We start from the raw sequence: 55,574 nt of genomic DNA, 5'->3' as shown, positions 1-55,574 counted from the left end.
TCTATTTGTCGGTAATGAACCATTATTGGATAAATTCTTGCCCCAAAGAATCCGTTATTTTACAGAAAATGGTGTAAAAGTCAGTATTACAAGCAATGGTTCACTGATGCGTGGAAAAATGGCAGAGGATATTTTAAAGAGTTCTTTAGAGAGGGTTAATTTTTCTATTGATGGATTAGATAAGAGGGCTTATGAAAGTATTAGAAAGGGCTTGTCTTTTGAGGAAGTTTTGGGAAATGTGATTGCTTTTGTAATGTTAAGGAATAAGTTGGAATCCAAAACGGCTGTGAGAATTAGTGTGATTAAAAATAGTTATTATCTTGATGCTATGGATAAGATTGTAGGGTTTTGGGAAAAAATTTTAGATAAGGATAAAGGGGATAGTATTAAGATTGATGACTTATCGTTAGGAATTATAAATAAAAGTAAATATACTGGCGGGGGGGGGGCGTTATCTGAGCTAGAGTATGATAGGAATATGCTTTTTGATGAAGCTAATGCTACACCTTGTTATGCAATTTGGAATACAATGGTGATTAAAACAGATGGGCAAGTTGCGGTTTGTTGTGTAGATCAATGTCGGAATGTTACTCTTGGCAATGTTGAGATACAAAGTATTGCTGAAGTGTGGAAAGATTCCAAAGAATTGCAAAAAATCAGAGAAGTGCATTTAAGAGAAGGAAGAGCAGGGGTTGATTTTTGTAAAGATTGTTTATGTTGGTATTAAGGTCTAAAGGTGATTTATAAATATTAAAACTTTTTCTTGGAGCGATTTACTGGAGGTTAAGCATTGTGTGATTAAAATTAGAAACAAACTTCTACATTTTTTATCAAGGTATGCTTATGAAAGTTTTAATCACCGGTGGGGCTGGCTATATCGGGTCGGTATTGACACATACGCTATTAGAAAAGGGCTATCAAGTTTGCGTGGTTGATAACTTGATGTATAATCAAGTTTCATTGCTAGGATGTGTGCATTATAAGGGTTTTAGGTTCATTAATGGGGATTGTTTAGATGAAGCTTTAATTAAAAGAGAAGTTGCAAATGTTGATGTGATTATCCCCCTTGCTGCTTTTGTTGGAGCCCCCCTTTGTAAAAGGAATCCAAAATTAGCAAAAATGGTTAATTTTGAGGCTGTAAAGATGATTAGTAACTTTGCAAGCCCATCGCAAATTTTTATTTATCCTAATACTAATAGTGGTTATGGGATTGGCGCAAAAGATGAAATGTGTACAGAGGAATCGCCATTAAATCCTATTTCAGAATATGGCATTGATAAAGTGTGTGCAGAGCAATATTTATTAGACAAGGGAAATTGCGTTACATTTCGTTTGGCAACTGTGTTTGGTGTGTCCCCTAGAATGCGACTTGATTTATTAGTAAATGATTTTACATATAGAGCTTATAAGGATGGTTGTATTGTTCTGTTTGAGGAGCATTTTAGAAGGAACTATATTCACATTAGAGATGTTGTTAAAGGTTTTATTCATGGCATTGAAAATTACAATCAAATGAAGGGTAGGCCTTATAATATGGGGCTTAGTTCAGCAAATCTTACAAAAAGACAATTAGCGGAAACTATTAAAAAGTATGTGCCTAATTTTTACATTCATACTGCAAACATTGGTGAGGATCCTGATAAAAGGGACTATTTGGTGTCTAATGCACGGCTAGAATCCACAGGTTGGATTCCAGATATGAGCTTGGATGATGGAATATTGGAGCTATTAAGAGCGTTTTCAATGATGAAAGTTAATGGTTTTGCAAATGTGTAAGATTATACGCTCGCAAACTCCATTGCGTTTAGGTTTAGCAGGTGGCGGAACGGATATTGATTTATATTGTAATCAATATACGGGCTATGTATTGAATGCGACAATTTCTCTTTATGTCCATTGTACGCTTATTGCACGCAATAATGGGAAGATCATATTTGATTCTCCAGATACAGAAGGATATGTAGAGTATCAAAGCGCAGAGAGATTAGAGAACGATGGGAAATTGGATATTTTCAAAGCAGTTTATAATCGTATTGTAAAAGATTTTACAAAAAAGGCATTAAGTTTTTCTTTACATACATATTCTGATGCCCCTAGCGGAAGTGGTTTGGGCGGGAGTTCAACTTTGGTGGTAGGCATCATTAAAGTGTTTGCAGAATGGTTAAATTTGCCTTTGGGGGAGTATGAAATTGCAAAGTTAGCTTATGAGATTGAGCGTGAGGATATGAGGATTGTAGGGGGGGCACAAGACCAATATGCGGCAACTTTTGGGGGATTTAACTTTATGGAATTCTATAGTAAAAAGCGTGTGATTGTAAATCCTTTGCGGATTAAAAATTGGATTACAAGTGAGTTAGAATCTAGAATTGTGCTATATTTTACAAACATAACACGGGCAGCAAAAGATATTGAAGAGCATAAAAAAGGGAAACTCGGCGATGAAAAATCATTAGAAGCCATGCATGCAATTAAGCAAGATGCAGTTAAAATGAAAGAAGCATTATTTAAAGCGGATTTTGATGCTTTTGCAAAGATTTTGGGAAAATCTTGGAAGTCTAAAAAAATTATTGCAGAAATCGTAAGCAATGATGAATTAGATAGAATCTATGATTTGGCAATAGAAAATGGCGCATATAGTGGTAAAACAAGTGGTGCTGGAGCAGGTGGATTTATGTTCTTTTTGGTAGATCCCATTAAAAAATATAATCTCGTTAAGGCGTTAAATGCTCAACAAGGTTATGTGCAAGATTTTTCTTTTGCTAAAGAAGGAGCAAAGTCGTGGAGAATTTAGATAATTGTAGAGAGAGGGTTTGTCCTTTATGTAATAAGCTATCAGTTTTTAAGGGTATTTTGTTTTTAGGGAATGTTTTTGCTTCTGGAGATATTTTCCCAAATAGTAAAATTTCTAGCATAGATGAAGATGGTTATGCGCAAGGTGATTGCACTATGGATATGCAACAATGCCAACAATGTGGGCTTGTTTATAATATGGCTTTTGATAAGAATAAAATGCTGAAAGTCTATACAAGCGGAGAATATTATCAGCAAAAGTATTTTACAGATAGATTAAGTAAAACTTTAATGCAAACTAAAGATAAAATTAAAAACTATGCTAATGTCAATGATGTTTTTTTGGAAATTGCTCCGGGTCACGGAGATTTGTTGGTAGCTTTAGCAAAGGAAAGCAAGAGAGTTTATAGTGTAGACCCTTCCCCAACTTCTTTGGTTGTAAAAGATATTGACAATGTCATTCATATTCAAAGTTTTTTTGAGATTGATGTAATTAGAGAAAAAATTAAAGAGCCTATCAATTTTATTATTTTTAGGCACTTGTTAGAACACATAGAACAGCCTTATTATTTTTTGAAAGATGTGGTAGATTTTGTTAGTGATGAAGGAAAAATTTATATGGAAGTTCCTAATGCAACAAAAATTATGGAATCCAAAATTTTCTATGACTTTTATCACGACCATGTGAGTTATTTTCAAAGAGATACTTTAGTTGGTGTGATGTATGAGTTGGGCTGTAAGTTGATTGATGAAATTTATCCTTACAATGGAATGTGGATGGGTTTATTTTTTGAAAAAACGCGGGAAGTTCAAATGGGAAAATTACAGGTGCAATGTTTTGATGGCGTTGACTTTTCTAAAGATATTGCTTTAATGAATACTTATTTATCTCAAGCAAAGAGTATTGTGCTGTGGGGGGGGGGTATTCATTCTAATAGCCTATTGGGTTTTATCGCAAAAGAAAATTTAAAAAAGATTAAGAAATGTGTAGATATTAATCCTGATAAACAAGGGAGATTTTTGCAAAAGAGTTGCATACAGATTGTTGGACTAGATGATAAAGAGCTAAAAAATATTGATTGTATTTTAATGTCTGCTCCATTGCATGAAGAGAATATTTTTACAAATGAGGTTTTGCTACTTTATAAAAAGGGAGTAATGCCTAATTTGAAATCTGTTATTTTGACAGCTGGAGGGATAAAAAGGTTGATTTTTAAAGGTTGATTTTGGAGGCAATTGTTCTTTGTGGGGGGCTTGGAAGTCGGTTAAGAAGCGTTGTGAGTGGCATTCCAAAGCCAATGGCGCAGGTTAATGGGAAGCCGTTTTTGGAATATGTCTTTGAATATCTAAAATTGCAAGGTATTAAAAAGGTGGTTTTGGCAGTGTCATATCGGAGTGAAGTGATACAAGATTATTTTGGCAATTGCTTTTTAGATATTGAGGTAGAATATAGTTTTGAGAAGGAATTGTTAGGGACTGGTGGAGCTATAAGGCAAGCGTTAGGATATGTTGCAAAAAATTGTTTCGTGTTAAATGGAGATACTTTTTTTCCAATTCATTTTAAGAAGCTTAAATTACAAGAAAGCAAGATTTGCCTAGCTTTGAAAAAAAAGTATAATTTTGATAGATATGGGGCAGTTAAGATAGACCAAAATGGATTTGTGCAATCTTTTAATGAGAAGGAATTTTTAAAGGAAGGTTTGATAAATGGAGGGATATATTTGGTGGCAAAAGATATTTTTGAAGATTTTAGTCTCCCTGATAAATTTTCTTTTGAAGAGTTTTTGCAGAAGCATTTTAGAGAACTCTTTGCAAGAGCAGAAATTTTTGATGAATATTTCATAGATATTGGAATCCCAGAGGATTATAGGGCTTTTGAACATACAATAAAGGAGAGCTAATCCTTAAGTTGTTTTACCATTTCTTTGATTGCAACTTCTAAGCCTGTGAAAATGGAGCGAGCGATGATGCTTTGCCCGATGTTTAGCTCTATGATTTCTGGGATTTGTAAAATGGGCGTTAAGTTGTGGTAGTTTAATCCGTGTCCTGCGGCAACTTCAAGCCCTAGCCATTTTGCTTCCTTTGCGCCATCACGCAAGCTAGAGATGGAATCCAAAAGGCGCATTTTAAGTTCAGAGCGTGGGAGCTTTAGCGATTCTATGGTGTTGTGTGTGTAGGAGAGATTAGAGTTTAGCATTAAGTGCAAATTAGCATAAGTGCCTGTGTGGAGTTCTACCATTTGCGCACCAACTTCTTTTGCAGCGCAAATTTGGTCAATTTGTGTGTCAATAAAAAGGGAAACTTCAATGCAGTGCTCTTTAAAGTTGCGTGTAATTTCTGCGATTCTATCAAAATTTCCTATCACATCAAGCCCACCTTCTGTGGTAACTTCTTGGCGATTTTCTGGCACAAGAGTTATGCGATGGGGGGAGATTTTTAAAATAAAATCAAGAATTTCTGGGTTAATGGAGCATTCTACATTTAAAGGAAGGATGGAAGAGTTACGGATTCTTAGCACATCATCATCGTGGATATGGCGGCGGTCTTCGCGCAAATGCAAAGTGATTTGGTCTGCGCCGGCTCTTTTAGCAATAAACACCGCTTCAAGTGGGTCAGGGTCGTTGATTTTCCTTGCTTCGCGCAGGGTTGCGATGTGGTCAATATTTACTCCAAGTAACATTATTAAGCCTTATGTTTAAATGCGTGTTTTGGATTCTAACTAAAATTACTTTAAAATGATGAAAATGAAATCAAATTTAGGAGTATGCTTTGGTGATGGTGTTTGATTGTGAAACAATTTTAGATGTGGAATTGCTTAAAAAAGGTTTTAAGCAGGTATTTATTGAGCGTGGAATCAACACAGGGGAATGGAATGCTTTAGAACTTAGTCAAAAAGCAATGGAGATTCAAAAAGAACAGAGTGGGAGTGAGTTTTTGCCCATTTGTTACCATCAAGTGGTAAGCATTGCGGCGGTGTTTTGTGATGAATATGGAAAGTTTATTAAAGTGGGGAATTTTAAGGCGGTGGGAGATTCTGTTTATGCAAGAGAAAAAAGTCTAATCCAAGCATTTTTGGATTATCTCAATAAGCATCAGCCAAGACTTGTAAGCTACAATGGGCGGAGCTTTGATATGCCAATGTTGCTTTTGCGCGCAATGCAATACCGCTTAAGTGCAAATGCGTATTTTGAAGAGCATAATGCAGAATTTAATAAAAGCAAATGGGAGAATTATCGCCAAAGATATTGTGAGCGATTCCATTTGGATTTGCTAGAAGTTTTGGGAAATTATGGGGCGGCGCGGAATCTAAAATTAGATGTGCTTGCAAATTTGGTAGGCTTTCCGGGTAAATATGATGCAAGTGGCGATATGGTGCTTGATATGTATTATAATGGGGAGTTAGAGAGAATTGATGCTTATTGTCAAAGTGATGTGTTAAATACCTATGGATTGTATTTAAATTATGAGCTTTTAAAAGGGAATTTAAATGAAGGGGATTATTTGGCAATTTTGGAGGGTTGGAGAGAGAAATTACCAAGAGATAGGGATTATTATTCTGTGTTTTTTGATACAATTAGTGCCCAATTAAATTCTCAAGGACAAAGTAATGCTTTCTAAAGAAATCGTCCAATTTAGTGAGATGCGCTATGAAATCCGTGCGTATCTGTGTTTTTTGCTACAACGCAATATTAAAAATAATCTTCCCCATATTGAGTTGAATAAAATTATTGACGGATTGCATAAGATTGAGCGGGAAGTTGGAATTTTTGAGTTTTTATATGTTTTAGATACAAGTGGAACTTTAGCATTAGATGGGATATCTAGGGATTCTAAATTAGAATGCAAAAAGGGAGGAAATCACAATGAGCGCGCATATTTTTATCGTGCGGTAAAAGAGAAAAAATGTATTTTAACAGATCCTTATCCTTCTCTTGCTAGTGGTAATCTTGTTGTTACTGTGTCTTACCCTCTTTATAACGATAAGGGCAAGCTTATGTATGTAGTGTGTATGGATATACCCCTAGAGCGGACATCGGAGCTTGTGCGTCCTATGCCTTTGTTTGGATTCTTTTCTTGGTTTGGGAAAAGTGTGTATTTTGTGATGTCTTTAGCTTTATTTTTGGTGAGTGTTTTATTGCTTGTAAAGGGCGGAATTAGTATGTGGGATGGTCTTTCGCGCTTTGATAGCTTGGACATTAAAGATGTGTTTGAAGCTACTATTTTAATTACACTTTCTTTAGCGATTTTTGATTTGGTGCGTGCGATTTTTGAAGAAGAAGTGCTAGGGAGACAAAAATCACAAGATTCTAAAATGGTGCATAAGACAATGACACGCTTTTTAGGTTCTATTGTGATAGCGCTTGCCATTGAAGCTTTAATGCTTGTGTTTAAATTTACCATTATTGAGCCTGAAAAACTCATTTATGCGGTCTATTTAATTGCTGCTGTAACTTGCTTGCTGATTGGACTTGCAGTGTATATGCGCTTTACAGCAAAATTCAAAAGAGATTAAATGCTAGGGATTGTGAATTATCAAGTGGGTAATCTTGCTAGCGTTAAAAACGCTGTTTTAAAGCTTGGAGAAAAGGTAGAAATTGAGAGCAATCCGCATAATCTTAAAAACTATGACCGCTTGATTTTGCCCGGAGTTGGTGCATTTAGCGATGCAATGGAGCATTTACGCATCTCTGGTATGCAAGAAGCGGTGTTAGAGTTTGCAAAAAGCGGAAAGCCTTTGCTTGGCATTTGTCTTGGAATGCAGTTGTTATTTAGTAAAAGTTATGAGTTTGGTGAGCATTTTGGGCTTGGTTTGTTAGAGGGTGAGGTAGTTAAGTTTGAGTTTGGTGATAATGCTAAAAAGATTCCGCATATGGGGTGGAATATTGTGCGTAAAAATGTGGAATCGTCTTTGACTCAAGGTTTGGATTCTAGCTTTTATTTGTATTTTGTGCATAGTTTTTATGTGGGAAATTCAGAAAATGCTGTGGGAATTAGCAATTACGGAGTGGATTTTGTTTCTATTGTGCAAAAGGATAATATTTTTGGAATCCAACCACATCCTGAAAAGTCGCACGATATAGGGCTTAGGATTCTAAAAAATTTCATAGAGTTATAGGGGGAAGTATGCAAATTATTCCAGCAATTGATTTAAAAGAGGGTTGTGCTGTGCGCCTTAGTCAAGGACTAATGGAGAGTGCAAAGATTTACGCAAAAGAGCCTTTAGAACTTGCAAAACATTTTGAAAATCTTGGCGCAGAGTATTTGCACATTGTGGATTTAGAGGGTGCATTTGCAGGAGAGCCAAGAAATCATAGGGTGATTGAAAGGATTTGTAAGGATTCTAAACTTAAGATTCAAATAGGAGGTGGAATCCGCAATGAAGAGATTATTAAAAGTTATTTTGACTTGGGTGTGGAACGCGTAATTTTAGGTTCTGTGGCACTTAAAAATCCAGATTTTGCGCTGAAGATGGCAGAGAAATATGCTGTGGTGATTGGAATTGATGCAAAAGATGGTAAGGTTGCAACAGAGGGTTGGGCAGAGAGTGGAAGCACGCTAGCATCAGAGTTTGCAGGGATATTTAAGGGAAGCAAAGTAGAAGCAATTATTTGTACGGATATTGCACGCGATGGTATGCTAAATGGAATAAATGTTGATTTTACAAAAACCATTCAACAAAAGAGTGCGATTTTTACCATTGCAAGCGGCGGATTATCAGATATAGAGGATTTTGAAAGATTGCAGAGTGCTAGCATTGATGGTGTAATTGTGGGCAAGGCATTTTATGAGGGTAGAATTGATTTAGCAAAAGCTTTTAGGCAATTTGGAAACACAGAAGCATAAAATTTGAAATTTTATTTTTTCTTATAAGAAATTGTGCTAAGATACTAGGTTATTTTTTCTATAAAACAATACAAAGTTTTATTTTTAAAGGAGTTAGCTTTGAAAATGGTTGTTGTTGATGATAGCTCTACAATGCGTAGAATTATCAAAAATACCTTAGCGAGACTTGGCTATAATGATATTTTAGAAGGTGAGAATGGTGTTGAAGGTTGGGAGAAGATGAATTCTAATCCTGATGTCAAAGTTTTGATTACGGATTGGAATATGCCTGAAATGAATGGTTTGGATTTGGTTAAAAAAGTGCGTGCAGATGAGCGCTTTAAAGATATTCCTATCATTATGGTTACAACAGAAGGCGGAAAGGCAGAAGTTATCACAGCATTAAAGGCTGGAGTAAACAATTATATTGTTAAGCCTTTTACGCCGCAGGTTTTAAAAGAAAAGCTAGAAGTTGTTTTGGGTGTGAATGACTAAAAATGGAATCTTGTTATCATTGCCTAAGTGTTAAGGCAGACAATTATTTATGGTTGTTGCAGGATAAAGCACTTGAAATAACTGGAGAGGCAATTGAAGAAATTGAAAATGGATTCCTTATTCGCACTGAAAAGTCTAAAGGGTATATAGAATCTTTAAAATCTCAGCTAGATACTTATGCTAAAGAGATAGGGATAATATTTGGAGAAGCAGTTGAGTTACAACTCAGTGTAAGTGTTTTTTCAAACGACGATTGGATTGCGAAATATCGCGATTCCATCACTCCTATTGTATGTGGAAATTATTATATCCATCCTTCTTGGTGTGCAAAAAGAGATGATAAAATTAGTGTTATTATAGATCCTGCTCTTGCTTTTGGTAGTGGGCATCACGCAAGCACTTTTGGCTGTTTAGAAGCCTTAAGTCAATTAGAGCTCAAGGATAAAAAAGTTTTAGATGTTGGCTGTGGAAGTGGAATCTTAAGCATTTGCGCTAAAAAGAGTGGCGGAATTGTGTGGGCTTGTGATACAGATGAGGTGGCAGTGGATTCCACAAAGGAGAATATGCAAAAAAACAGCGTAGTCCTAGATAAAGTCTTTTTAGGTTCTTTAGATGCGATTTTGCAAGAGAGAGAAACTTTTGACATTGTGGTGGCAAATCTTTTAGCAGATGTTATTGCAGTGCTTCCTTTACAGGATTTTGTAAAAACACGCGGCTATTTGATTTTATCAGGAATTTTAGACAAATATGTCACAAAAATTCTTGCTAAATTCAAAGATTTTAAAGTCATTTCACAAGAAATTAAGACAGAGTGGGCGACTTTAGTGTTACAAAAATAAAAAGGATATGAATGCAAAACCCAAATAATAATAACCCAAATTCACAAGATAAAAAACCTAATGGAATCTTTAATCAAAATCCCCTTTTAATTTTTGCAATTTTTGCAATCATTGCAATTGTGATATTTAAAATGGTATCTCCAAGCGGTGAAGTTAGCAAGCTAAGCGGAGCAAGTGCGACAAGAACCATTAATTATTATGAGTTGAAACAATTGATTGAAAATAAACAGGTGGATTTTGTTGCAATCGGACAGACAAATATTAAGGCAACTTCAGAAAGCGGTGGAAGTAAGATTGTTTATAACGCACAGCGTGTAAATCCAGATAATACGCTAATCCCCTTGCTTGATGAAAAGGGCGTGGAATACACAGGATATAGCGAAAACAATTGGTTAAGCGATATGCTTTTTGGCTGGGTGTTACCAGTATTTATTTTCTTTGCGATTTGGATGTTTTTAGCAAGTAGAATGCAAAAGAATATGGGAAATGGAATCCTAGGAATTGGAAGTTCTAAAAAGCTTGTCAATGCTGAAAAGCCAAATGTGAAATTTGAAGATATGGCAGGAAATGTTGAAGCAAAAGATGAAGTGGTAGAGGTGGTAGATTTTCTTAAGAATCCTGAACGCTATGCTACTTTGGGCGCAAAAATTCCTAAAGGTGTGCTCTTAGTTGGACCTCCTGGGACTGGAAAAACACTTTTAGCTAAAGCAGTTGCAGGGGAAGCGAATGTGCCTTTCTTTTCAGTCAGTGGAAGTAGTTTTATTGAGATGTTTGTAGGGGTTGGTGCTAGTCGTGTGCGTGATTTATTTGAAAATGCAAAAAAAGAAGCACCTAGTATTATTTTTATTGATGAAATTGATGCGATTGGGAAAAGTCGTGCGGCAGGAGGAATGATAAGCGGAAATGATGAGAGAGAGCAGACATTAAATCAGCTCTTAGCAGAAATGGATGGCTTTAGCTCTGATGCTTCTCCTGTAATTGTTATTGCCGCAACAAATCGTCCTGAAGTGCTTGATCCTGCGCTTTTAAGACCGGGGAGATTTGATAGGCAAGTGCTTGTGGATAAACCAGATTTTGAAGGGCGTGTAGAGATTTTAAAAGTGCATATTAAAGACATTAAGCTTGCACGCAATGTGGATTTATTTGAAGTGGCAAAACTAACAGCTGGGCTTGCAGGTGCGGACTTGGCAAATATTGTTAATGAGGCAGCTTTACTTGCAGGACGAAGCAATAAAAGAGAAGTGGAGCAAGCAGACTTTTTAGAAGCGGTGGAGAGAGGGATTGCGGGATTGGAGAAAAAATCGCGCAGAATCTCTCCAAAAGAGAAAAAAATTGTTGCCTACCACGAAAGTGGACACGCACTTATTGCAGAGATTACAAAAGGGGCGAAAAAAGTTACTAAAGTTTCTATTATTCCGCGTGGGCTAGCAGCACTTGGTTATACACTTAATGCTCCAGAAGAAAACAAATATTTAATGCAAAAGCACGAGTTGCTGGCAGAAGTTGATGTTTTGCTTGCTGGGAGGGCTTCTGAAGCAGTCTTTTTAGGAGAGATTTCAACGGGGGCTAGCAACGATTTAGAAAGGGCAACAGATATTATTAAAGCAATGGTGAGTTACTATGGTATGACAGATGTTGCAGGACTAATGGTTTTAGAAAAGCAGCGTAATGCTTTTTTAAATGGTGGATTGAGTAATGCAAGAGAATATAGTGAAGAGATGGCTCAAAAAATGGACACTCATATTAAAAATGTCTTAAATGGTCGTTTTGAAGCTGTGAAGGAATCTTTAGAAGCTTATAGAGAAGCAATTGAAAATATGGTTAAAGAATTATTTGATAAAGAAAATATTGACGGAGAGAAGGTGCGTGAGATTATAAGAGAACACGAATTGGCGCATAATATGGAATCGCGCCTTGTTGTGGATTCAAAAGAAGAGGCATAAGATAGGAGTATGAAAACAACTACAGAGCCTATTGCAAGAGAGGGTTGGAAAACTTTAATCATTGCATTGGTTGGGCTTGTGGTTATGGTGTTTTTAGGTTGGAATTTCCTAGCACTTATTTTTTTAATCTTGACTGCGTGTGTTGCATATTTTTATCGTAATTTGGAGCGTATTCCAGAGGATATTGCTGATGATTGCGTATTGGCACCTTTAGATGGAGTAATTCAAAATATCCAAAACCAAAAAGATGGAATCCATTTAAGCATTAAAAAGCCCATTTGTTTTTGCGGAATGCTTAGAATGCCTATGGCTAAGCTTGGTAAGGCTGGAGAAGCTCTTGAGTTAGAGCATATTTATGGTTTAAAGAATGGTAGTAGCGTTAAGGGAGAGCGCATTAAAATTGCTTTTAAGCGAGAGAGTGGCAGTGAAAAGGCAATGTATTTAACTTTGTATCCAAAGAATTTTTTGCAGATTGTTTTGTATTTTTGGGATTTGGATTTTAAGTTAGGTGAGCGTTTAGGATTCTTTTTAAGCGGTAATGCTGAGATTAAAATGCCATTAGATGCAGAGTTAAAAGTTAATATTGGCGATAAGATTTATGCTGGGCAGACACTGCTTGCAAAATTTAAGGGATAGCAATGCGCATTGATCCATTATATATTCTTCCAAATCTTTTTACAGGTGCTAGCATTTATCTGGGAGTTTTAGCGATTTCTTATGCGTTTATGGAGCGTTTTAATGTTGCCTGTTGGCTTGTGGTAGTGAGTTTAATTTTTGATGGTTTAGATGGGCGCGTTGCAAGGCTAACAGGAACAACAAGCAAGTTTGGCGTGGAATTTGACTCTTTGGCAGATGTTGTTGCTTTTGGTATGGCACCGGCTATGATTTTGTTTTTTTATGCGGGATTTCAATATGGGAAGTTTGGTGTTGTTGTTGCTGGATTGTATGTAGTTTTTGGAGCAATCCGTCTAGCGCGTTTTAATGTTACGACAAGCAACAATGAACCGAATGTTTTTATTGGACTTCCTATTCCTGCTGCTGCGGTGTTTATTGTAAGTTGGCTGCTTTTTGAAATGTATTTGAGCAGAATCTATCCAGAATATTCTTTTGGAATTTTATTGTTTTTAATGCTTGTAAGTCTTGCTGTGTCCCTTTTAATGGTGAGTAATATCCGTTATCCTAGTTTTAAAAAAATAAGTTTAGAGAAGCTTAGTTTTGGAAAAATTATTGTGCTTTTGATGTTGATTTTGGCGATTTTTTTTATCTATCCTGTTTTTACAATTGTGACATTGATTACCCTTTATGTTTGTTTTGGTCCAATGCGTGCAATTTATTATTTGCTTGCTAAGCGGTTTAGCAAGGATTAAAATGCGAATGCGATTTAATTTTTCTTATCTTACATTTAAAAATCTCTTGACGCTTTCTTTGTTTTCTCCTCTGCGTTAGCAGGATTTTTTAAATAGAAGAAATAAATTTTTAAGGATTTTAAATGGAAATGATTAAGATTTTTGATACAACTTTAAGAGATGGTGAGCAAAGCCCGGGAGCTTCTATGAATACTGAAGAAAAAATTAAACTCGCCTTACAATTAGAACGCTTAGGTGTAGATGTGATTGAAGCAGGTTTTGCAGCAGCAAGTCCGGGAGATTTTGAAGCCATTAGCAGAATCTCTGAAGTGGTTAAACAAAGTGTGATTTGTTCTTTAGCGCGCGCAATCCCTAAAGACATTGAAAGTGCAGCAAAGGCATTAGAAAAAGCAGAGCAAAAGCGCATCCATACATTTATTGCTACAAGCCCCATTCATATGGAATTTAAGTTAAAAATGCAGCCTAATGAAGTGCTTAAACGCGCAGTGGAGGCAGTTAAGCTTGCAAAAAGCTTGTGTGAAGATGTGGAGTTTAGCTGTGAAGATGCTTGTAGGAGTGATATAGGATTTTTAAAGGAAGTGGCTCTTGCTGTGATTGAAGCAGGGGCTAAAACATTAAATTTACCAGATACTGTTGGTTATCGCTTGCCTCAAGAGCTTGGGTGTATTATTAAGGAGCTTAAAGCCTGTGTTGGGGATTTAGCAGTTTTGTCTGTGCATTGCCACAATGATTTGGGATTAGCAGTTGCAAATTCTTTAGCTGGAATCCAAAATGGAGCAAGACAATTAGAATGCACGATTAATGGGTTAGGGGAGCGTGCTGGGAACACGGCTTTAGAAGAAGTTGTGATGATTTTAAAAACGCGTAAAGATATTTTTAAAGACTTGGACACGCGCATTAATACAAAAGAAATTTATGCCTCTAGTAAGCTAGTTGCTGATATTACAGGAATCCGTCCGCAACCTAATAAGGCGATTGTGGGTAAAAATGCTTTTGCGCACGAGAGTGGAATCCACCAAGATGGTATGCTTAAACATCGTGAGACTTATGAGATTATGTCTGCAAATGATATTGGGATTCCTCAAGATAATGGCTTGGTGCTTGGAAAGCACAGCGGGAGGGCAGCATTTAAAGATAAGCTTATAAGCTTAGGATTTGATAACTTAAGTCAGGATGCCATTAATAGGGCATTTGAAAAATTTAAGATGCTATGTGATAAGAAAAAGCAGGTTTATGATGAGGATATCCGTTCTATTTTAACAGAGGAATCTACAAAGATTCCAGAAATCTTTGAGTTGCTTGCGATGCAAATTAGTAGTGATTCCAATGGTGTGCCTTATGCTGCAATTTCTATTCAAAAAGATGGTGTTACGCAGATTGATGCGTCCATTGGAAATGGAAGTGTGGATGCGATTTTAAAAACCATTGATAGAATCAGTGGCTATAATGGAATCTTAAAGGATTATAAGGTTGAGGCTGTAAGCGAGGGCAAAGATGCACTAGCAAAAGTGGTGGTGAAAGCAGAATTTGAACCAAATAAACCCGCATTTATTGGACACGGATTGCATTTAGACACCTTACAAGCAACAGCTAAAGCCTACATTGGTGCGTTAAATAGTTATCTGTCTATGCGTGCATTAATGTAGTAAATAAGGAGGAGTAGAATGCTAGCTTTTGATCATGCAGTTTATGGGAGATGCTATGTCCCGTATTATAATATACATATTCCCTTAAAGAGTGTTAAGCCAGAAATTTATAATGCTTTAGGTGAAAGAATGGACATATTCTTTTTGCGTGATGCAAGCGGAGCGCATTGTCCATACGGAGCTAATCAAAAAGTTAAGGATAGGTATTTTTTGTGGGATAGATTTAATTTTGCCTTAGATACGCATTTTTATACAGATGCTACTATTGGAGAGATTATGCGGGGGGGGGGGCAAAATCAGCGTAATTATGCGCTTTTACAAGAGCCAAGAGGTATTGTGAGCCATTCGTATGATTTATTGTATGCAGATAGAGGTTTAGCAAGAGCATTTGAAGGGATTATTACCTATGATGAAAAGCTACTTGACGCATTGCCAAATGCGGTATTTCATACAGTAGGTGCTACGATATTCGCATATTCTGGCGATGATCCTTTAAGGTGGAATGATGAGAAATATAGAGAAAAGTGTCGGTTAATTTCTATGGTAGTAAGTGGAAAAGAATTTACACCTTTACATTTAAAGCGTAATGCTTTAGCAAGGCAGCTTGTTGGGCGTGTGGATTTATTTGGAAACTTTGTGAATAATTACATTGAGCACAAGTCTGTGGCATTAGATACTTATTGTTACAATATTGCATTGGAGAATGAACAAAATAAATATTATTTTACTGAAAAGATTATGGATTGTTTTATTTCTATGACGATTCCATTATACTTGGGAGCTAAGGCAATTGGAGAGTTTTTCAATTTAGATGGTATTATTGTTTTGAGTGAAGAGGATATTAGTGATATGGATAGATTTAATAAAATCTTAGCGCAATGCACGCCGGAGAATTATGTGGAGAGATTACCAGCTGTTATTGATAATTATAGGCGTAGTTTGCGTTATTTAAATCATAATAATAGGCTCTATGAAGAAGTATTTTTAAACTAAGGAAATTATATGGCAATAACACCAGAGGCATTGTTTTATGCAAGAAGAAGATTCTTAAAACTGGGTGCTGGGAGTTTAGTAAGTGCCTTGATGGCAGACAATCTTTTAGCAGCAGTTTTAAAAGAGCAAGGCTTAGAGTTTAAAGAGATGAATGCACAAGATGCATATGCTTTAAATGGGGAAAATTTAGAACTAACAAGAGAAGAAATTGCAACAAGTTATAATAATTTTTATGAGTTTGGCTTTTCTAAATCGGACCCAAAAAAGAAAGCACATACACTAAAAACTTCTCCGTGGGAGATTAGCATAGAAGGAGAGATTGAAAAGCCTTTTAAAATTTCCTATCAGGAATTGCTTTCTAAAGTGCATTTGGTTGAGCGCGTGTATAGATTCCGTTGTGTGGAGGCTTGGAGTATGGTAATTCCTTGGATTGGATTTGAGCTTAGGGAATTAATTGAGCTTGCTAAACCTAATGCAAATGCAAAATACATACACTTCACAACGCTTTATGATCCTAAGCAATTTCCTATGCAAGGCATTATGCAGTTACTTGATTTTCCCTATAAAGAAGGCTTAAGAATGGATGAGGCAATGCATCCCTTAACACTTCTAGCAGTTGGAATGTATAAAAAGCCTCTTCCGCCGCAAAATGGTGCGCCTTTGCGTTTAGTTGTGCCTTGGAAGTATGGTTTTAAATCCATTAAAACAATTCATAAAATTGAATTTTTAAAGGAGCAACCAATTTCCACTTGGGAGGCTGAAAATCCTAAGGAGTATGGGTTTTATGCTAATGTTGATCCTGAGGTTTCTCATCCTAGATGGTCGCAAAAGACTGAACGGGTTATTGGAAAGCGTGGGCAGATTCCAACTTTATACTTAAATGGTTATGCAAAGGAAGTGGAGCATTTTTATAAAGGTTTAGACAGGAAGAAATTGTATTAATGGGGAATATTATTGAAATTTGTGCATTTTTGATTTTGTTTGGGCTTGGATACTATGGAATCTTAAGCATAGAAGGTCAAATCATCTATGGAATCTATTTTTCTTTTGAGATGTTATATCTTTACACGGGGTATCTTGCATTTGGATTGCTTTTTATAGGGCTTTGGCTATCAAAGTCCTATGGTAGGATTTTTGGAATGTTAGCATTAGTTGTTGCGTGCTGGCATCTTTTGGTTTTCATACATTTAGATTTTGGATTTGATTGGAAATTGATTGCACAAAAGATTCTCGCTGAAAAACCTTTAATCGTAGGAAGCGTTAGTTTTTTGGCAATGGCATTAGTGTTTGTTGCGTCTTTATTTCACGCTTTTAGGCGTTTTAAAATGTCCCTTTTAGTGTATCTATCTTTATTGTTAGCAGTTTTACACATTCTTATGCTGCAAAAAGTTTTAGATGCGTTTTATTATCTATTGCTTGGTGTAACTTTGTGTGTGCTAGCTTTTAAAATTTGGAGATTTGTGAGGTAGGTTTTGGATTTCTTTTAATGCCTTGGTGTTAATGCTTCTAAGTGGAGCTTTATATGCAAGCTTTAGTGTGTTAGTTTATGCTTTTGTTTAAGTATGTTTTAGATAAAATGCGCAGAATTTTTTTAAATTAAAAGGTGAAGTATGAGTGGAGTTTTGTTGGTGTTGCAGTTTGTGTTTGCAATTTTGATTACAATTGTTGTGATGATGCAAAAAAGCTCAAGTATGGGGCTTGGAGCATATAGCGGTAGCAATGAAAGTTTATTTGGAGCAAAAGGACCCGCTGGATTTTTGGCTAAACTCACTTTTGGATTAGGCTTGCTTTTTGTGCTAAATACCATTGCTTTAGGCTATCTTTATGTCCAAGATGCGAAGCGTTCAATTATTGATGGTGTGGAGATTCCAACAAATTCTGTCCCGGCTGTGCCTATTGTCCCATCTTCTCAACTAGAGCCACAAGCCCCTATTGCCCCTGTAAATACAGAATCTAAATAAAGGAGTATTATGCAATTACAAGCAATTTATGCTCATATCAAAGAAACGATGGATAAAAGTATAGAGGCAATGAAAAAGGAATTTGGGACTTTGCGTAGTGGAAAAGTTTCCGTTTCTATTCTTGATTCGATTCGTATTGATTATTATGGCACGTTAACACCGCTTAATCAAGTGGGTTCTGTTATTGCTCAAGATGCAAGCACGATTGTGGTAACACCTTGGGAGAAACATTTACTAAAAGAGATTGAAAGGGCGATTCAAGAGGCAAATATTGGGGTTAATCCCAATAATGATGGCGAAGTTATCAAACTTTTTTTCCCACCTATGACAAGTGAACAGAGAAAAGAGATTGCAAAAGAAGCTAAGAATATCGGAGAGAAGGCAAAAGTGGCGATTCGTAACATTAGAAGAGATGCCAATGATAAGATTAAAAAGCTAGAAAAAGACAAGGCAATTAGTGAAGATGAGTCTAAAAAAGGGCAAGATGAGATTCAAAAATTTACTGATAATGCGACAAAAAAGATTGATGAACTTGTGAAGCATAAGGAAGAGGATTTATTAAAAATCTAATTGGAATCCAAAATGAAGGAATACAATGGATATTGCAAAAATTTACAGAGACGCTAATGCACTTTTGCAGGGGCATTTTCTACTAAGCAGTGGAAAACATTCTCCTTTTTATTTACAATCTGCAAAAGTGTTGGAAAATCCAAAAGTTGCAAATGCTTTAGCGCGTGAGCTTGCATTGCAAATTCATAATGCGGGTGTTGTTATAAATTGTGTTTGTTCTCCTGCTTTGGGTGGCATTCTAGCGGGTTATGAAGTGGCGCGTGCGCTTGGCGTGCGCTTTATTTTTACGGAGCGTGTGGAAGGTGTAATGGCACTAAGGAGGGGTTTTGAAATTAAGCCTAAAGAGAAAGTTTTGATTTGTGAGGATATCATTACTACGGGTGGCTCTGCAATGGAATCTGCAAATGTAGTGAAGGCTTTAGGGGCAGAAATTGTGGGTTTTGCAGCATTGGCAAATCGCGGAATTTGTAATCGTTTTAATGTGTTAAGACACATAGAAACACCAGATTGTAAGTTAGATGAAAGCATCCCTTTATTTGCTCTAGAAGATTTTGTCTTTGAGACTTACGAAGCAAAAGATTGTCCCTTATGCAAGCAAGGCTTAAAAGTTATTAAACCGGGAAGTCGTGGGAATTAGGAAGTGCGGTGCGTTGGAGAAGAGTCAGGCAAGGCAGGAAGGCTAAGAAAAATGTTTTGAAAATGGATTCTGAATCTCTAAATTTGGAATCTAAAATTCTACAAAATCTCCCATTAAAATTGCGTGAAGAGCTTGGTGCTAGTCCTTCTAAGGATTTGTTTTATGCTGGATTTTTGGAGCGTGGAAAGGCACAAGTGATTGACACTTTTATGCTTTATATGCCCCTTTTATATGTTTTAACTTATGGTGTGGTTGGCAGTGCGCAAGGATTCCGCGATTCTAACTGGGCTCCCTTTGCTGGAGTGTTGCTTTATGGAAGCATTGTGGCTGTGTTTTTGGCATTGAAGAGGCAAACTCCCGGTAAGAAAGCCTATGGCTTATGGATTGTGCGTGAAAATGGAAAAAAAATAACATTTCTTTTTGCGATTCTGCGTTTTTTTGGATTTTTACTTTCTGGAGTAACAATTGTCGGCATATTATTACCATTGTGGCGCAAAGATAAAAAGGCATTACACGATATTTTGCTCAAAACCCTTGTATTAAGAAAAGATTAATTTTTTATTAAATTTAGTTTTGGCATAATTACTAACTCTTAAATTACTAAAAGGGAGTCGCAAATGGACGGACGATTATTTACCTTTTTTGGAATGATTAGCCACGATCATGACTTCATTATTGCAATCCATACAATTTTAGTTGCAATTATTGCAATGATTTTGGCAAAGCTTGCAGCTTCTAAGCTTCAAGTTGTGCCAGGAGCTATGCAAAATGTTTTTGAAGCATTTTTAGAGGGTGTGATTTTTATGGCAAAGGATGTTATTGGAGAAGAGAAAGCTCGCAAATATTTGCCCTTAACAGCAACAATTGCAATTTTTGTATTTTTAGCAAATGTGATTGGAATTATTCCGGGATTCGAAGCACCCTCTTCAAGTCTTAGTTTTACATTAACTCTTGCTTTGATTGTGTTTGTATTTTATAATTTTGAAGGAATGCGTACCTTTGGCGTTGTGAAGTATTTTGCGCATTTTGCAGGTCCGATTAAACCATTAGCACCTTTAATGTTTCCAATTGAAATTATCTCCCATTGTTCAAGATTAGTTTCTCTTTCTTTCCGTCTTTTTGGGAATATTAAGGGTGATGATATGTTCTTGCTTGTAATGCTTATGCTTGCGCCTTGGGTTGCACCACTTCCGGCATTTTTGCTCTTAACATTTATGGCGTTTTTACAAGCATTTATTTTTATGATTCTAACTTATGTGTTTTTAGCTGGAGCAGTTTTAGAGAGTGAGGAAGCCCATTAAGGCTTACCTTATAACCGATGCTTTTCTTTATCCAAAGTTTCCTTTAGAGTTTCGCAGATTTTACCAAGCTATTTTACACAAGCATAAACCGAGTTTTGCTGCTTATCGTGATAAAACAATGCAGTTTGATTCTCAATTGTTAGAAGTTTTTTTGGAGTCAAATTACAGATTTAATGTAGTGAGTTTATTAAATTCTAATGCGGATTTAGCTTTAAAATTTGGTTTTGAGGGAGTGCATTGTAATGGAGAGCAATTAGAGCAAATCCAAAATTATAAAAAAATATTCCGATATGTTTTTTATAGTGCACATAGTATGCAAGGTTTAGAAAGGGCTGATAAAATGGGAGCCAAGGGAATCACTATTAGCCCGATTTTTAAAAGCCCCAATAAGGGGATGCCACTAGGCATTGAGTTTTTAAAACATATTAACCCAAAAGATTATCGCGCAGATATTTTTGCATTAGGTGGGATTATCACAGAAACAGAGATTAATATGTTAAGGCAAACAAAAATCCAAAATTTTGCTTCTATTAGGTATTTTATCAAGTAGCCTTGAATAAGGGTTAAAGCCCATCAATCACAAAACGATTGTTTTTTAATAAGATGGGATAAATTTGGCGTGTGCTGAGATTAACCAAAAAACATTCATCTCCATTTTCAAGATTGTAACGCTCGGCGGGATAAATGCTTAAGCGTCGTTTGACTTCTTCTAAGTCTTCGCACAAGGCACTAAAGCCAAACATTACGAGTTTATAATTGAAATCTTCCATTATAAGTTTTTAATGCGTGCTACGCCGCTATCAATGGCAGCTTGGGCTACAGCATTGGAGATAAAGTCCTTTAAGCGCGGATCAAAAGGACTTGGAATAATATATTCCTTTCCAAATTCAAAGGTTCTGCCGTGGATTCTCTCTAATTCTTGTTTTAAATCATTTGGAATCTCAGCTCTTGCAAGGTCTGCTAGAGCTTTAGCAGCGGATAGTTTCATTTCCTCATTGATGCATCTTGCGCGTGCTTTTAAAGCACCCTTAAAGATATAAGGGAATCCTAGAACATTATTGATTTGATTGGGATAATCACTGCGTCCTGTTGCAATAATTGCGTCTGGACGCACTTTACGCACAATTTCTGGGCTAATTTCAGGCACTGGATTACTCATGACAAAAATCATTGGATTAGGATTCATACCTTCAATATCTTTTGCCTCTAAAATGTTTGCCCTAGAGAGTCCTAAAATTACATCTGTCCCATCTAATGCATCTTTATAAGAGTTAATTTGTCTATCCACAATAAAATCTTTTTTAAACCCATTAAGATTATCTTTGCGGTGGGTTGTGATAGCGCCTTTGCTATCAAACATAACAATATCTTTTATGCCTAAACTTTGTGCAATTTTCGCACACGCAATAGCAGCACCTCCAGCCCCTAGCACCACAACTTTTAAATCCGCAATGTTTTTATTGGCAACTTTTGCACCATTAATGATTCCAGAAGCAGAGATAATTGCTGTTCCGTGCTGGTCATCGTGCATAATGGGAATATTTAGTATTTCTTTTAAGCGTGATTCTATGTAGAAGCATTCTGGGGCTTTAATGTCTTCAAGATTGATTCCACCAAATGTTGGAGCAATTGCGCGCACAACTTCAATAAATTTGTCCGGATCATTCTCATCTACTTCAATATCAAAAGCATTAATATCGGCAAACTTTTTAAAAAGCACCGCCTTGCCTTCCATTACCGGTTTCCCAGCAAGTGCGCCAATATCACCTAACCCTAAAACAGCAGTTCCATTAGAGATAACAGCAACAAGATTATTTTTGGCAGTGTATTCATAGGCAGTATTAGGATCGCGTTGAATTTCTTTACAAGGGACTGCAACACCCGGAGAATAGGCAAGAGATAAATCGTATTCGTTATCAAGCTTGGTGCGCGCGATAACTTCAATTTTGCCACCTTGGTGATAGAGCAAGGAGTCTGGATATGTTTGCTTTAAATGTTCCATTTTGAAGCCTTAGGGGATAAAAATTTTTCGGTAAATTTAACCCAAAATAATATAAAAACACAATTAAATAAACTTAAATTATTCTAAATTTTAGAATTTATTTAGTTTTTTAAATTTTAGATTCTATATTTTTTAGTGGTAATTTTTAAGCGCAATAAGGGCTATAAACCTTGGCAGTGTTTTTTGTGCTGCTCGGCGGTTGGAGTGTTTTTCCGTGGCGTGTGTTACAATCTTGTAAGCATCCCTTTGTTTTTACTGCTTCACACATTCCACGCACTTTTTCGCATTCTTCAAGACAACGAGTTTGCCCTTTGCCATCTTTGCGTCATTACAATTAGAGCTTTTGTAAAGAAATGTGTCATTCTCCCTACTGCAAGCAGCTAACAACAAAACAGCAATAAAACCAAACAAAACAAATAATTTTTTCATAAAGCGAAGTCTATTGAAAAAATAGTTTAAAAGAACTTAAAAATAATGCAATTTTAAATCAAATTAAGGTAGCATTCAAGTTTTATTGTTTTGAAACAAAGGAATTTTATGGATTACAAAGACACTCTTGTGCTACCTGTTACTAGCTTTCCTATGCGCGGAAATCTGCCCCAAAATGAACCAAAAACTTATCTTTCTTGGAAAGAATGCAATGCGTATGCAAAAATGCTAAAAAACCGCCAAAATGCTAAAGAGAGCTTTAATCTCCACGATGGTCCCCCTTATGCAAATGGGCATATTCACATAGGACACGCACTCAATAAGATTCTAAAAGATATGGTGGTGAAATACCATTATTTTCAAGGTAAAAAAGTCTTTTACACGCCCGGCTGGGATTGCCACGGATTGCCTATTGAGCAACAAGTGGAGAAAAAAATCGGGAAAGAAAAAAAGGATAATTTACCTAAAACTAAGATTAGAGAGCTTTGTCGCAAGCACGCACAAGAGTTTGTAGCAATCCAAAAAGAGGAATTTTTAAGACTTGGTGTTTTAGGGGATTTTGAAAATCCTTATCAAACAATGGATTTTACCTTTGAAGCAGAAATTTATAAAGCACTTTGTGAAATTGCAAAAAAGGACTTATTAAAAGAGCGTAGCAAGCCTGTGTATTGGAGCTGGGCTTGTCAAACAGCACTTGCTGAAGCAGAAGTGGAATACCAAGAAAAAGAAAGCGATTCCATCTTTGTAGCCTTTGATTTACAACAAGACGCGCTAGATGCGATTAATGCTAAGGAATACGGAATCCAAAAAGCACAATGTGTGATTTGGACCACAACGCCTTGGACACTGCCTGCAAATAGCGGGATTGCGTTAAATCCAAGTGAAACTTACGCGCTTACAAGCGATGGTAAAATTGTGCTAGCCTCCCAAGTAGAGAAGCTTGCACAAAATGGGATTGTAGAAGGTGGAATCCTAAAAACCTTTAGCGCAAAAATCCTAGAAAACAAGCACGCAATCAATCCGCTAAATGGCAAGGATTCTAAGATTATTCTAGGCGAACACGTTGCAGTTGGGGAGGGAAGTGGTTGCGTGCATACGGCTCCTGGACACGGAGAGGATGATTATTTTGTGGGGTTAGAATATCAACTGCCTGTGTATATGCCTGTTGATGATAAGGGTTGCTTTGATGAAACTCTAATTAGGGAACAATTATTGTTTAATCCTAATGAATTTGTAGGGAAGTTCGTGTTTGACACGCATACAAGGATTTTTGAGCTTTTAGGAGAGCATCTTTTAAAACACACTAAAATCAAGCATTCTTATCCGCATTGCTGGCGTTCCCATCAGCCCATTATTTTTAGGGCAACGGCGCAATGGTTTGTGATGATGGATACACCTTTTAGTAGCAAAGGAAAAACACTGCGCGAAGTGGCACTAGAGCAAATTGATGCAACGCGCTTTTACCCAGAGCACGGACGCCGTAGAATCCGTTCTATGATTGCAGAACGCCCTGATTGGTGCATTTCAAGGCAGAGGGATTGGGGTGTGCCTATTGCGTTTTTTAGGGATAAGCGCAGTGGTGAAGTGCTATTAAATGCTGAAATTTTAGATTTTGTGGCGGAGATGTTTAGCAAAGAGGGCTGTGATGTGTGGTGGAGCAAGAGTGTTGAAGAGCTTTTGCCGCCTAGTTTTCAAGCGCAAAGTGAGCATTTAGAAAAAATCCATCACATTTTAGATGTGTGGTTTGATAGTGGAAGCACTTGGAAAGCTGTGTTAAATAATGCTAGCTACGCAAGTGGTGATTATCCTGCAAATATGTATTTAGAAGGGAGCGATCAGCATAGAGGGTGGTTTCATAGCTCCTTGCTTGTCAGTTGTGCGATTAATGAATGTGCGCCTTATCAAAGCATTTTAACACACGGCTTTACAATGGATGAAAATGGTGAGAAAATGAGTAAATCTAAAGGAAATGTGATTCCGCCAGAGAAAGTTTTAAAGGACTTTGGGAGTGAGATTTTACGCCTTTGGGTGGCACAAAGTGATTATCAAAATGATCAAAGGATTTCAGAAAATATTTTAAAACAAGTAAGCGATCATTATCGTAAAATTCGCAACATAATCCGCTTTTTGCTTGCCAATGTGGAATCGCTAGAATCCCTAGAAGTAGAACATTTCTCACAGATTGATTTGTGGATTTTAAAGCGTGCAAAGGAATGCTTTGATAGTGTGAATCAGCTATTTTTAAGCTATGAATTTTCAAAGGGCTTACAGGAGCTAAATTACTTCTTAAATGTGGAGTTAAGTGGAATTTATTTAGATTTATGTAAGGATAATTTGTATTGTAACGCTCTTAACTCAAAAGAGCGTAAGGCGGCACAAAGCGTGATGGCTCTAATTTGTGGTAGGCTTTTTGGCTTGCTTGCGCCAATTCTCACTTACACGATTAATGAAGCCTTGAGTCATACGCAAAGCAAGGCACTTTTAGAATGTTGTGGAATCACAAATCTAGCAAATTATGATGTGCTAGATTTGCTCTATCAGCCTTTGCCTAGTTTCAAAACTCCAAGTGTGGATTTTGAAATGCTTTTAGCCCTGCGTTCAAGCTTTTTAGAGCAAATTGATAGCTTGAAAAAGGAGGGTAAAATTAAATCCACGCTTGAAGTAGATTTAGGGATTCCAACTTCTTTACAAACCTTTAAGGAATTAAACCTATGGCTAATGGTGAGTGCGATTAAAGGCAATGATGAATCAAATGCGCTTGCAACCTTCACATTTAAGGGAGAGGATTACAAGATTTATCCTGCAAATGGGCATAAATGTCCGCGTTGTTGGCAGTTTATAAGTGAGCAAGAAGAGCAGCCTTGTGTGCGTTGTGCGGAAGTTTTAGAGAATTAGATGCAATTGGGGAATTAGATGGATAAAGCATTGTTTGACTTAACACAGCCTGTGGGACTTGCTGAGACTTGGATAAGCATTGTGGTGGTTGTTTTTGCGATGTGGCTTTTGTTTGTGTTATTAAAACGCTTAAAAAATAAGGAATAATATGCAAGAAAATGTGGTAACACTGAGTTTAAAAGAAGAAGGCGTGGAATATAAAATGTATCTCCCCTTTAAAGAGACAGATTATATCCAAAAGATTATCAATGCAACAAAGCAACCCTATGAATATGAAATGCTTCAAGCAATGCTAAAAAGGCTACAAAAAGGCTCTGTGGTGCTTGATGTGGGGATGAATATTGCAAACCATTCTTTATTTTTTGCTGCAAATGGATACAAAGTCATTGCCTTTGAAGCGAATCCTAAGATGAGTGCCATTGCAAAGAAAAGCATTCAACTTAATAAATTTGAAAAAGCCATTAAAGTGTATGAAATGGGTGTGTCAAATTGTGAGGAAGTGGCGCATTTTGCCAATGAGATTCCACATAATTTTGGTGCGATGTCCCTAACGCAAGGTGAGTCGTGCGGGGGGGGGGGGATTATTTGCAAACCTTTAGATGCCTTAAATTTAAAAGAGAAAATTACGGCGATGAAAATTGATGTGGAAGGAATGGAGCATAAAGTGTTAGAAGGGGCTAGGAAACTTATTGCTAAAAATCGTCCGCTTATTTATGCAGAAGCACTTTTTGTGCAGGATTTTGTAAGAGTGGAGCGGATTTTAGAGGGTATGGAATATGTGTGTTGGGATACTTTTGGCGTGTCGCCTACGCATTTATTTTTACCCTTAGAATCTGTAAGTGAGAAGCAAATTGCAGCAAAAAATGCGGCAAAATTAGCACTTGTGCAACTCCATCACAGCGGAGAAAAACAGGCTTCCTTCACAAACTTAGCCTTTGATGCAATTTATAAAGAGATTGTGGAGTTAAAACAGAATCTAAAATAAGGAGTGTTTTTGCAAAAAATAGGAGTACCTTTAGCAATTTTGGTGTTGTGCTATATTTTTTATATGCACAAGGATAGCGTTGAGATTATTGCTGGTGTTGGGATTTTCTTGTTTGGAATGCTAACGCTTGAAGATGGATTTAAGCTTCTAAGTGGCGGTGTGCTAGAAAAGATTATGAAAAAGGCGACTTCTAACACGCTAAAAAGCATCGTTTTTGGGACAATCTCAACAGCTCTTATGCAGTCTAGCACGCTAATTTCGCTTTTTGCAATTTCCTTTGTGTCTGCTGGAATCATCACTCTAGCACAAGGTGTTGGCGTGATTTTTGGAGCGAACCTTGGGACAACGACAGGGGCTTGGATTATCGCTGGGATTGGGATTAAAGTCAATATTGCTGAATACGCCTTGCCCTTTATTGCAATTGGAGTGATTTGTCTGTTTGTGAAAGATAGAATCACGCGTGGGCTTGGGTATGTGCTAGTTGGAATCGGTTTTATCTTTCTTGGGATTTATTACATTAAAGAAGGCTTTGATGCGTATAAAGAGATGATTGACTTAAGGCAATATGCGGTAAGTGGCTTTAAGGGCGTGCTTGTCTTTACCTTCATTGGAATCCTTTTTACCATCGTTGCCCAAAGTAGCCACGCCACGCTTGTAATCGTCATTTCAGCACTTTCTGTTGGGCAAGTAACCTATGAAAACGCGCTTGCAATGGCAATTGGCGCAAACATCGGCTCAAGCGTTACAACAGCACTTGGCGCAATCAATTCCAATCTTAATGGCAAGCGATTAGCCCTAGCGCATATCGTGTTTAATGGCATCACAGCTGTTGTAGCGATTGTTTTTATCTATCAAATGCTTTTCTTAGTGACGATGATTAGCGACTTTTTAGGCATTGAAGATGATATGCTAAGGCTTGCGATTTTCCACACTTTGTTTAATTTAATTGGAATCCTTTTAATGCTCCCCTTTATTCCAAAGCTCATTCACCTGCTTTACCTAATGGTGCGCAACAAAAAAGATGGCGATTCTGGCGCGCCTTTGTATTTAGAAAACTCCGCCCTAGATTATGCGGACACTTCTTTGGAAGTTTTACGCAAGGAAATTAAGCATCTCTACAACAACGCCTTTGGGATTATCGCGCATAGTATTGGCTTCAATCGCCGTGATATTAAGTCTTTTGAAGCCCTTGAGACGCTTGTGAAAAATAAGGCGATGCTTAAAAAAGACATTGACATTAATGAGCTATATGAAAACACGATTAAGCCCCTTAATAACGCTATTACAGAGTTTAGTATCAAGGCGAAGGCGCATATTGAAAGTGATGCGCAAAATCAATCGTATTACAACCTGCAACTTGCGACTCAAAACATCGTAGAAGCCGTGAAATATATGCTTTTGCTACAAAAAAACATTCAACGCTTTTCTCTAAGTGAAAATAAGGCGTTAAGCGATGAGTATGATGCGATTAGAAAGGCGTTAGCTAGGCTGTTGCGAAGTGTTGAGGAGCTAAAAATTACGCCAGAAGATGACAACGCGCAGGTGCTTAAGAAGATTCACGCGTGCAAGGATGAGTTCTCTTATGATGATTTATACATCGTAAATAAAACAGAATCGCTTGTGTATAATCAGCAAATCACCCTAGCGCAATCCACTTCGCTAGTTAATGACCTATCCTTTGTGCGCTCCATCGCAACCAAGCTTTTAGGAGCGGTGGATTGTTTGTATATGCAAAAAGAGAGCAAAGAGTCAGAAGCAAAATAGAATCCAAAAAGATAATTTGGATTCCAATTTTAGAGTTTATTTTAGGTTGAAGTAGTCTTTGATGGCTTCTGCTTTGTCTGTTTTTTCCCAAGTGAATTCTGGTAATTCTCTGCCAAAATGTCCATAGCTTGCTGTTTTTTGATAAATTGGACGCAATAAGTCTAAAGACTCAATGATTCCACGCGGTGTTAAGCGAAAAATCTTTTTGACGCATTCTTCAATCTTAGAATCTTCTACTTTGCCTGTTCCGTGTGTATTTACAAGAATAGAAACAGGTTCTACAACGCCAATTGCATAGGCGATTTGAATTGTCGCTTTATCACAAATTCCGCTTGCAACGAGGTTTTTTGCCACATAGCGCATCGCATACGCACCGCTTCTATCCACTTTGCTGGGGTCTTTTCCACTAAATGCACCCCCGCCGTGTGGGCAACTTCCACCATAAGTATCTACGATGATTTTACGCCCTGTAAGCCCTGCATCCCCTTGGGGTCCGCCGATGACAAACTTACCTGTGGGATTGACAAAATAGCGGATATTATCGTTTGCAAATTCCTTTGGCAACGCTTTTTTTACCACTTCTTCAATCACAGCATTTCTTAGGGTATCTTGAGAAGTTTCAGGGCTGTGTTGTGTGGAAACAACGATAGTATCAATGCCCATAGGCTTGCCATCAGCGTATTTAATAGTAACTTGCGACTTGCCATCAGGGCGCAAGAAAGGCAGTGTGCCGTCCTTTCTAGCACGCGCTAACCCTTCTGTGATTCTGTGAGAGAGATAAATAGGAAGCGGCATTAACACAGCAGTTTCACGGCAAGCATAGCCAAACATAAGCCCTTGGTCTCCTGCCCCTATTTCGCCATCTTCTCTATCAACGCCTTGACTAATATCGGGGCTTTGCTCTCCGATTCCATTTAATACAGCAGCACTTCTATAATCAAAGCCGTATTTTGCGTCAATATAGCCAATCTCTCGCACAACGCGTCTAGCAATGTCTTGCATAGGGGCATAAGCGTGTGTTTTAAGTTCCCCTGCAATCACGCAATATCCATTAGAAAGTAGCGTTTCGCACGCCACTCTAGCCTTTGGGTCGTGATCAATAATGTAGTCTAAAACCGCATCGCTAATTTGGTCAGCCATTTTATCAGGATGTCCTTCTGTTACAGATTCTGAAGTAAAAAGAAACTCTTTTTGCATAAATTCACCTTGTATTTTGAAATAGTCGGTAATTCTATCCTAAAGAAACTTAAAAGTTTTAATTTTGTATTTATCTTATGTTGGTTATAATCTTTCAATTGATATTTTTTATCAATAAATATTTTTTTACAAGGATTTAACAATGTTGGTTACAAAAAAAGCTCCTGATTTTAAAGCGTCTGCTGTTTTAGCAAATAACCAAATCGTAAAAGATTTTGAACTTTCAAGAAATTTAGGTAGAAATGGTGCGGTTTTATTCTTTTGGCCACTTGATTTTACATTTGTTTGCCCATCAGAAATCATTGCTATGGATAAAAGAGTAAAAGATTTTGAAGCAAAGGGATTTAATGTAATTGGTGTGTCTATTGACTCTGATGTTGTGCATTTTGCTTGGAAAAATACGCCTGTAAATCAAGGTGGAATCGGAAATGTGCAATTCCCTATGGTTGCGGATTTAAATAAGCAAATTTCGAGAGATTATGATGTGCTATTTGATGGTTCTGTTGCGCTTAGAGGTTCATTCTTGATTGACAAAAATCAAGTAGTTCGCCACGCTGTGATTAATGATTTGCCACTTGGTAGAAATATGGATGAGATGCTAAGAATGTGCGATGCGCTAACATTCTTTGAAGAGCACGGAGAAGTATGCCCTGCTGGTTGGAATAAAGGTGATAAAGGAATGAAAGCAACAACAGAAGGTGTTGCAGAATACTTATCTCAAAACGCTGATAAACTTTAATTTTAATAAGATTCCTTTTTAGGAGTCTTATTTTTACTTCGTTTAAAATCTTCTAAACTTTTATTGATCTTCTTAACACTCTTTAGATGGAATCGCAGTATAATGCGTGTTTAATTTCAAGGACAAGAATGCAAGCAGTCATTGCCATTAGTTTTGTAGCGTTTATTTTTAACACTTCAGAATTTATTCCCATTGGACTTTTAACACTCATTGCCACAGATTTTAGAATCACAGAAGCGAAGGCTGGGTTTTTGATGAGTGTGTATGCTTTAGTAGTTGCTTTTGCATCATTGCCTTTAATGTTAATGTGTTCGCGTTTTAATCTAAGAAAGCTTTTGCTTTTTGTGATGGGGTTATTTGTTGTTGTGCATCTTTTTTTGGCATTTGCTAATAGTTATGCAATGCTAATATTCTTGCGCATTGGCGTGGCTTGTGCGCACGCATTGTTTTGGTCTATTGCTACGCCTATGGCAGTGCGTGCTGCACCAAAAGGCAAAGAAAGCATAGCAATTAGTTTTGTGATTGTTGGCACTAGCACAGCTTTGTTAGCTGGAGTCCCTTTAGGGCGTATGATTGGGTTGTATTTTGGCTGGAGAGTGAGTTTTTTTATCATTGGAATTGTGGCATTTTTAGTCTTTTTAGCACTTTTAAAAACACTGCCACAAATGCCAAGTGGCGGTGTGGTTTCTTTGCGTTCTTTGCCTCAATTGTTAAAAACTCCAAAACTCTTAGGTGTTTATGGAATCACAATGTGTCTAGTTACTGCACATTTTATTGCATATAGCTACATAGAGCCATTTTTGGCACAAAATGCGCATTTTAGTCAAAATGGAATCACTGCAACTCTTGTAATCTTTGGAGCAATGGGTGTTGTTGGGGGATATTTATTTTCCAAATATTATGATAAACATAAGGAGACTTTTTTGGCTTTTGCTATTTTTGGAGTGTTTGTTGCACTTTTGCTTTTAAAAATCCTAAGCTTTAATTCCTTGAGTATAGTGTTGGTTTGTGTGCTTTGGGGTTTATCCATCACGCTATTTGGACTTACTCTTCAAGCAAAGGTGTTGTATTTAGTGCCTGTTGGGACTTCTATTGCAATGTCTATTTTTTCTGGAATTTATAATCTAGGAATTGGAAGTGGTGCGTATTTTGGTGGGCTTATTGTTGGGTTTTTAAATGCGGGATATGTTGGTTATTTTGGTGCATTGATTGCATTTTGTGTGTGCGTGTATTATAGGTTAAGTTTTGCAAAAGAGATTCCAAAAGCAGAATCTTAATCGCCTTTAGTGAGATTTTGTTTTGCTTTTTCTGGAAGTTTTGCTAGAAAGTTTTCTCTGTTAAAAACTATTCCTTGCCCAATGGCTTCGTTAATAAGAGCAATGGATTTTTTAGAATTGAATTGACTAAGTGGGTGATAGGGTTCAAATAAGCAGTTTGTTACTGCAAGCGCATACGCATTCTTTTTGAGTTCTTGTGCAGCTGCGTGGGGATTATTAATGTGTGCAATGCTTTGGATAAGATTTTCATCAAATTCCCAGTGGTTAAAAAGGAATCCTAAAAAAGAAACGCTATCTACACCGCAATATTCGTTCTCTAAGTCCTGCACATTTTGAAAGTTATTTGCGCGATTTTTCTCTAAAAATTCTTTGTCCTTTCCTGATTTAATTAACATATCAGAAAGTAAAATCATTCCTAGGCGCAATAGCATTGCACAAGGGACTAGCTCATCAGCAAGATGTTTGTCTTCTTTTCTTAGCCACGCCAAGATAAAATCTACTTCTTTAGCGCAATTGGCTAAAAAAACATCATTGTTTAATCCATAAGGCGAAACATTTACAGAAAAGTTTGAGCGGACTGCATTTGCCATTACGGTGTTTTTAATTGTTCCAGCTCCTAGTAAAGAAACAACTTGTTGGATGGTTGAAACTTGGCGTGAGAATCCATACATTGGAGAGTTTGCAAGACGCAACAGCTCACCAACAATTAAGGGATCTTTTGACAAAATCGTTGCAACTTTAGAAATTTCTAAATCTGCTCCAATGGAATCTACATAATCGCATAATTCTATAACGGTTTGCGGCAGAGGTGGTAGTTCTTTAATGGTTTCTACAAGTAAAGGATTCATAGAATTTCCCCTGAGTATTGTAATGTGGAGCATAAATTTTATATTAAATTTATTAAAACAATCCTTTAATATATATAAGGAGTTTTTAGGAATTAGAATTTTTTGGTGCAAGCTGTGTTAAAATAATGCAAATCTTAAAGGACATTTTATGCGTTTTGGAAAAATTGATTATTTAAACCTTCTGCCCTTTGAAGTGTTTGTGCGTGCTTATCCAAAACCTTCACAATTTCAGCTTTTTTACCATCAAAAAAAATCCTATCCTGCGCATTTAAATAGGGAATTTTTATTTGGGCGCATTGATGCGGGATTTCTCTCATCTATCACTGCTTTAAGGGCGCAAAAGGAGAAGTTTCACATAACAAATGTTGGAATCATAGCGCGTAAAAAAGTGATTAGCGTGATTTGTTTGCCAAAAGAGCAGGGTGAGGATTATCAATCTGCAACTTCCAATGCGCTTTTAAAGGTTTTAGGATTGCAAGGGCGCGTGCTTATTGGCGATAGAGCGTTGGTAGAAGTGCTACAGCAAGAGCAAGATTATAGGAAAAATGGGAAGGAGATTATGTATTTGGATATGGGAGAAAAATGGGTGCAAAGAGAGCATTTACCTTTTGTGTTTGGGCGATTGTGTGTTAGAGAGAATCGTGCATTTTATACAAAGTTAATGTGTGCATTTGTTAAGAAAAATGTTAAGATTCCATATTTTATGCTTAAAAATGCAGAATCCAAAAGCGGAGTTAAAAGCAAAGAGATTAGAAATTATCTTAAAGTTTTGTCCTATAAGATTGATAAAAAAGCGCAATTTGGAGTGGAGCGATTTTATAGAATATTGCGTATTTTAGGAATCAAACCGCCAACAAGATTTTAAAGGTGGATTTGAAAAATTTTGACAATTTTTGATTTTAAACTAAAATGTAGGTTTAATTCAATATAATGCTACCCTTTGAATTTTAAAAAATCCCAAATGGGTTTTTAGGAGTAGCAATGGAGCAGACATTATCTATTATCAAGCCTGATGCGGTGCAAAAAAATGTGATTGGGAAAATTGTTGATAGATTTGAGAGCAATGGTTTAAAAATTGTAGCAATGAAAAAAATCAGACTTAGTAGAAATGATGCAAAAGAATTTTATGCAGTGCATAAGGAGCGTCCTTTCTTTGAAGATTTAGTGGATTTTATGGTGAGCGGACCTGTTGTTGTGATGGTGCTTGAAGGACTAAATGCTGTGGCTAAAAATCGTGAGCTAATGGGAGCTACAAATCCAAAAGAAGCAGCTGCTGGAACGATTCGTGCGGATTTTGCTGATAGCATTGATGCAAATGCAGTGCACGGAAGCGATAGCCTAGAGAATGCACAAAGAGAGATTGCATTCTTCTTTTCAACAAGAGAAATTTGTTAGTTAATGCAATTGGCTTTTCAAAAAGCATTCCAAACTTGTAAAAACGGAGAAAAGATTCCATTTTTAGTAGAGAGTGATGACAAAAAAGCACATTTAGAAGGCATTCTCTTTTATGATAAGAGCCACTTTGATTTGCTGAAACTAAAAGGAATCTTAAAAGGAAGCATTACTCTAATCTGTGATATTAGCGGAGAAGAGTATGAAAAAACACTCTATGAGCATTTAGAGTTTTATCTTAGTGATGGCATTGTGCATTTAGACAATGCGCATTTTGAAGATGTGATTGAGTGTGAAAATGGTAATATTGATTTAAGCGAAATTTTAAAGGGCGAGTTAGAGATGATTCGCTGTGATTATCACATAAAAGACGATTAATTTTTTAAGGAGTAACAAATGGCAGTACCAAAAAGACGCGTAAGTAAAACAAGAGCAGCAAAGAGAAGAACGCATTATAAGCTAACATTGGCAGTTCCCATCAAAGATAAAGATGGCACTTGGAAGATGCCACATCGTGTGAATAAATTTACTGGAAATTATAAGAGTAACTAAAACTAGGGCATAATGATGAAGATTGCCGTAGATGCAATGGGTGGAGATTTTGGGTCTGCACCACTTGTGCAAGGCTCACTGCAAGCACTTAAAGAGCGTGATTTTACGCTGGTGCTTGTGGGTGATGCACAAGTGATTAAGCCTTTAATTCCTGTCAATTTACAAGGTAGAGTGGAAGTTGTGCATTGTGATGATTATATTGCAATGGAAGATGGAGCAACTTCTGCGCTAAAGCGTAAAGGAAGCTCCATTTATGTTGCAATGGAAATGCTAAAAAATAAAGTTGCAGATGCAGTTGTGTCTGCTGGGCATAGCGGTGCTACAATGAGTTTAGCCACACTTAAGATTGGACGGCTAAATAATGTCTTGCGCCCTGCAATTTGCACTCTAATGCCGCGTATTGATGGAAATAAGAGTTTGGTTTTAGATGTCGGTGCAAATGCGGATTGTAAGCCGGAAAATTTGTTTGAGTTTGGAATTATGGGTTATGAATATGCAAAGGCGATTTTAAACTATCCTAAAGTGCGCATTGGATTGCTTGCAAATGGTGAAGAGGAGTGCAAGGGTAATGAGATGACAAAAATTGCATTTGAACTTCTGAAAAAGCATCCAAATTTTGTGGGTAATGTGGAAGGGAATAATATTTTTGATGGCAATGTAGAAGTGATTGTCTGTGATGGTTTTGTGGGAAATGCTGTGTTAAAGGCAAGCGAAGGTGTTGCAAATTCCATTTCTTTTTTGCTTAAAAAACATATTAAAGCTTCCCCTATTGGAATCTTTGGTGCATTGTTTATGCAAAATGTGTTTAAAAAGCTTAAAAAACAAATTGATTATGCTGAATATGGCGGTGCACCGCTTTTAGGAGTGAATGGCAATGTGATTATCTGCCACGGAAAAAGCAATGCAAAGGCAATGAAAAATGCTGTGTTTCAAGCAATCTTAGCCTATGAAAATGCTGTGAATCATAACATTGAAATTGCACTAGAGCAATTTAAGGATTAGAAGGAGAAACCAATGGAGAAGCCTATATATGCGAGTTTAAACTCCATTGGTGCGTATGTTCCAAGTCAAATTATTACAAATAATGCTCTCTCTAAAATTGTGGACACTAGCGATGAGTGGATCACTAAGCGCACAGGGATTAAAGAGCGTAGATTTGCTGATGGAAATGAAGCCACAAGCGATCTTGCAACAAAGGCTGCAAAAATAGCAATGAAGCGTGCAAATCTAAAGCCTAGCGATATAGATGCAGTCATTGTTGCGACAATTTCTCCGGATTATTTTTGTATGCCTTCAACTGCCTGTGTTGTGGCGCATAATTTAGGGATTATTGGGAAGCCTGCATTTGATATTGCAGCGGCGTGTAGTGGGTTTATTTATCTGCTTTATTTAGCAAAATCTTTGATTGTATCAAGGGTGCATAGAAATGTCCTGATTATTGGTGCTGAAAAGCTTTCAAGCATTATGGATATGCAAGATAGAAGCACTTGCGTGCTTTTTGGTGATGGAGCAGGTGCGGCAATTATTGGTGTAACGGAGGATAAGAATCTTAGTATTTTAGATGTGAATTGTGCGTCAAATGGGCAATATCAAGATTTTTTAATGACTCCAGGCTGTGGGAGTCGCAATCCTGCAAATGATAGAGTTTTACAAGAACGCTTGCAATTTATTAAGATGAAGGGGAATGAAACTTTTAAATTGGCTGTTAAAACACTCACGCAAGATGTGGTTGAAATTTTAGAAAGAAATCAGATTAGTAAAGATTCCATTGATTTTTTTATCCCCCATCAAGCAAATTTGCGCATTATTTCTGCTGTGGGTGATGCGCTAGATTTTCCTAAAGAAAAAGTCGCTTTAACGGTGCAAAAATACGGCAACACTTCTGCTGCTTCAATCCCTATGGCGATGAATGATTTGTATGAAGAAGGTAGAATCCAAAAAGGTTCAAGGCTTCTTTTAGACGCTTTTGGGGGCGGTTTAACTTGGGGCTCTGTGATTCTTACTTTTAATGGCAAATAATCTAATACACAAGCGTTTCGCGTAAAAGGTCTAAAACATTCACTTCTTTGCCCAATTTTCTTTGGTAAATCACATAATTTGCAAGGACTTTTTTTCCGTAAATGCGAGATTCTTCATAAGGAATCATTTCCATACTATACCAAGGATCTAGGGGATTATTCTTTTTAAAGAGATAGTTTTTAGCAAGCAAGCGGCGTGTAAAGCCTGGTCCTCCGTTGTAAGCATAAGAGATAAAAAGTGGATGGTTAAATTCCTTGATTAAAGGGCGGGTAAAATATTCTGCATAAGGAACATTAATGGCAGGATCAAACATATCAAGATAACTGATTTTATGCTCTTGTTTTAACTCTTTAGCGATAGCTTTGACATTAAAAGGCATAAGCTGCATAAGTCCTAGCGCATAAGAAGTAGAAATTGCCGTTGGGATAAATAGACTTTCTTGCCTTGCAAGAGCATAAAGCAGTGCTTGCTTATCGTTTGAAAAGTTGGAAAACACTTCTTTATAAGGCATTAAAAAATATTCTTTGCTAAAATCGCGTGAGAGCCATACATAATGCGCCTCAGTTTCTGCGCTATGCGTTTTTAATAAGAGTTTTTTAGCAGAATATTCATTGGATGTTTTTAGGGCTTTAAAAGAATCGCGGATTCTCTCCCATTCAAAGGGATTTTTAAAATCCCAATTTGCATTTTTTGCTTTTATGGGAATGTCATAAACAATGTTGTAATTTGGGTGTTTTTCAAGCATTTCAAGGCTTGCAAGGCTATAGACATCTACGCTTTTAGATTGAGTAAGTTCTTGTAAATAGAGTTCGTCATTGCTTGCTAAAAAAGCCCAAAATGTTGAGCGGTTTTTGTTAAAGGAGTGTTTTGATAGTTTTTGGGAGTGTAGAAAATAAGAAAGTGCTTGCTCCTTTTTGTCATAGTGCATTGCATTTAAGCCTAGATAAAAGGAAGTTTCTGCATCAAGTCTATTAATGATACTTTGGGATTTGATTGTTGTTAGTGAAGCATTGAAGGTTTTAAGATTTGGCGAGAGAATCATATGCTTTAAAGCGCGATTAAAATTGCCATCGTTTTCATTGATGAGTCTTATGATTGTATCTTGTGGAATCTTAATATTTAAATGGTTGCGATAATTCTGTGAAACGCTAAAATAAAAGCTTCCAAAAGTTTTAGCATCTTGTGCAATTAAAGTTTCAAAAGGATTTTTAGAAGCTAGAATTTGTAATTCTTTAGAAAGCTTTAGATTATGCGGTTTGACACTATCTGAGAGCTTTTTAAGTGTTTTTTTATCAAGGGATTCTGCTTTTTTGGTGGTTAGTCCCAATGCAATACATTGTGCATCTTCTTTTAAAAGATTATTAAGGGGCATTTGTTCGCAGATTGTTTTGCGTGAGAGTGTTTTATTATCACCTTTTTTAAAGTAGAGTCCAAAGAGTTTTGGATTTTTGCGCATAGCAAGATCATAGGCTTCTTTTGCTTCTTTTGGCGTAATGTCTTGTTGTAAGAATAGCCAAATGTAAAAATCCCTTGAGATTCCAGCAGGTTGTTTTTTAAGATAGTCTAAAGTGATGTTTTGATTGAGTGTAATTTCTTGGGTTTTTGTGGGTTGTGTATTGGCAAATGTAAAGCTAACGCAACATAAAAAAAATACAAGTTTTTTCATTAATAGCCTTTAGATACTGCGTGCAAACTCAAAGAGAAGTTGCACAACAAATAAATCAATGAATTTTAGCACTAAAATGACTAAAATTGGCGTTAAATCCACTCCACCAATTGATGTTGGAATAATGCGCCGAATTTTTGTGTAGAGCGGTTCAGTTAAACGATAGAGAATCTGCACAATAGGATTATAAGGGTCTGGACGCACCCAAGAGATGAGGGCTGCAATGATAATGATCCAGATGTAGATGTTGATTGCCATACTTAAAATTTGCGCAAAGGCTTGAATAAAAGTGCTTAAAATCATTTTAATTCCTTAAAATATCATCTAAATACAAACGCAAATATGGAAAAAGGTCGCTAAGTTCTGGTCCGTGTATGTGTCCTGTTAGCAAAAACCGCAAAGACTTAAAGAAGTGCTTGCCCTTTAATCCGCTTATTTGCATTGCCTGTGTTTTAAAGGAATTAAATTCTGCCCTTTTAAAATCTTGTTCTTTTAAGAGAGAGAGAAGGGCTAGTTGCAAAGTATCAATAGAATCTTTAAATTCTAAAATCTCTTGTGCTTCTTGGTTTTTGGATTCCAACTTTTGCTCTAAAAGTAGGGCTTTTTTGGCAAAAATGCAGTCCACTTTTTGGCGGATTTCATTAAGTGTGCTTGCTTCTTGTAAATACAGCTTTGCTAATGCGCCAATTGTGGAATCCTTATAGCCTAAAAGCACTGCTAAATCTTGCTCGCTAAGTTTTTTAAAATGCTCTCTATTTAGGAATTTTAGCTTATCAATATCAAAATGCGCCGGAGCTTTGGCGATTTTTGTAATGTCAAACCATTTAAAAGTATCCTTTAGGCTAAAGACTTCACAAGGCGTTTTATTCCCCATTAGCACGAGATAATTCACAATCGCCTGTGGCAAAAACCCGCAATCTAAGAGCCATTGCACACTAGAAGCATTATCCCTTTTGCTCATTTTTTTGCCTTCTTCATTAAGGATTATCGGCAAATGCGCAAATTTAATGGTTTTTTCATAGTTTAAATAATGGTGGATTAGCATTTGTTTGGGCGTATTACTTACATGATCTTCTCCACGGACGATACAATCAATATCATAGAGCATATCATCAACCGCACAGGCAAAATTATAAGTTGGGATTCCATCTTCTTTTAAGATGATAAAACTCTCAATTTCATTAGGCGCAAAAACAATATCTCCTTTAATGGCATCGTGGAATGATATTTGCTTGCTAGGGGCTTTTAAACGCACAACAGGGCGTGGATTTTTGTCTTTTTCAAGCTCTGCCCAAGAGTCATCATAGCGGAATGCTTGGTGGTTTGCCTTTGCAATTTCGCGTTTATTGTCTAAAAATTCCTTTGTGCAATAGCAATAAAATGCGTTTTTTTGTTGGATTAAATACTCTGCTAATTGGCGATGGCGTTCAAAATTATGGCTTTGATACACAAGATTATCCCAAGTGATGCCAAAAAGATTGAGCAAAAACATAATATCTTTGTCTTTGCCTTCAATGTTGCGCGCTATATCTGTGTCTTCAATGCGGAGCAAAAATTTCTCATTGCGTTGCTTGGCTAAAATGTAGTTAAACACAGCGGCACGCAAATTTCCTGTGTGCATATCGCCTGTTGGGCTTGGTGCAAATCGTAGCATCTTAAAACCTTGTGTTAAAATCTTGGGATTTTAGCATAAGCAAAATTAAAATAGCACCTTAAACTTGAAGTTTAGACAAATTGGTAGCGACTATCTTGGCGAATATCATAGAGGTTTTTTGGATTCTGGTTTGCTAAGATTAAAGGTTAAAATTGGTGGAACAAAGGGATAAAATCCCATAAACATAAACCATTCCCTATTGTATTTAAAAGTTGTGTGCGTGTTTGCATCAATGATTGTTTGAACAAAATCTTCGTAGTCTTGCGTGGAATCTGTGTAAAACTCATTAGAATATAGGCTTAGGATTTTGCGTTTGCAATAGGGATCTTGGATAATATCTTCTATGCCGATATTAAAAAAGACATTAAAGGTTGGGTCTAAAATCTGCCATTGATTGTGGGTTTTAACTTCTAAAAATCCGTGCGACCAGCCTAAAATATCAGAGTATCCTATCGCGTGCGATTCTAATCCAAAATACTCCAAAAGCCAAAAGAGCGCATAGGGTTTTTGCCCGCAATGTCCGTATTCTAGCTTTGTAAAATATTCATAGAGATTTTTAAAATCTATGTTTTCTTGAATATCGTTTGGCGTGTAGTGCTTGGTTTTGTGGATAAAGTCGTTTAAATACAAATAGATGGCGAGTTCTTTTTGGATCCCACGCACTTGTAATTCTTGTTGTAAGTGTTTTTCTTGTTTGTTAAAATTTTGTTTTAAAGTATTAAGAAGTTTGTCTAAATCTTTTGTTGCTGGTGTGCGGGGGGGGGGGCAAATTAATGGATTAAGATTATAGCATTAAATGGGAGATTCCATAAATAATTCCTACAATTCCTATGCCACATAGCACAAGGTCGCTAAAAAGGGTGATAAGCCTTTGGAATCTCTCTAGTTTTGCTTTTTGTGCGAAATAGCTAAGAATAAGAAGTAAGCTAAAATCAAGCAATATCCAAAGGAATGCTAAAAGAATAATGCTAAAGATTATAGAATCTGTTATGCCTATAAATTGCGGAAAAAATGCGATGAAAAACAAAATATCCTTAGGATTGCTAAGGCTTAGAAAAAGCCCTTGCATAAAGCATTTTCTAAGAGTCAATTGCGTGTGTGGGGTGGAGTTACTAGGCTGCTCTTTGGCTTTGCTAGCAAAAAGGGAGCTAAATCCTAGATAAAAGATAAAGCAAGAGCCAAGCAGGCTAAGTAGTGATAGCGCAAGGCTTGAAATGCGTGTCGCGCCTAAAATTACGGCAATGCTTAGAGAGATTAGCACAAGTGAGCCAAGATTTGTGCCACAGATGGTAAAAAATGCGCTTTTAAAGCTATTTTGTGGATTTTGCAAAGCATTTTTAATCACAAGGGCAACAACAGGTCCGGGCGTAGCAATAAGCGTGATGATTGAGATAAGATAGACAAAAAGAAGTTCAAAAGATAGCATTATATATCCTTAAATTACAAGCCTCCAAAGCGGCGATTGCGGGTTTTAAATGCTAAAAGCATTGATTCTAACTCTTCTTTGCTAAAATCTGGCCAAAGTGTTTGTGTGAAAAACAATTCTGCATAGGCGCTCTGCCATAAAAGGAAGTTTGAAAGGCGCATCTCTCCGCCTGTGCGTACTAGCATATCCACAGGCGGAATCTTAGCAGTATCAAGGGCATTTTCAATGGCTTCAATGCTAAGTGTTTCAAGGCGTAAAGCAGAAAGCTTTAAAAAGGCGCGACGCAACTCATCTTGTGAGCCATAATTTAAGGCTAGGATTTGTGTTAAGCCACTGCATTGCTCTTTTGTGGCAAGTTCTAAAGAGCAGATTTTTTCTTGTAATTGCGTGCTAAAAATGCTTAAATCGCCGATGGCTTTAAAGATGATATTATTGTTTAAATAAGTAGTAAATTTAGAATCTAAATATTCTTCAAGCAAGCGCATTAGAAAGTTTACTTCAGTTTTTGGGCGTTTCCAATTTTCTGTTGAAAACGCATAAAGACTTAAAAAAGCGATTCCATATTTGGCGCAAAACTCTGTGATTTGTTGGATTTTTTGTGCTCCAGCCTTATGTCCAAAAGTGCGTGTTTTAAGATGTTTTTTAGCCCATCTACCATTCCCATCCATAATGATTGCTAGATGTTTTGGCATTTAGCCCTCTAAATCCAACAAAGAGTCGCTAAACTCATAAAGTGGCACAATATTGCTATTAACATTGATGTGTGTTTTTTGAATAAAAGCTAAAGTATCTAAATTTCTACGCAAAAGATTTGCTACACTCTCATACATTACGCTAATATCTAAGCGCACGCCTTCTTTAAAGTCCCAAAGTAAGCCCCAAGTTGCGCCTAAGTTTGAAAATACAGAATAAAATTCTAAGCATTCTTGCTCTTTTATGCGTTTTTTTTTGAGCTGCATAAAACCATCTTTGCTGTCATCATAGCGGAGTGGTAGGGTTAAAACCTTATGCCTTAGGGACATTAGCATATGGCTAAGAAAGGCAAACTCCCATTTGGATTCCGCATTTGCTAGGCGTTCGGTTAAAAAGCCCTTCATCACATCAAAGGGATTTTCACTATTTTTTAAAAACTGCTCTAGAGTTTTTTCATTGAGTTTTAAAGGAATGTTGGAATCTTTGAGTAAATTTGGCTGTTTAATAAGGTTTGAAAGTGTGATAGAGCCTGTGCTTGTGCGTCCCATCATCGCCCAATATTTGCCGCCAATTTGGAGTTCTTTTAGGCTTTTTGTTTTCATTGCTGTGTTGCCCACTTTTAGCATATAGCGAATGCCTTGGAGCTTTTCCATCACTTCAAGCTTAATGGGCAATGTGGCGTTGAATTGCGTTGTTTTAGCGGAGTTTTGGAGTGTGTTTTGCACTTGGGCTAGTTGGTGCAATTGCTTAATCATAAATGCTCTGCCTGTTCTAAAATTTTAAATGCTAAACTTAGTTTATCGCACAATCCTAAATCTTTCGTCAATGTATTGCTCATCCATAAAAGTTGATTGTTGTTAGCATTTAAGGGATTATGTTCTTGTGTGATGGTGTTTAGACAAATGGCGTCTAAGCCCTTGTTTTTTAGGGCTTCTTTTGCGTTTTGGATTCCATCTTTGGATTCTAACTTAAAGCCGATGGTTTTTTGTGTTTTAGAGAGTGTTGCTAAAATGTCTTGGTTTTCAATTAATGAGAGATTCCAAACTTGTCCTAATTCTTGCTTTTTTAACTTCTCTTTAATTTGATTTTTAGGGATATAATCGCTAATTGCTGCGCTCATAAACAAAAAATTTTGTGTTTTAGATTCCAACTTTTGCCATTGTTGGATGGCTTTTAAATACTCTTGTGTGGATTCTACCTTTTTGATTGTTATTTCTAAGGGCAGGATAAAAGGGAATTTTGAGCTTATAAACTCCACTTTAGCCCCTAAAAAATAGGCAGCAAGGGCAATGCTAGCTCCCATTTTGCCGCTAGAATCATTAGAGAGATAGCGCACTGCATCAATACTTTCCTTGCTGCTGCCACCACTGACACACACACACGCCTGCTTCCAAAAAGGGTTTTGATAAAAGGCGCGCAAGATTTGATAGGCAATTTCTAAAGGCTCTGCTAATGCGCCATTTCCAATTGTTTGGCACGCTAACTCTTTGCATTGAGGGGCTATGAGTGCCATTTCTCTTTGCTGTAAAATCGCTAGAGATTCCATAGTTGCCTTGTTTTCTAGCATTTTTGTATTTGCTGCTGGGGCTATGAGTTTTATTTTATCAAAGGCTAAAAAACTTTCTAACAGCACATTATCTGCAATTCCATAGGCGATTTTATTAAGCGTATTTGCACTGCAGGGGGCAATTACAAAGGCATCTGCCCAAGTGGCAAGTTCAATGTGATTGTGAGGAATCTCTCCCCAACTTTGTGTGTTCTGCGTTAGTACGCTATGATGTGAAATGGCTTCAAAGAGTAAGGGTTGGATAAAATCCTGCGCTCCTTTGCTCATTACCACACGCACGCTTGCTCCTAGCTTTTGTAAGATTCTAATTAATTCTAAGCTTTTGTAAATTGCTACGCTACCACACACGCCAAGTGCAATTTTTTTATCTTTTAAGAGTTGTCCTAAGCTTTGGATTGTTTGATTTAGCTGTTCCATTCTTTTCCCTTTATCATTGCGCTTCTAATTCAAAATTCAAATCGTTTTGACTCGGAGCTTTGAAATTTTTTTTGTAGGGCTTTACATAGCCTAAATCCACAAGCGCATTTGAGAGTTTTGCAAGCACAGGACCACCAGCTCCGCTACCACTTCCGCCGTGTTCTACAATGATGGTGATCACATAGCGCGGATTATCTGCTGGTAAAAATCCTGTAATCCAAGCTTGGGAGCGGTGAAAATAGTCCATATCCTCTTCTTTGATTCTTGCTTTGTCTTCTTGAGAGATTCCAACAACTTGTGCAGTTCCCGTTTTGCAGGCTAAATAAGCTTTAGATTCTCTTGTCGTGTAGTTTGCTGTGCCGCCAATTTCAGAACACACTTGGCGCATTCCTTCACGCAAGGCTGGGAGTTTGCTTTGTTCAAAGGCATTTAACACATCTTTTGGTGGTGTTTCTTGTGTATTTTTGACAAAATGGGGAGTAGGGAGCTTGCCGCTTGCAATTAGGGCGGTGTAGTTTGCAATTTGTAAGGGTGTGGTTAGAAAGAGCCCTTGTCCAATAGAGCTAACAACACTATCGCCTAAATACCATTCTTGTTTATAACGCTTTTTTTTAAAGGAGGGGCTTGGCACGATTCCGGCAAATTCATTGGGTAAATCCACTCCTGTTTTTGTGCCTAAACCCATTTTTTTTAATACATTAGCAATGTTTTCAAAGTCTGTGCGCTGGGCTAGGATATAAAAATACACATCCACACTGCGTTTGATTGCCTTGTATAAATCAGCACTGCCGTGCCCCTCCTTTTTCCAATCGCGAAATTTGCGCCCACCTAATTCAATGAAAGGTGGGGTTTTAATTTCTGTATTTTCATCAATATCAGCATACTCTAAAAGTGCTAATCCCATTCCCATCTTTACCACAGAACCGGGAGGATATAAGCCATTTATAAATTTATTAATTAGAGGTTTATGGGGGTTACCACGCAGGGCATTCCAATTCTCATAAGAGATTCCGCCTACAAAATGGTTTAAATCGTATTCTGGATAGCTTCCTGCTGCTAGAATCTCGCCATTGTGTATGTCCATAATGATAGCTGCACCATTTTTATCTGTAAAGATGGAATCCATTGTTTTTTGGAGTTTTATATCAAGGGTTGTAATAAGATTGCGGTTTTCAACAGCTTCTTTATAGGAAAGCACGCCCACTTCTTGATTGAGGGCGGTAACTTTTACCACACGCTCACCAAGCTCTCCTTGCAAAAAGGTATCATATTGGCGTTCTAATCCTTCTTTGCCAATATGCCCTGTGTATTTGGCAATGGGCTGACGCTCAATGTCTTGTTGGTTGGCGCGACTAACATAACCAATGATATGGGAAGCTGCTGTGTGGTTAGGATAAAATCGGCGCGCTAGAGGGATTATGCGCAGTGTATCACTTCGGCTAAGTTTGGGATAATGTTTTAAAATTGTGCTATGTTCTACAAAATCAATCACAGAAATAAATTCGTGATTATAAGGGGAATCTTTTTGGCGGTATTTCTTAATTAGCTCTTCTTTAGAGTATTCTGGAAAAAAGACTAAAAGTTTTTCTATCTCTTGCTCTAAAAGGGGCAAATTAGTGCGTAAAGATAGGCGTGGGGGCAAAGAAATGCTAAAGCCTACGGTATTTGTTGCAAGAGGCAATCCGTTGCGGTCTAAAATCTGCCCGCGAATGGGAGCAATGGGTTCTTGGCGGAGCATATTTTTACTTGCTTGCTCTTCAAAATTATGATGTTCTAAAATGCTAATGTCAAAGATTCTAACAAGCAGTAAAAGCCAAAACAACACAAAAATGCTAAAGACTAAAATAATGCGTGCGTTCATCTATAAAATCCACAAAAAAATCCAAATTAAAAACATTTCAATTCCAGCATAGAGTGCTAAAAGCCAAGAAAATTCTGGAATGGATGCATCAAAAAGCCATCCAAAAAAGTAAAGGAAAGCAAAATAACCAAAATATGCATAAAAAATAAATAATGGAATGAAAATCTTGCTAAAGCCAAAGAATTTACGGAACTTTGGGAGTAGAATCTTAAAAGAGAAGAGCATAAATAAAAGCGTGCTAAGGAAGGGTAGCCCTTTATTTGCTTCAAAATAAATAAAAAGAGGAATTAAAATGTAGAAGATTCCAAAGTTTTTTTCTTCATATTTTTCTTGCGCTAGAACATAGGCTACCCCAAAAAGTGGCGGCAAAAGGTAATAAATATCTGTAATTGCAACATAAAAAATAAAAAAAACTAAGAAAAAGATTCTTAGATTTCTTTTATCAGTGCTATTTCTTCGCATAGTGGAAAGTGTTTGCATAAAATACAATCCGCCCAAATTTTTTGATTAGGAATTTTATCTTTGCTAATTTCTATAAAATTTAGTTTTTCAAAGAGTGTGCGCTTATAAGTTAGCACTAAAATTTCTTTTACTCCAAGCAATTTAGCTTCCTTTTGGCAATCTTTAATCAGTGCTGTGGCAATACCTAGCCTTTGAGCAAAGGGGGCAACGATTAAACTTCTAATTTCAGCTAATGTGGTAGAATGCAAATGCAAGGCGCAAAAGCCTAGCATTACAGGGTTATTAAGCGCACTTAAGGGTTTGTTTTCTAAGATTAGCTTGCCAAAGTTGGAATCCAAAAATTCCTTCTTTTCTAAAACTTCTTGTTCCTCCCAAGCTACGCGGTAAGAGCGAATCATATTTGCCATCACATCTACGCTACGCTCTAAAATCACGCCTTTTTCTACTTCTGGGCGGACAATTTCACGCATTATTGGAATATCATTGAGTTTTGGTTGTGCGATAATCATAAGGCATATCCTAATGTGTTTGCTACAATAAAATCTGCAATTTTAGGAGTGTTTTGTCTTTTTAGGGAGCTTGAAAATAAAGCATTGGGAAATGCGCTTTTGAGTTTATTTTGCTCACTAACATTGAGTTTATCAAATTTTGTAAAAATCTGCACAAAGCGTTGATCCCCTCTTAAAAATTGCTTAACAAAGGCAAGCAGATTTGTATCAATTTCTAAATTAGGATGTCTGCTGTCCCTTAGATGCACAAATAATCTAATACAATCCCTTTTGCGCAGAAATTCTACTAAATTGCGATTCCATAATTCCTTTTGGCTTTTTGCAACCCTTGCATAGCCAAAACCGGGCAAATCTACAAACATAAGCTTTAAAATCTCTTGTTGCGTAGAATTGTTTATGGAATCTTTTGTGGAATCTTGCAAGTTTGCCTTCCATTGCGTTAAAAAGAAATTTATTAAGCGTGTTTTTCCCGGAGTAGAAGAACTTTTTGCTAGATTTTTTTGATGGCATAAGAGATTAATGAGTGTGCTTTTGCCCACATTGCTCCGTCCTAGAAATGCAACTTCTGAAAGCACTGGCGGAGGGCATTGTGAGAGGTTTTGCGCTGAGGTTATGAAGCTTGCATTGGTTAGGCTAAAATTTTGCATCATTGCTCTTTATCTAGCTTAAAAATTAGCCGTGCGGGTTTTTTTTCATTGCCTACAACATTAATATAGCCATCTTTTTGGCGAACAATGATTTTATCACCACGCACAACATTTTTCTTATTAAGTTCACGCACAATTGCATTGCCTAAAATTTGATATTCTTGCGTGTTTGGCAAATACAAAGCCTCGTTAGATTCTCCTTCAATTTGCCTTCCGTCTTTTAACTTAAACCAAAAGCGCACATTGCCAAGGGCTTGCATTTTGCTAGGGCGATTGTTGGAATCTAAATACACAAAAGCTTCATTGGAAACTAAACGATCGCTAGAGCGCTTAATTTCCACATTTCCTTTAAGATGCGTGAATTTTTTTTTCTCATCGCCCACAAACTCTTGTGCGCTGACTTCAATTTCTTCAGAGAATGCAAAAAGTGCCAAAAATAGGATTCCTATTAAATATTTCATTGGTTTCCTTTTAAGATTCCGCGGATATTGATTGCATAGACTTTTTCGTCCTTATAAATAATGTTGCGTCCGCGGATTGTTGCGCTTTTGTCCAAAATGACAAATTCTCCTATGCCCTCTAAATTTTTAGAATCCAAATAATAGCGTGCTTGCTGACTCCAAAATTTTGTATTACCGCGCGTGTAAGTAACGCCCTGTGGAAAGAAGATATTATTATTGTTATAAAGTGCAAAATCTGCTTGGAGATGCTCTTGTGCATTGCCATTGCGATTTCTTACATTTAAGAATTCTAGTGCGTTTTCTTTATTAGCATTTTCTCTCGCTTTTTTTCCAATGGCTATGGTAGTTACACCATTTTCTGTGATTTTAAAATATTTAAAGTCAAAGACTTCAAAGCGTGTGATGTCTTTTTGGGTTTGTGTAATGTGTGTGTGTTTTGCGCTTAAAAGTAATACCATTGCAAAACTAAAACCACACAAAGCGATAAAAAAGAAGGTTACAAGTTGTGCGCTTTGGAAGGTTTTTAGGGGATTAAGTGAATAGCCCATAAAGTTTTGCCTCCAGATTTTCTTGTTTGATAAGTTCATCAATCATTGCGCGCACAGCACCTTTACCACCTTTTTGCTTCAACACTCTATGCACATTTTGCTTCACAAGCTTTGCTGCATCTTTGGGTGCATAAGAATGTTTTACAAGTTTAAGCATACTCAAATCATTTAAATCATCGCCAATGATTGCAACTTCATTAAGGTGAATGTTTGCCTGTGTTAAAATTTCTTTTAAGGCTTGTGCCTTGTTTTGAATGCCCTGTTTAATGTAGGTGATTTTTAGCTCTTTGGCGCGATTTTCAACAATTTTGGATTCTCTACCAGTAATGATTGCAACTTCTCTTCCAAGCTTAATCCAAGCAGCAATTCCTAAGCCATCTTTGACATTGAATGCTTTAATTTCTGTTCCTTCATCGCTATAAATAACATTCCCATCGCTTAAAGTTCCATCTACATCTAGCACAATAAGCTTAATCATAAGATGCCTTTTGTACTAGGGATTCCTAGGGCTTCATTTTTTGCATAGGCTCTGCGTAAGGCAACTGCAAAGGCTTTAAAGCAAGCTTCAATTAAATGGTGTTGGTTTTTGCCTCTTTTTGCAATAATATGCGCTGAGATTCCAGCATTTTGCACAACGGCACGGAAAAACTCTTCGACTAACTCACAATCAAACTCCCCAACCTTTCCGCTAACAGGGACTTCATACACTAAAAAGGGGCGGTTGCTTAAGTCTAAATCACATTCAACACAGGCTTCATCCATCACAATGCTTGCATTGCCAAAGCGTTCTATCTTGCTAAGGGGGAAAAGAGATGTTTTTAAGAGTGAGCCAATTACGATTCCACAATCCTCTACGCTGTGGTGAAAATCCACTTCTAAATCGCCTTTGCAGTTTAGGTTTAGATTCCAATTTGCGTGCTTACAGAGAGATTGTAGCATATGGTTAAAAAATCCAATTCCAGTTTGTATCTCTGCATTGCCACTACCATAGACTTCTAAAGAAGCTGTGGTTTGTGTTTCTTTTGTGTTGCGTGTTAATGTTTGCATAATCTTAACCTTAACTATTCTGCTGCAATGAATGCGCCTGCAATTTTTTGGGAAGCAATAAAATCTCTAGCCTCCGCTTCACTTTTAAAACCGCTTAACATTACGCGATAAATAGGTGAGCCTTCAAATAGGTATTCTTTAATGATGGTTTGATAGCCTTGAATGTTTGTATAGCTTTTTTGATAGGTTTGTGCACCTTCTTTGCGTCTAAATGCACCGATTTGGACAAGGAATTGCGAGAGTTGCATTGTTTTTTGCGTGGTTGTAACTTTGTATTCACTTTGTGCAAGGGTTTCTTGATTGAGCGGTAAAGAGTTTGAAATTGCTCCATTAAAGCCTATGACTTCCACGCGCACACGCGCTAAGCCTGTCATAGAAATGTCATTTGCAGCGGCTTTGGATAAATCAATGATTCTACCTGCTATGAAAGGACCTCTATCGTTAATGCGCACAATGGTGGATTTTCCATTTTCTTTACTTGTTACACGCACAATTGTGTTCATTGGCAAAGTTTTGTGTGCTGCAGTGTGTGCATACATATTATAAGTTTCTCCATTGGAAGTTTTTTTGCCGTGGAATTTAGGACCATACCAACTTGCGACTCCATCATAGCTTTCCCCTAGCGTTACTGTTGTAGGATAATACCATTTGCCATTAATTTGATAAGGACGCATTGTTGCTCTTTGCACCTGTGCGCTATTGTGCATAGTTCCATAATTTGGAGTGCTTCCGTTATAGGGAATGCTTATTTTCTTAGAGCCACAGCCAGCAAGCAATAAAAGTATGAAGCTTGCGACAAAAATTTTAAAAAAGATTCCAAAAGTTTGCATATTACCCCTTGTTTAATGGAATCACAATTTCTTGATTAATAGAGAGTGTGTGGATGTCTGTGATTCCATTGTATTGTGCGATTTGTTTGCTTGGAATGCCATAGCGTTTAGCAATAGAATACATCGTGTCTCCCTTTCCTACGCGATGCACAAGATAGGGTTTAAGTTTGATTGCTTCTTGGTTTTGTGCATTTTCTTTATATTGCGCTAAAAATTGATAGGGAATATGCACGCTATAAGTTCTAGCAAATGTTGGTGTAATGGCACGCTTAAATTGGGGATTGTAGCGTTTTAACTCGTTTAAAGAGATTCCAACTTTAGAAGAGATTTGGTTAAGGGGTGTAGCAGGTGGCACTTCAATGGTTGCTAAAAGAGAGTTTGCACCACGATTTAAGAAATAATCATAGTTGTTTGCTTTTAGGGTATTAATGTTGTGAAAAAGTAAAGAAACAGAAAGGATTTTACGAATATACATTCTGCTTTCTAACGGAATGTATTTTTCTTTTGGATCTAGTAGCACGCTTAGTGAGTCGCTTCCTGCTTTTTTAATTGCCCTTCTTAAGCATCCATCACCACAATTATAAGCAATTGCTGCGAGATACCATTTGCCAAAGGAAGATTTTAAATGTTTTAAATATGTGATGGCAGCTTGTGTGGATTTAATCGGATCTTTGCGTTCATCAATTTGCGCATTGATAGATAATCCTAAAGATTGTGCAGTTTTTGGTATGAATTGCCACATTCCAATGGCGCGTTTGCTAGATTTTGCAGTGAGAGAAAAGCCAGATTCTATCATTGCAAGATACAAAAATTCTTGTGGAATCCCTTCTTTTAGAAACATTTCTCTTAGTGTTGGAATGAATTCTTGCCCATTTTTGAATTTTGTTAGTAAATAATCTCTGTGCGCATCGGCAAAAAAGCTATTTTTGACATCAATAAAATAACTATTGTTTAAAAATTCTGGCTCAACATCAAAGGTTTTTAATACCTCTTCGTTGCGTGTATCATAGGTTAAATCATCAAATTGTGCATAATTTAATGTAAGCAAACAAAGCAACAGATAAAAAATTTTCATTTTGGGATAACCTTAAAATAAAGATAAGCTTAAAGAATATTTATTTTACCTAAAAAAACCTGATTTTTCAAGAAGCTGATTTGTGATGACTTTATAAAATTAAAGCGTTAATTAATCATTAAATAAGAATTGCATAGTAGATTGCATTTTTAAAGAATAAGTGGCGGACAGAGAGAGATTCGAACTCTCGGTAATCTTGCGACTACGCATCCTTAGCAGGGATGTGGTTTCAGCCAACTCACCCATCTGTCCTTAAGAAAAGAGAATGCTAATTGTAACAATTTTAAGTAAAAGGCAGCTTAAGTTTTTTCACTTGTGATGCCACTATTTTGTAGTGCTTCTGCTTGAAAATAAGCAACAATGGGGTCAATGACTGCGTCTAAGCCTCCACTTAACATTGTTTCTTCTAAACTATAAAGTGTAAGACCAACGCGGTGGTCTGTTAAGCGATTTTGTGGATAATTATAAGTGCGGATTCTCTCACTTCTATCCCCGCTTCCAACTTGAGATTTTCTAGCCTCTGCATTTTGCTCCATTTGCGCTTCAAGCTCTGCTTCATAAATCCTAGCTTTTAAGATTTTCATTGCTTTATCTTTATTTTTATGCTGGGATTTTTCATCTTGCATAGACACGCTAATCCCTGTTGGAATATGTGTGATTCTAACAGCAGAGTCTGTGGTATTAACACATTGTCCGCCGTGTCCGCCTGCGCGAAAAACTTCAATGCGCAAATCATTAGGATTAATCACAACTTCCACATCATCAACTTCTGGCATAATGGCAACTGTGATTGCTGAGGTATGCACTCTGCCTTGTGATTCTGTGGTAGGAACGCGTTGCACGCGGTGTGTTCCACCTTCAAATTTTAGCCTTGAATACGCACCTTTGCCCTTAACAAGCGCAATGACTTCTTTATAGCCTCCAACGCTATTTTCACTAGAGCTAATGATTTCTACTTTCCAACCCTTAAGGTCTGCATAGCGCACATAAGCACGGAATAAATCACCCACAAAAATCCCCGCTTCATCACCGCCCGTGCCTGCACGCAATTCTAAGTAAATGTTTTTATCATCATTAGGATCTTTTGGAAGTAATAAAGCTTTAATTTCTGCTTCTAATTCCACATTTTGTGCTTCTGTTTCTTTAATCTCTTCTTTTGCTAAATCGCCTAGCTCTTTATCCTCTAGTAAGGCTTTATTTTCTTCAATGCTTTGTAGATTGTTAAGATATGTGCGCGCTTTTTCTACAAGCTCTTCTAAGTCGCTTTGCTCTTTACTAAGTTCTGTAATGCGTTTAATATCATTTAAGAGATTAGGATCAATAAGCAATGCGCTAATTTCATCATAACGCTTGATAAAAGGCTGAAGTTTAGAAGCTAGCATATAAGGGCTTTAGGGAAAACAAACGCTGAGATTTAAGCGTTTGCTGGGGCAAGTTTTTTTACAGAAGCGTTTAGTCGGCTAACTTTTCTAGCAGCGGTATTTTTTGTTAGAATTCCTTTGCTAACATAGCTGTGGAAGTTTTGATTGATTTGTTGCATTGTTTCTTGCGCTTTATTTAAATCTTTTGCTTCGATGGCTTCCTTTAAAGCTCTTGTCATATTTTTAATTCTTGTTTTGTAATAGCGGTTTCTCTCGGTGCGCTTTTTTGTTTGACGGATGCGTTTTTCCGCTGATTTATGATTTGCCATAGGGTGTTAATCCTTTTATAAAAAATTTAAGCTAAAATTCTATTTAACATTTTATTAAAAGCAAATAAAAAGGCACAAGTATGAAATTATTTGGGACAGATGGCGTCAGAGGCGAAGCAGGAGTTAGACTTGATGCCTTTTGCGCCCTTAAGTTAGGAATTGCTGCTGGGATTTATTACAGAGAACACGCAAAAACAAATAAAATCCTAGTAGGTAAAGACACAAGGCGGAGTGGATATATGCTAGAAAATGCCCTTGTTAGCGGGCTTACAGCAGTGGGTTATGCAGTGATACAAATTGGTCCTATGCCAACACCTGCAATTGCGTATTTAACAGAAGATATGCGCTGTGATGGTGGGATAATGGTGAGTGCTAGCCATAATCCTTTTATGGATAATGGAATTAAGTTTTTTGGGCGGAGTGGATATAAGATTGATAAAAAAGATGAAGAAGCCATTGAGAAAATTTATAAGGATTTAAACACGCTTGAAGCAGCGCAAAAAAGCGGTAAAGAGATTGGCTCATCTAAAAGAATTGATGATGTAATAGGGCGTTATATTGTGCATATTAAAAATTCTTTTCCTAAAGATTTGTCTTTGCACGGAATCCGTGTTGTGCTTGATTGTGCAAATGGGGCGGCGTATAAGGTTGCGCCAACAATTTTTAGTGAGCTTGGGGCGGAAGTTTTTGTGATTAATGATGAACCAAATGGTTTTAATATTAATGAAAATTGTGGCGCAACGCAGCCCTTAATGTTACAAGAAGAAGTGCGGCGCGTGAGGGCGGATATTGGATTTGCACTTGATGGCGATGCAGATAGACTTGTAGTTGTTGATGAAAGGGGGGAAGTGATTCACGGAGATAAGTTAATTGGCGTGCTAGCATTAGCAGCAAAAGAATCTAAAATGCTAAAAAATAATGCTATTGTTGCAACTATTATGAGTAATTATGCCCTAGAAGAGTTTTTAAAATCTCACGGAATCGCACTTGTGCGCTCTAGCGTGGGCGATAAATATGTGCTTGAGGCAATGCTTGAGAAAGATTTAAATTTTGGTGGGGAGCAAAGTGGGCATATTATTTTTAGCGATTTTGCAAAAACAGGTGATGGTTTAGTGAGTGCTTTGCAAACAATCGCTTATGTTTTAAAGTCTAAAAAGCCCGCTTCTAAGGCGTTAAATTGCTTTAATCTTTATCCGCAGATTCTAAAAAATCTCTCTGTAAGTTCTAAGCCAAGTTTAGAAGCGTTAGAAAATTATCAAAGCTTTTTAAAATCTATTGAAGCACATAATATCCGCCATTTAATCCGTTATAGTGGGACAGAGAATAAATTGCGTATTTTGCTAGAAGGTAAAGATGTGAAACTTTTAGATAAAGCTATGCTAGAGTGTGAAGAGTATTTTAGGGGTAAAATTTGCTAAAAGGGGGCTTTAAAAATTCCGCTTGGCTTGGCTTTTGTGTTGCTTTGTGTGTTGTGTTTTTGCTAGATCAAGCAATTAAGTGGTATTTTGTCTTAAGCGGTTATCAGCAAGGTGATGTGATTTATGGTACAAATGTGATTTCTTTATTGCTTGTGTATAATAAAGGCGTGGCATTTTCAATGTTGGCATTCTTGCAAGAGTGGCTTAAGTATTTGCAAATTGCACTTTTAGTTGGAATCTTTTTTTATTTATGTAAGCATACAGAGATGTTAAAAGCGCATTCTATTGCACTTGGAATGATTTTTGGTGCGGGGATTTCTAATGTTTTAGACAGATTTATCCACGGCGGAGTGGTGGATTATATTTTTTGGCATTATAAATTTGAGTTTGCGATTTTTAATTTTGCTGATGTGATGATTAATGCAGGAGTTGCGTTGATTCTCTTTAATGTGTTTTTAAGCAAAAATAAAAGCGTGCCGTGATACAATGTATATTCTTTCAAATAACAAGGTCGCGTAGCTCAGTTGGTAGAGCACTACCTTGACATGGTAGTGGTCGCTGGTTCAAGTCCAGTCGTGGCCACCATTAAACATTTTAAATAAATTTAGAAATCCTAATTGAAAGCACTTTAAGAATGCTAATCTATAAAAATTATGAAAGAATTTAAACTATTAATCATTGCTTGAATATGAGTCTGATACCACTTACTACCCCAAGTTTCATTACTGCTAAGGGCTTGTTTAAACTTTGGCATAAGGGCGTTGTAGCTTAGGCAAGATTCTAAGATTTTAATTAAATCATCTGTGCTTAGGGGCAGAATCTGCATTCCTTTAATATGTGTTTTATCATTTTCAAAATAGCAATTTTGTCGGCTTCTAAAGTCGTTTAGGACATTTTTGTCTAAGTAAGGTGCGATAAATATGCCATAGCTTTGTGCTTGAATCTTAGAATCTAAACTTAGCAAAAGATTCCCCAAATGCCTTGACACGCTTTCCATTTCAGCCCTGCGTTGATTTGTCTTTTCTGTTAGTGTCGCTTCTATCATCAAATGATGATTATCATAAATATAAACAAAGTCCGCATTCCCTCCAACTGCGTGAGATTTTGGCAAGAGCTTAGAATCTAAACTAAGTCCTGCT

General features: G+C 37.0%; 64 protein-coding genes and 2 tRNA genes (1 of these 66 running past the window's edge). 39 read left to right on the top strand and 27 right to left on the bottom strand.

All coding sequences use genetic code 11. From position 1 onward, the window contains the following. The 5 genes from MRZ19_RS03535 to MRZ19_RS03515 all read left to right on the top strand — a co-directional run. A protein-coding gene (locus MRZ19_RS03535) for a radical SAM protein (RefSeq protein WP_291030399.1) crosses the window boundary here: on the top strand, positions 1-727 show its 3' portion. It extends 248 nt beyond the left edge of the window; only the last 727 of its 975 coding nucleotides appear in the window; its start codon lies beyond the left edge, outside the window; its stop codon occupies positions 725-727. Positions 728-837: 110 nt separating this feature from the next. Then, on the top strand, positions 838-1,776 hold the full coding sequence (locus tag MRZ19_RS03530) for an NAD-dependent epimerase/dehydratase (protein WP_291030397.1): 939 nt from the start codon (positions 838-840) through the stop codon (positions 1,774-1,776). Continuing rightward, positions 1,769-2,791, top strand: a complete 1,023-nt coding sequence (locus MRZ19_RS03525) for a dehydrogenase (RefSeq protein WP_291030395.1) — start codon at positions 1,769-1,771, stop codon at positions 2,789-2,791. The genes MRZ19_RS03530 and MRZ19_RS03525 overlap by 8 nt, the downstream gene beginning before the upstream one ends. Next, a complete protein-coding gene (locus tag MRZ19_RS03520; protein ID WP_291030393.1) occupies positions 2,779-4,014 on the top strand; it encodes a class I SAM-dependent methyltransferase in 1,236 nt (411 codons plus the stop codon). Before MRZ19_RS03525 ends, MRZ19_RS03520 begins: the two co-directional genes overlap by 13 nt. A 2-nt stretch (positions 4,015-4,016) precedes the next feature. Continuing rightward, positions 4,017-4,691, top strand: coding sequence for a nucleotidyltransferase family protein (locus MRZ19_RS03515; RefSeq protein WP_291030391.1), 675 nt, complete (start codon positions 4,017-4,019; stop codon positions 4,689-4,691). On the opposite strand, the gene MRZ19_RS03510 is transcribed toward MRZ19_RS03515, so the two are convergent. Continuing rightward, positions 4,688-5,470 (bottom strand): pyridoxine 5'-phosphate synthase, encoded by a 783-nt coding sequence (locus MRZ19_RS03510; protein ID WP_291030389.1) that lies wholly within the window; start codon positions 5,468-5,470, stop codon positions 4,688-4,690. The two genes, MRZ19_RS03515 and MRZ19_RS03510, sit on opposite strands and share 4 nt — an antisense overlap. Positions 5,471-5,559: 89 nt before the next feature. Between MRZ19_RS03510 and MRZ19_RS03505 the strand changes: the two genes are divergently transcribed. From MRZ19_RS03505 to MRZ19_RS03415, 19 genes are all read left to right on the top strand, one after another. Then, positions 5,560-6,408: a 3'-5' exonuclease gene (locus MRZ19_RS03505; RefSeq protein ID WP_291030387.1), complete on the top strand. Its 849-nt coding sequence runs from the start codon at positions 5,560-5,562 to the stop codon at positions 6,406-6,408. After that, entirely contained in the window at positions 6,398-7,303 is a 906-nt protein-coding gene (locus MRZ19_RS03500; protein ID WP_291030385.1) for a PDC sensor domain-containing protein, read from the top strand. The genes MRZ19_RS03505 and MRZ19_RS03500 overlap by 11 nt, the downstream gene beginning before the upstream one ends. Beyond that, positions 7,304-7,906 carry an imidazole glycerol phosphate synthase subunit HisH gene (hisH, locus tag MRZ19_RS03495; protein ID WP_291030383.1) on the top strand — a complete coding sequence of 201 codons (603 nt, stop codon included), beginning with the start codon at positions 7,304-7,306 and terminating at the stop codon, positions 7,904-7,906. A gap of 8 nt (positions 7,907-7,914) precedes the next feature. Next, positions 7,915-8,634 carry a 1-(5-phosphoribosyl)-5-[(5-phosphoribosylamino)methylideneamino]imidazole-4-carboxamide isomerase gene (hisA, locus tag MRZ19_RS03490; RefSeq protein ID WP_291030381.1) on the top strand — a complete coding sequence of 240 codons (720 nt, stop codon included), beginning with the start codon at positions 7,915-7,917 and terminating at the stop codon, positions 8,632-8,634. Positions 8,635-8,733: 99 nt separating this feature from the next. Further along, positions 8,734-9,108 carry a chemotaxis response regulator CheY gene (locus tag MRZ19_RS03485; protein WP_291030379.1) on the top strand — a complete coding sequence of 125 codons (375 nt, stop codon included), beginning with the start codon at positions 8,734-8,736 and terminating at the stop codon, positions 9,106-9,108. A 2-nt stretch (positions 9,109-9,110) separates the two neighbouring features. Beyond that, positions 9,111-9,947 carry a 50S ribosomal protein L11 methyltransferase gene (locus MRZ19_RS03480; RefSeq protein ID WP_291030377.1) on the top strand — a complete coding sequence of 279 codons (837 nt, stop codon included), beginning with the start codon at positions 9,111-9,113 and terminating at the stop codon, positions 9,945-9,947. 11 nt (positions 9,948-9,958) lie between these two features. Then, positions 9,959-11,890, top strand: a complete 1,932-nt coding sequence (ftsH, locus tag MRZ19_RS03475) for an ATP-dependent zinc metalloprotease FtsH (RefSeq protein ID WP_291030375.1) — start codon at positions 9,959-9,961, stop codon at positions 11,888-11,890. 9 nt (positions 11,891-11,899) lie between these two features. Then, positions 11,900-12,526, top strand: coding sequence for a hypothetical protein (locus MRZ19_RS03470; RefSeq protein ID WP_291030372.1), 627 nt, complete (start codon positions 11,900-11,902; stop codon positions 12,524-12,526). A gap of 2 nt (positions 12,527-12,528) precedes the next feature. After that, positions 12,529-13,257, top strand: a complete 729-nt coding sequence (pssA, locus tag MRZ19_RS03465; RefSeq protein WP_291030370.1) for a CDP-diacylglycerol--serine O-phosphatidyltransferase — start codon at positions 12,529-12,531, stop codon at positions 13,255-13,257. Positions 13,258-13,379: 122 nt separating this feature from the next. Continuing rightward, positions 13,380-14,903 carry a 2-isopropylmalate synthase gene (locus MRZ19_RS03460; RefSeq protein ID WP_291030369.1) on the top strand — a complete coding sequence of 508 codons (1,524 nt, stop codon included), beginning with the start codon at positions 13,380-13,382 and terminating at the stop codon, positions 14,901-14,903. Positions 14,904-14,921: 18 nt separating this feature from the next. After that, a complete protein-coding gene (locus MRZ19_RS03455) occupies positions 14,922-15,896 on the top strand; it encodes a glycosyltransferase family 10 (RefSeq protein WP_291030367.1) in 975 nt (324 codons plus the stop codon). Positions 15,897-15,905: 9 nt separating this feature from the next. After that, positions 15,906-16,838 (top strand): protein-methionine-sulfoxide reductase catalytic subunit MsrP, encoded by a 933-nt coding sequence (msrP, locus tag MRZ19_RS03450; protein WP_291030365.1) that lies wholly within the window; start codon positions 15,906-15,908, stop codon positions 16,836-16,838. After that, positions 16,838-17,365, top strand: a complete 528-nt coding sequence (locus tag MRZ19_RS03445; RefSeq protein ID WP_291030363.1) for a hypothetical protein — start codon at positions 16,838-16,840, stop codon at positions 17,363-17,365. Before msrP ends, MRZ19_RS03445 begins: the two co-directional genes overlap by 1 nt. Positions 17,366-17,506: 141 nt before the next feature. Next, positions 17,507-17,857, top strand: a complete 351-nt coding sequence (gene secG / locus MRZ19_RS03440; protein WP_276980588.1) for a preprotein translocase subunit SecG — start codon at positions 17,507-17,509, stop codon at positions 17,855-17,857. Positions 17,858-17,866: 9 nt separating this feature from the next. Beyond that, positions 17,867-18,427: a ribosome recycling factor gene (gene frr / locus MRZ19_RS03435; protein ID WP_276980590.1), complete on the top strand. Its 561-nt coding sequence runs from the start codon at positions 17,867-17,869 to the stop codon at positions 18,425-18,427. Between the two features lie 25 nt (positions 18,428-18,452). Continuing rightward, positions 18,453-19,064 carry an orotate phosphoribosyltransferase gene (pyrE, locus tag MRZ19_RS03430; RefSeq protein WP_276980592.1) on the top strand — a complete coding sequence of 204 codons (612 nt, stop codon included), beginning with the start codon at positions 18,453-18,455 and terminating at the stop codon, positions 19,062-19,064. Between the two features lie 8 nt (positions 19,065-19,072). Further along, the gene (locus tag MRZ19_RS03425; protein ID WP_276980594.1) at positions 19,073-19,618 is read left to right on the top strand and encodes an RDD family protein; all 546 of its coding nucleotides are present in this window, start codon (positions 19,073-19,075) and stop codon (positions 19,616-19,618) included. A gap of 63 nt (positions 19,619-19,681) precedes the next feature. After that, entirely contained in the window at positions 19,682-20,365 is a 684-nt protein-coding gene (locus tag MRZ19_RS03420; protein WP_291030355.1) for a F0F1 ATP synthase subunit A, read from the top strand. Further along, positions 20,349-20,915, top strand: coding sequence for a thiamine phosphate synthase (locus tag MRZ19_RS03415; protein WP_291030353.1), 567 nt, complete (start codon positions 20,349-20,351; stop codon positions 20,913-20,915). The genes MRZ19_RS03420 and MRZ19_RS03415 overlap by 17 nt, the downstream gene beginning before the upstream one ends. Before the next feature lie 13 nt (positions 20,916-20,928). Here the strand turns inward: MRZ19_RS03415 and MRZ19_RS03410 are convergent, their stop codons facing one another. The 3 genes from MRZ19_RS03410 to MRZ19_RS03400 form a co-directional block, all read right to left on the bottom strand. Further along, on the bottom strand, positions 20,929-21,135 hold the full coding sequence (locus MRZ19_RS03410; protein ID WP_291030351.1) for a hypothetical protein: 207 nt from the start codon (positions 21,133-21,135) through the stop codon (positions 20,929-20,931). Continuing rightward, on the bottom strand, positions 21,135-22,367 hold the full coding sequence (locus MRZ19_RS03405; protein WP_291030349.1) for a malic enzyme-like NAD(P)-binding protein: 1,233 nt from the start codon (positions 22,365-22,367) through the stop codon (positions 21,135-21,137). Before MRZ19_RS03405 ends, MRZ19_RS03410 begins: the two co-directional genes overlap by 1 nt. Before the next feature lie 252 nt (positions 22,368-22,619). Beyond that, a complete protein-coding gene (locus MRZ19_RS03400) occupies positions 22,620-22,796 on the bottom strand; it encodes a hypothetical protein (RefSeq protein WP_291030347.1) in 177 nt (58 codons plus the stop codon). Positions 22,797-22,904: 108 nt separating this feature from the next. Between MRZ19_RS03400 and ileS the strand changes: the two genes are divergently transcribed. Genes ileS through MRZ19_RS03380 form a run of 4 tightly spaced genes read left to right on the top strand, consistent with a single transcriptional unit; the run spans position 22,905 to position 28,440 of the window. After that, the gene (gene ileS, locus MRZ19_RS03395) at positions 22,905-25,691 is read left to right on the top strand and encodes an isoleucine--tRNA ligase (protein ID WP_291030345.1); all 2,787 of its coding nucleotides are present in this window, start codon (positions 22,905-22,907) and stop codon (positions 25,689-25,691) included. Between the two features lie 18 nt (positions 25,692-25,709). After that, positions 25,710-25,838 (top strand): hypothetical protein, encoded by a 129-nt coding sequence (locus MRZ19_RS03390; protein ID WP_291030343.1) that lies wholly within the window; start codon positions 25,710-25,712, stop codon positions 25,836-25,838. A 1-nt stretch (position 25,839) separates the two neighbouring features. Further along, positions 25,840-26,676: an FkbM family methyltransferase gene (locus MRZ19_RS03385; protein WP_291030341.1), complete on the top strand. Its 837-nt coding sequence runs from the start codon at positions 25,840-25,842 to the stop codon at positions 26,674-26,676. 9 nt (positions 26,677-26,685) lie between these two features. Next, entirely contained in the window at positions 26,686-28,440 is a 1,755-nt protein-coding gene (locus MRZ19_RS03380) for a Na/Pi symporter (protein ID WP_291030339.1), read from the top strand. A 36-nt stretch (positions 28,441-28,476) separates the two neighbouring features. Here the strand turns inward: MRZ19_RS03380 and metK are convergent, their stop codons facing one another. Next, positions 28,477-29,637: a methionine adenosyltransferase gene (gene metK, locus MRZ19_RS03375; RefSeq protein WP_291030337.1), complete on the bottom strand. Its 1,161-nt coding sequence runs from the start codon at positions 29,635-29,637 to the stop codon at positions 28,477-28,479. Between the two features lie 142 nt (positions 29,638-29,779). Here metK and MRZ19_RS03370 point away from each other — a divergent pair, with 142 nt between their 5' ends. Beyond that, positions 29,780-30,376 carry a peroxiredoxin gene (locus MRZ19_RS03370; protein WP_291030335.1) on the top strand — a complete coding sequence of 199 codons (597 nt, stop codon included), beginning with the start codon at positions 29,780-29,782 and terminating at the stop codon, positions 30,374-30,376. Positions 30,377-30,504: 128 nt separating this feature from the next. Continuing rightward, entirely contained in the window at positions 30,505-31,653 is a 1,149-nt protein-coding gene (locus tag MRZ19_RS03365) for a sugar transporter (RefSeq protein ID WP_291030333.1), read from the top strand. Here MRZ19_RS03365 and MRZ19_RS03360 read toward each other — a convergent pair. After that, the gene (locus MRZ19_RS03360; protein WP_291030331.1) at positions 31,650-32,501 is read right to left on the bottom strand and encodes an HDOD domain-containing protein; all 852 of its coding nucleotides are present in this window, start codon (positions 32,499-32,501) and stop codon (positions 31,650-31,652) included. The genes MRZ19_RS03365 and MRZ19_RS03360 overlap by 4 nt on opposite strands. 148 nt (positions 32,502-32,649) lie before the next feature. Here MRZ19_RS03360 and MRZ19_RS03355 point away from each other — a divergent pair, with 148 nt between their 5' ends. The 6 genes from MRZ19_RS03355 to MRZ19_RS03330 all read left to right on the top strand — a co-directional run bounded on the left by MRZ19_RS03355 (position 32,650) and on the right by MRZ19_RS03330 (position 36,464). Next, positions 32,650-33,366: an MqnA/MqnD/SBP family protein gene (locus MRZ19_RS03355; RefSeq protein ID WP_291030329.1), complete on the top strand. Its 717-nt coding sequence runs from the start codon at positions 32,650-32,652 to the stop codon at positions 33,364-33,366. Between the two features lie 116 nt (positions 33,367-33,482). Beyond that, the gene (gene ndk, locus MRZ19_RS03350; RefSeq protein WP_291030327.1) at positions 33,483-33,896 is read left to right on the top strand and encodes a nucleoside-diphosphate kinase; all 414 of its coding nucleotides are present in this window, start codon (positions 33,483-33,485) and stop codon (positions 33,894-33,896) included. Between the two features lie 3 nt (positions 33,897-33,899). Continuing rightward, on the top strand, positions 33,900-34,271 hold the full coding sequence (locus MRZ19_RS03345; RefSeq protein ID WP_291030325.1) for a hypothetical protein: 372 nt from the start codon (positions 33,900-33,902) through the stop codon (positions 34,269-34,271). 18 nt (positions 34,272-34,289) lie between these two features. Continuing rightward, on the top strand, positions 34,290-34,445 hold the full coding sequence (rpmF, locus tag MRZ19_RS03340; RefSeq protein ID WP_291030323.1) for a 50S ribosomal protein L32: 156 nt from the start codon (positions 34,290-34,292) through the stop codon (positions 34,443-34,445). Between the two features lie 12 nt (positions 34,446-34,457). After that, positions 34,458-35,447: a phosphate acyltransferase PlsX gene (gene plsX, locus MRZ19_RS03335; RefSeq protein WP_291030321.1), complete on the top strand. Its 990-nt coding sequence runs from the start codon at positions 34,458-34,460 to the stop codon at positions 35,445-35,447. 12 nt (positions 35,448-35,459) lie between these two features. Then, entirely contained in the window at positions 35,460-36,464 is a 1,005-nt protein-coding gene (locus MRZ19_RS03330) for a beta-ketoacyl-ACP synthase III (RefSeq protein WP_291030319.1), read from the top strand. Position 36,465: 1 nt separating this feature from the next. Here the strand turns inward: MRZ19_RS03330 and MRZ19_RS03325 are convergent, their stop codons facing one another. The 20 genes from MRZ19_RS03325 to rpsT all read right to left on the bottom strand — a co-directional run bounded on the left by MRZ19_RS03325 (position 36,466) and on the right by rpsT (position 53,017). Further along, entirely contained in the window at positions 36,466-38,130 is a 1,665-nt protein-coding gene (locus MRZ19_RS03325; protein WP_291030317.1) for a lytic transglycosylase domain-containing protein, read from the bottom strand. A gap of 9 nt (positions 38,131-38,139) precedes the next feature. Beyond that, the gene (locus MRZ19_RS03320) at positions 38,140-38,433 is read right to left on the bottom strand and encodes a YggT family protein (protein WP_291030315.1); all 294 of its coding nucleotides are present in this window, start codon (positions 38,431-38,433) and stop codon (positions 38,140-38,142) included. Position 38,434: 1 nt separating this feature from the next. Beyond that, a complete protein-coding gene (gene gltX, locus MRZ19_RS03315) occupies positions 38,435-39,784 on the bottom strand; it encodes a glutamate--tRNA ligase (protein ID WP_291030313.1) in 1,350 nt (449 codons plus the stop codon). A gap of 105 nt (positions 39,785-39,889) precedes the next feature. Continuing rightward, the gene (locus MRZ19_RS03310; RefSeq protein ID WP_291030311.1) at positions 39,890-40,447 is read right to left on the bottom strand and encodes a hypothetical protein; all 558 of its coding nucleotides are present in this window, start codon (positions 40,445-40,447) and stop codon (positions 39,890-39,892) included. 121 nt (positions 40,448-40,568) lie between these two features. After that, positions 40,569-41,210: a LysE family translocator gene (locus tag MRZ19_RS03305; RefSeq protein ID WP_291030309.1), complete on the bottom strand. Its 642-nt coding sequence runs from the start codon at positions 41,208-41,210 to the stop codon at positions 40,569-40,571. A gap of 14 nt (positions 41,211-41,224) precedes the next feature. Further along, entirely contained in the window at positions 41,225-41,902 is a 678-nt protein-coding gene (locus MRZ19_RS03300; RefSeq protein WP_291030307.1) for a di-trans,poly-cis-decaprenylcistransferase, read from the bottom strand. Next, positions 41,903-42,658 (bottom strand): hypothetical protein, encoded by a 756-nt coding sequence (locus tag MRZ19_RS03295; RefSeq protein WP_291030305.1) that lies wholly within the window; start codon positions 42,656-42,658, stop codon positions 41,903-41,905. It lies immediately after the preceding gene. Next, complete coding sequence (gene coaBC / locus MRZ19_RS03290) at positions 42,655-43,887, bottom strand: bifunctional phosphopantothenoylcysteine decarboxylase/phosphopantothenate--cysteine ligase CoaBC (protein ID WP_291030303.1); 1,233 nt, start codon at positions 43,885-43,887, stop codon at positions 42,655-42,657. Before coaBC ends, MRZ19_RS03295 begins: the two co-directional genes overlap by 4 nt. A gap of 13 nt (positions 43,888-43,900) precedes the next feature. Further along, positions 43,901-45,748 (bottom strand): penicillin-binding protein 2, encoded by a 1,848-nt coding sequence (gene mrdA, locus MRZ19_RS03285; protein WP_291030302.1) that lies wholly within the window; start codon positions 45,746-45,748, stop codon positions 43,901-43,903. A gap of 428 nt (positions 45,749-46,176) precedes the next feature. Continuing rightward, entirely contained in the window at positions 46,177-46,719 is a 543-nt protein-coding gene (locus MRZ19_RS03280; RefSeq protein WP_291030300.1) for a GNAT family N-acetyltransferase, read from the bottom strand. Next, complete coding sequence (gene yihA / locus MRZ19_RS03275) at positions 46,716-47,366, bottom strand: ribosome biogenesis GTP-binding protein YihA/YsxC (RefSeq protein ID WP_291030462.1); 651 nt, start codon at positions 47,364-47,366, stop codon at positions 46,716-46,718. The genes MRZ19_RS03280 and yihA overlap by 4 nt, the downstream gene beginning before the upstream one ends. Then, a complete protein-coding gene (gene lptA, locus MRZ19_RS03270) occupies positions 47,366-47,827 on the bottom strand; it encodes a lipopolysaccharide transport periplasmic protein LptA (protein WP_291030298.1) in 462 nt (153 codons plus the stop codon). Before lptA ends, yihA begins: the two co-directional genes overlap by 1 nt. Beyond that, positions 47,824-48,375 carry a hypothetical protein gene (locus MRZ19_RS03265; protein ID WP_291030296.1) on the bottom strand — a complete coding sequence of 184 codons (552 nt, stop codon included), beginning with the start codon at positions 48,373-48,375 and terminating at the stop codon, positions 47,824-47,826. Before MRZ19_RS03265 ends, lptA begins: the two co-directional genes overlap by 4 nt. Then, positions 48,359-48,853 (bottom strand): HAD family hydrolase, encoded by a 495-nt coding sequence (locus MRZ19_RS03260; protein WP_291030294.1) that lies wholly within the window; start codon positions 48,851-48,853, stop codon positions 48,359-48,361. Before MRZ19_RS03260 ends, MRZ19_RS03265 begins: the two co-directional genes overlap by 17 nt. Continuing rightward, positions 48,850-49,422, bottom strand: coding sequence for an imidazoleglycerol-phosphate dehydratase HisB (gene hisB, locus MRZ19_RS03255; protein WP_291030292.1), 573 nt, complete (start codon positions 49,420-49,422; stop codon positions 48,850-48,852). Before hisB ends, MRZ19_RS03260 begins: the two co-directional genes overlap by 4 nt. A gap of 14 nt (positions 49,423-49,436) precedes the next feature. Then, on the bottom strand, positions 49,437-50,252 hold the full coding sequence (locus MRZ19_RS03250; protein WP_291030290.1) for a septal ring lytic transglycosylase RlpA family protein: 816 nt from the start codon (positions 50,250-50,252) through the stop codon (positions 49,437-49,439). A gap of 1 nt (position 50,253) precedes the next feature. Continuing rightward, positions 50,254-51,327 (bottom strand): transglycosylase SLT domain-containing protein, encoded by a 1,074-nt coding sequence (locus MRZ19_RS03245; protein ID WP_291030288.1) that lies wholly within the window; start codon positions 51,325-51,327, stop codon positions 50,254-50,256. 161 nt (positions 51,328-51,488) lie between these two features. Further along, positions 51,489-51,579, bottom strand: a tRNA-Ser gene (locus tag MRZ19_RS03240). Positions 51,580-51,626: 47 nt separating this feature from the next. Next, entirely contained in the window at positions 51,627-52,709 is a 1,083-nt protein-coding gene (gene prfA, locus MRZ19_RS03235; RefSeq protein ID WP_291030286.1) for a peptide chain release factor 1, read from the bottom strand. Between the two features lie 32 nt (positions 52,710-52,741). Next, positions 52,742-53,017, bottom strand: coding sequence for a 30S ribosomal protein S20 (gene rpsT, locus MRZ19_RS03230; protein WP_291030284.1), 276 nt, complete (start codon positions 53,015-53,017; stop codon positions 52,742-52,744). 80 nt (positions 53,018-53,097) lie between these two features. On the opposite strand from rpsT, the gene glmM reads away from it, so the two are divergent. From glmM to MRZ19_RS03215, 3 genes are all read left to right on the top strand, one after another. Beyond that, positions 53,098-54,435, top strand: coding sequence for a phosphoglucosamine mutase (gene glmM / locus MRZ19_RS03225; RefSeq protein WP_291030282.1), 1,338 nt, complete (start codon positions 53,098-53,100; stop codon positions 54,433-54,435). Continuing rightward, on the top strand, positions 54,429-54,917 hold the full coding sequence (gene lspA, locus MRZ19_RS03220) for a signal peptidase II (RefSeq protein ID WP_291030280.1): 489 nt from the start codon (positions 54,429-54,431) through the stop codon (positions 54,915-54,917). Before glmM ends, lspA begins: the two co-directional genes overlap by 7 nt. 27 nt (positions 54,918-54,944) lie before the next feature. Beyond that, positions 54,945-55,020 (top strand) — tRNA-Val (locus MRZ19_RS03215). A 52-nt stretch (positions 55,021-55,072) separates the two neighbouring features. On the opposite strand, the gene MRZ19_RS03210 is transcribed toward MRZ19_RS03215, so the two are convergent. Continuing rightward, positions 55,073-55,574 (bottom strand): AlwI family type II restriction endonuclease (locus tag MRZ19_RS03210; protein WP_291030278.1); only part of this gene is annotated, 502 nt, incomplete at its 5' end.

It is taken from the genome of Helicobacter sp. (assembly GCF_022770205.1).
Lineage (GTDB): Bacteria > Campylobacterota > Campylobacteria > Campylobacterales > Helicobacteraceae > Helicobacter_D.
This window is presented reverse-complemented; position numbering and strand designations above follow the sequence as displayed.

Excerpts from the sequence above, each read along its gene's own strand:
- MRZ19_RS03500 (WP_291030385.1), top strand. The coding sequence starts at position 6,398 with ATGCTTTCTAAAGAAATCGTCCAATTTAGTGAGATGCGCTATGAAATC.
- rpmF (WP_291030323.1), top strand. The coding sequence starts at position 34,290 with ATGGCAGTACCAAAAAGACGCGTAAGTAAAACAAGAGCAGCAAAGAGA.
- MRZ19_RS03260 (WP_291030294.1), bottom strand. The coding sequence starts at position 48,853 with ATGATTAAGCTTATTGTGCTAGATGTAGATGGAACTTTAAGCGATGGG.
- MRZ19_RS03305 (WP_291030309.1), bottom strand. The coding sequence starts at position 41,210 with ATGCTATCTTTTGAACTTCTTTTTGTCTATCTTATCTCAATCATCACG.
- MRZ19_RS03510 (WP_291030389.1), bottom strand. The coding sequence starts at position 5,470 with ATGTTACTTGGAGTAAATATTGACCACATCGCAACCCTGCGCGAAGCA.
- MRZ19_RS03455 (WP_291030367.1), top strand. The coding sequence starts at position 14,922 with ATGCTAGCTTTTGATCATGCAGTTTATGGGAGATGCTATGTCCCGTAT.
- MRZ19_RS03460 (WP_291030369.1), top strand. The coding sequence starts at position 13,380 with ATGGAAATGATTAAGATTTTTGATACAACTTTAAGAGATGGTGAGCAA.
- MRZ19_RS03405 (WP_291030349.1), bottom strand. The coding sequence starts at position 22,367 with ATGGAACATTTAAAGCAAACATATCCAGACTCCTTGCTCTATCACCAA.
- msrP (WP_291030365.1), top strand. The coding sequence starts at position 15,906 with ATGGCAATAACACCAGAGGCATTGTTTTATGCAAGAAGAAGATTCTTA.
- MRZ19_RS03345 (WP_291030325.1), top strand. The coding sequence starts at position 33,900 with ATGCAATTGGCTTTTCAAAAAGCATTCCAAACTTGTAAAAACGGAGAA.
- yihA (WP_291030462.1), bottom strand. The coding sequence starts at position 47,366 with ATGCAAAATTTTAGCCTAACCAATGCAAGCTTCATAACCTCAGCGCAA.
- secG (WP_276980588.1), top strand. The coding sequence starts at position 17,507 with ATGAGTGGAGTTTTGTTGGTGTTGCAGTTTGTGTTTGCAATTTTGATT.
- MRZ19_RS03265 (WP_291030296.1), bottom strand. The coding sequence starts at position 48,375 with ATGGGCTATTCACTTAATCCCCTAAAAACCTTCCAAAGCGCACAACTT.
- MRZ19_RS03295 (WP_291030305.1), bottom strand. The coding sequence starts at position 42,658 with ATGATTAAGCAATTGCACCAACTAGCCCAAGTGCAAAACACACTCCAA.
- MRZ19_RS03385 (WP_291030341.1), top strand. The coding sequence starts at position 25,840 with ATGCAAGAAAATGTGGTAACACTGAGTTTAAAAGAAGAAGGCGTGGAA.
- ftsH (WP_291030375.1), top strand. The coding sequence starts at position 9,959 with ATGCAAAACCCAAATAATAATAACCCAAATTCACAAGATAAAAAACCT.
- ileS (WP_291030345.1), top strand. The coding sequence starts at position 22,905 with ATGGATTACAAAGACACTCTTGTGCTACCTGTTACTAGCTTTCCTATG.
- MRZ19_RS03470 (WP_291030372.1), top strand. The coding sequence starts at position 11,900 with ATGAAAACAACTACAGAGCCTATTGCAAGAGAGGGTTGGAAAACTTTA.
- MRZ19_RS03400 (WP_291030347.1), bottom strand. The coding sequence starts at position 22,796 with ATGAAAAAATTATTTGTTTTGTTTGGTTTTATTGCTGTTTTGTTGTTA.
- frr (WP_276980590.1), top strand. The coding sequence starts at position 17,867 with ATGCAATTACAAGCAATTTATGCTCATATCAAAGAAACGATGGATAAA.
- MRZ19_RS03245 (WP_291030288.1), bottom strand. The coding sequence starts at position 51,327 with ATGAAAATTTTTTATCTGTTGCTTTGTTTGCTTACATTAAATTATGCA.
- MRZ19_RS03250 (WP_291030290.1), bottom strand. The coding sequence starts at position 50,252 with ATGCAAACTTTTGGAATCTTTTTTAAAATTTTTGTCGCAAGCTTCATA.
- MRZ19_RS03390 (WP_291030343.1), top strand. The coding sequence starts at position 25,710 with ATGGATAAAGCATTGTTTGACTTAACACAGCCTGTGGGACTTGCTGAG.
- glmM (WP_291030282.1), top strand. The coding sequence starts at position 53,098 with ATGAAATTATTTGGGACAGATGGCGTCAGAGGCGAAGCAGGAGTTAGA.
- lptA (WP_291030298.1), bottom strand. The coding sequence starts at position 47,827 with ATGAAATATTTAATAGGAATCCTATTTTTGGCACTTTTTGCATTCTCT.
- mrdA (WP_291030302.1), bottom strand. The coding sequence starts at position 45,748 with ATGAACGCACGCATTATTTTAGTCTTTAGCATTTTTGTGTTGTTTTGG.
- MRZ19_RS03410 (WP_291030351.1), bottom strand. The coding sequence starts at position 21,135 with ATGGAAGATTTCAATTATAAACTCGTAATGTTTGGCTTTAGTGCCTTG.
- pyrE (WP_276980592.1), top strand. The coding sequence starts at position 18,453 with ATGGATATTGCAAAAATTTACAGAGACGCTAATGCACTTTTGCAGGGG.
- MRZ19_RS03300 (WP_291030307.1), bottom strand. The coding sequence starts at position 41,902 with ATGCCAAAACATCTAGCAATCATTATGGATGGGAATGGTAGATGGGCT.
- MRZ19_RS03365 (WP_291030333.1), top strand. The coding sequence starts at position 30,505 with ATGCAAGCAGTCATTGCCATTAGTTTTGTAGCGTTTATTTTTAACACT.
- MRZ19_RS03445 (WP_291030363.1), top strand. The coding sequence starts at position 16,838 with ATGGGGAATATTATTGAAATTTGTGCATTTTTGATTTTGTTTGGGCTT.
- MRZ19_RS03525 (WP_291030395.1), top strand. The coding sequence starts at position 1,769 with ATGTGTAAGATTATACGCTCGCAAACTCCATTGCGTTTAGGTTTAGCA.
- MRZ19_RS03330 (WP_291030319.1), top strand. The coding sequence starts at position 35,460 with ATGGAGAAGCCTATATATGCGAGTTTAAACTCCATTGGTGCGTATGTT.
- MRZ19_RS03280 (WP_291030300.1), bottom strand. The coding sequence starts at position 46,719 with ATGATTATCGCACAACCAAAACTCAATGATATTCCAATAATGCGTGAA.
- metK (WP_291030337.1), bottom strand. The coding sequence starts at position 29,637 with ATGCAAAAAGAGTTTCTTTTTACTTCAGAATCTGTAACAGAAGGACAT.
- plsX (WP_291030321.1), top strand. The coding sequence starts at position 34,458 with ATGATGAAGATTGCCGTAGATGCAATGGGTGGAGATTTTGGGTCTGCA.
- coaBC (WP_291030303.1), bottom strand. The coding sequence starts at position 43,887 with ATGGAACAGCTAAATCAAACAATCCAAAGCTTAGGACAACTCTTAAAA.
- MRZ19_RS03480 (WP_291030377.1), top strand. The coding sequence starts at position 9,111 with ATGGAATCTTGTTATCATTGCCTAAGTGTTAAGGCAGACAATTATTTA.
- MRZ19_RS03530 (WP_291030397.1), top strand. The coding sequence starts at position 838 with ATGCTTATGAAAGTTTTAATCACCGGTGGGGCTGGCTATATCGGGTCG.
- ndk (WP_291030327.1), top strand. The coding sequence starts at position 33,483 with ATGGAGCAGACATTATCTATTATCAAGCCTGATGCGGTGCAAAAAAAT.
- pssA (WP_291030370.1), top strand. The coding sequence starts at position 12,529 with ATGCGCATTGATCCATTATATATTCTTCCAAATCTTTTTACAGGTGCT.
- MRZ19_RS03320 (WP_291030315.1), bottom strand. The coding sequence starts at position 38,433 with ATGATTTTAAGCACTTTTATTCAAGCCTTTGCGCAAATTTTAAGTATG.
- hisB (WP_291030292.1), bottom strand. The coding sequence starts at position 49,422 with ATGCAAACATTAACACGCAACACAAAAGAAACACAAACCACAGCTTCT.
- hisA (WP_291030381.1), top strand. The coding sequence starts at position 7,915 with ATGCAAATTATTCCAGCAATTGATTTAAAAGAGGGTTGTGCTGTGCGC.
- rpsT (WP_291030284.1), bottom strand. The coding sequence starts at position 53,017 with ATGGCAAATCATAAATCAGCGGAAAAACGCATCCGTCAAACAAAAAAG.
- hisH (WP_291030383.1), top strand. The coding sequence starts at position 7,304 with ATGCTAGGGATTGTGAATTATCAAGTGGGTAATCTTGCTAGCGTTAAA.
- MRZ19_RS03325 (WP_291030317.1), bottom strand. The coding sequence starts at position 38,130 with ATGAAAAAACTTGTATTTTTTTTATGTTGCGTTAGCTTTACATTTGCC.
- MRZ19_RS03370 (WP_291030335.1), top strand. The coding sequence starts at position 29,780 with ATGTTGGTTACAAAAAAAGCTCCTGATTTTAAAGCGTCTGCTGTTTTA.
- gltX (WP_291030313.1), bottom strand. The coding sequence starts at position 39,784 with ATGCTACGATTTGCACCAAGCCCAACAGGCGATATGCACACAGGAAAT.
- MRZ19_RS03360 (WP_291030331.1), bottom strand. The coding sequence starts at position 32,501 with ATGAATCCTTTACTTGTAGAAACCATTAAAGAACTACCACCTCTGCCG.
- MRZ19_RS03420 (WP_291030355.1), top strand. The coding sequence starts at position 19,682 with ATGGACGGACGATTATTTACCTTTTTTGGAATGATTAGCCACGATCAT.
- MRZ19_RS03355 (WP_291030329.1), top strand. The coding sequence starts at position 32,650 with ATGCGTTTTGGAAAAATTGATTATTTAAACCTTCTGCCCTTTGAAGTG.
- prfA (WP_291030286.1), bottom strand. The coding sequence starts at position 52,709 with ATGCTAGCTTCTAAACTTCAGCCTTTTATCAAGCGTTATGATGAAATT.